This window comes from Bacillus sp. RC252 (assembly GCF_044909215.1).
Lineage (GTDB): Bacteria > Bacillota > Bacilli > Bacillales > Bacillaceae_G > Bacillus_A > Bacillus_A mycoides.
Map to the genome: position 1 here is coordinate 1 of NZ_JBIYDV010000003.1, position 57671 is coordinate 57671.

Genomic DNA, 57671 nt, shown 5'->3' on the forward strand with positions numbered 1-57671 from the left:
GGAGCACAGTGTAGCTTTACTACTCGAGCACCGGACTAGCATAAGCAACGATGAGATGCGACGGTTATCTGAACCGGACTTTTTAAACAACCTCTATAAAAAAAGCCTAGATGGGGTTAGTATAACCATCTAGACTCTATTCTTACTTCTCTTCTTTCAAGCTCAATTTTAAGCTTAGCTCTTCAAGCTGAGCTTCTGCAACTGGGCTTGGCGCTTCTGTTAATAAGCAGCTTGCGCTTGCTGTTTTCGGGAATGCAATTGTATCACGAAGGTTCGTACGACCTGCAAGTAACATAACAAGACGGTCTAAACCTAATGCGATTCCGCCGTGTGGTGGTGTACCGTATTCGAATGCTTCTAATAAGAATCCGAATTGTTCTTGTGCTTCTTCTTGTGAGAATCCAAGTGCTTTGAACATTTTTTCTTGTACGTCACGCTCGTAAATACGAAGTGATCCACCACCAAGCTCATAACCGTTTAATACAAGGTCATATGCTTGTGCACGTGCTTTTTCTGGTGCTGTTTCTAATAACTCAACGTCTTCACGGAATGGCATTGTGAATGGGTGGTGAGCTGCGAAGTAACGATCTGCATCTTCATCGTACTCAAGAAGTGGCCAATCAGTTACCCATAGGAAGTTAAATTTACTTTCGTCAATTAACTCAAGCTCTTTACCTAAACGTAAACGAAGTGCACCTAAGCTATCTGCAACAACACTTTTCTTATCTGCTACGAATAGTAATAAGTCACCAGCATCCGCTTCTAATGTACTCATTAACACGTTTGCATCTTCTTCACCGAAGAATTTCGCAATCGGTCCTTTTAAGCCGTCTTCTTCAACTTTAAGCCAAGCTAGACCTTTTGCACCGTATACTTTGGCGAATTCAGTTAATGCATCGATGTCTTTACGAGAGTATTTGCTCGCTGCACCTTTTGCGTTAATCGCTTTTACTTGTCCGCCGTTTTCTACAGCACTTGTAAATACTTTAAATCCACAACCTACTGCAAATTCAGATAGGTCTTTTAGTTCCATTTCAAAGCGTGTATCCGGCTTATCAGAACCAAAGCGAGCCATTGCATCAGCATATTTCATACGAGGGAATGGTGCACTAACTTCTACACCTTTTGCATCCTTCATGACTTTCGTCATCATACGCTCCATCATTTCTAAAATTTCATCTTGTGTTAAGAATGATGCCTCGATATCAATTTGCGTGAATTCCGGTTGACGGTCCGCACGTAAATCTTCGTCACGGAAACAACGTGCTACTTGATAGTAACGTTCAAATCCACCGACCATAAGAAGCTGTTTAAATAGCTGCGGAGATTGAGGTAATGCATAAAATTCACCATCATGCACACGGCTTGGTACTAAATAGTCGCGAGCTCCTTCTGGCGTGCTCTTCGTTAAAATTGGTGTTTCAACTTCTAAGAACTCTTCTGTATCTAAGAAGTTACGAATTGTTTTCGTTACGTCATGACGCATTTTGAATGTGTTGAACATTGCAGGACGACGTAAGTCTAAGTAACGATATTTTAAACGCACATCTTCTGATGCATCTGTATCATCAGCAATAATGATTGGCGTTGTTTTCGCTGCGTTTAATACATTTACTTTCGATGCTTGTACTTCAATACGACCAGTTGCCATATTATCATTAATTGCGCCTTCACCACGTTCAACAACTGTACCTTCTACGTGTAATACGTATTCGCTACGAATCGTTTCTGCTACTTCTAACGCTTCTTTTGATGTTTCTGGATTAAATACAACTTGTACGATACCTGTACGGTCACGTAAGTCGATAAAGATTAATCCACCTAAATCACGGCGTTTTTGTACCCAGCCTTTTAATTGAACTGTTTGTCCAACCGCTTCTACTGTTACTTTCCCGCATGCATGTGTTCTTTCAGCCACTTTAAGTTCCCCCTATATTAATTTCTCTGCTACATATGAAGCAAATACATCTAACGCTACTTCTTCTTGTCCGCCTGTTGCCATATCTTTTAAGTTAATGATGCCTTTATCTAGCTCATCTTCCCCTAATACAGCTACGTATTTCGCATTTAAACGATCTGCAGATTTAAATTGTGCTTTCATTTTGCGATCTAAATAATCTTTTTCAACTGATAATCCAGCTTTACGAAGATCGAACGCAATTTTTGCAGCACGGTCTTTCGCTTTTTCACCAAGTGCTACAACGTAACAATCAATACTATGTTCAATTGGTAACTCAATATTTTCAGCCTTCAGCGCCATAATTAAACGCTCAATACTCATCGCAAAACCGATACCTGGCATTTCCGGTCCACCGATTTCTTGTACAAGTCCGTTATAACGGCCACCGCCACTTAATGTTGTGATAGCACCGAAACCTTCTGCCTCACTCATAATTTCAAAAACAGTGTGTTGGTAGTAGTCTAAACCACGTACTAAATTCGGATCTTTCTCAAATGGAACATCCATCATCGTTAGTAGTTCTTGTACTTTGTCGTAGTATACTGCTGAATCTTCGTTTAAGTATTCTGTAATAGATGGTGCCGTGCTCATTAATTCATGATTACGGTCCTTCTTACAGTCTAAAATACGAAGAGGGTTTTTTTCTAAGCGAGATTGGCAATCAGAACAGAATTCTCCGATGCGCGGCTCAAAGTGAGCAATTAACGCATCACGGTGTGCTTGACGACTCGCTGCATCACCTAAGCTATTTAATACAACTTTAATATTTTTTAAGCCCATACCGCGGTAAAACTCTACAGCAAGTGCAATTACTTCTGCATCAATTGCTGGGTCGTTACTACCAATTGCTTCAATACCGAATTGTACGAATTGACGATAGCGACCTGCTTGTGGTCTTTCATAACGGAACATTTGGCCGATATAGTATAATTTTGTTGGTTGTGTTGCATCACCGAACATTTTGTTCTCAACGTAAGAACGTACAACAGGTGCAGTACCTTCTGGACGTAATGTTAAACTACGCTCTCCACGGTCTTGGAATGAATACATTTCTTTTTGTACGATATCTGTCGTATCACCAACACCACGTAAAAATAGCTCTGTGTGCTCAAAAATTGGTGTACGAATTTCTTTATAATTGTAACGACGGCAAATGTCGCGCGCTTGCCCTTCGATATACTGCCATAACTCAACACTACCTGGAAGAATATCTTGCGTTCCGCGTGGGATTTGAATAGACATATTCAGTTCCTCCTCAAATTGTTTTAATCTTAATAAAAATAAAAAAACTCCCGCCTCTACTGTTTGAACAGTAGGGACGAGAGTATTATACCCGTGGTGCCACCCTAATTGAAGCACGTATGCTTCCACTTTTTTAATAACGCTTAAATTTGCGTTCATCTCTACTAAGCGTATAAGCCTTTCAAGTTGAAACCTACAGAGTGTCATTCAATCAGTCATCATGTAGAAATGTTTTCAGCCTAGGACATTTCTTCTCTTTCCATGTGTATCTCATTTACTCTCCTCTATCAACGGCTATATTCATATGTAAATATAAAATTACTATACGTTTGTTGAGTAGGATTGTCAAGTGCTCTAAGAGCGCTCAATTTGCTTCTTTAGGCGCTTTACATCTTGCAGTGAAATTCCGAACTCTGAAGCAAGCTCCATTGAAGTATTGTTTTGCTCTTTTGAAATAAAATCATGAAAATTCACGTTAAACAGTTGATTTGCACCATTTGTAACAGAATGCCCTTTTTCATTCATACGCATACGTATATCCCTCACATTCAATATGGATGTTTTACTTGTTATTGTTCCATATTGATGAAAGAGTTATACATAACCGAAACAGCTATTGATTCCAAATAAAGTGAAACTTTAATGAATAGGGGTTTTGTCCATCGCCACTCATTATTAGCCCTCACTAATCAGGCTTTTACGAGCAGTGGATCTCCCACAAATAGCGGGATAAATGAACAAAACATACAACAATGTATGAAAAAAGAGAGGACCTATAATCCTCTCTTCTTCGGCAACACTATTTACTTTCTACAATTAAGGTCACCGGACCATCATTGATTAAAGAAACGTCCATCATTGCTCCGAACTGTCCTGTCTCCACATGCAGTCCTTGTTTACGAACTTCTTCATTAAAGAAATCATATAAATGTTCTGCATAATCAGGTTTCGCAGCATCCATAAAGTTTGGACGTCTTCCTTTACGGCAATCTCCGTATAATGTAAATTGCGAAATAGATAGAACTTGTCCCTTCATATCAAGTACAGAGTGGTTCATCTTTCCGCTCTCATCTTCAAAAATACGTAGGTTTGCAATTTTTTCTGCGATATAAGTTGCATCTTTTTCTGTATCTTCATGCGTAATGCCAACTAGTAATGTTAAACCGAATGGAATTTGTCCTACAATCTCGCCATCTACTGTGACAGACGCTTCCTTTGATCGTTGTAAAACAACTCTCATCTTTTCTACACTCCCTATTAATGCATCATGCGTCGTACCGCATAAATTTCTGGAACACGTTTAATGCGCTCTACTACTTTTTTCAAGTGTTGTAAGTTTCGAATAGAAATCGACATGTTAATCGTTGCCATCTTATTACGATCACTTCTACCAGAAACAGCTGAGATATACGTCTTCGTTTCTGTAACAGCTTGTAATACTTCATTCAATAAACCACGACGATCATAGCCTGAAATTTCAATATCAACATTGTACTCAATTTCTTTTTCAGGACTACCTTCCCAATCTACTTCTAGTAAACGCTCCACCGCTTCTTCTGTATGCACATTGACGCAATCGCAACGATGAATTGATACGCCTCGACCTTTCGTAATATAACCAACGATATCATCACCTGGAACTGGGTTACAGCATTTTGATAAACGAATTAACAAATTATCTGCACCACTTACCTTTACACCAGAATCCCATTTTCGAATTTTCATCGGTTTACGAACTTCTTTAACTTCAACGATGTCTTCTTCTTCACGTTGTTTACGGAACTTGTCCGTTAGTCGCGTAACAATTTGCGCTGCTGTAATTCCGTTATATCCAACTGCTGCAAACATATCTTCTTCATTTGCAAAGTTAAACTTCTCAGCGACACGTTTTAAATTATCAAGCGCTAATACTTCTTTCATCTCATACTCTAAGCCACGCACTTCTTTTTCAACAAGCTCACGGCCTTTTTCAATATTTTCATCTCTACGTTGTTTCTTAAAGAATTGACGTATTTTATTTTTCGCATGAGATGTTTGAGCAAGCTTTACCCAATCTTGACTTGGGCCATAAGAATGTTTCGATGTTAAAATTTCAATGATGTCACCCGTTTTTAATTTATAATCAAGGGTCACCATTTTCCCATTTACTTTTGCACCAATTGTTTTATTCCCAATCTCTGAATGGACACGATACGAAAAGTCAATTGGAACAGATCCAAGTGGTAATTCCATTACATCGCCTTTCGGTGTGAAGACGAATACCATGTCAGAGAACAAATCAATTTTTAATGATTCCATAAACTCTTCTGCATTAGAAGCTTCATTTTGCCATTCTAATATTTGACGGAACCAAGTTAGTTTCTTCTCTAATGTACCAGTTGTTTCTGCTGTTTTTCCTTCTTTATACGCCCAGTGTGCCGCGATTCCGAATTCTGCAATCTCATGCATTTCTTTCGTACGAATTTGCACTTCTAGCGGATCACCTTTTGGTCCAATTACAGTCGTATGAAGAGATTGATATAAATTTGCTTTCGGCATTGCAATATAATCTTTAAAACGACCTGGCATTGGTTTCCAGCACGTATGAATAATTCCAAGCACCGCATAGCAATCTTTAATACTATTCACAACGACACGTACAGCTAGTAAATCGTAAATTTCATTGAATTGTTTATTTTGCAATGCCATTTTACGATAAATACTGTAAATATGTTTTGGTCTTCCAGAAATCTCAGGTTGAATTGAAACTTCTTTTAATTTCTCACGAATACCAGTCATTACTTCATCTAAATATTCTTCACGCTCTGCACGTTTACGCTTCATTAAATTTACAATACGATAATATTGCTGTGGGTTTAAATAGCGGAGTGACGTATCCTCTAACTCCCATTTAATAGTACTAATTCCGAGTCTATGTGCTAAAGGTGCAAAGATTTCTAACGTTTCATTCGCAATGCGACGCTGCTTCTCTTGAGGCAAATGTTTCAATGTACGCATGTTATGAAGACGATCAGCTAGTTTAATTAAAATAACTCGAATATCTTGAGCCATTGCAATAAACATTTTGCGATGGTTTTCTGCTTGTTGCTGCTCATGGGATTTATATTTAATCTTTCCAAGCTTTGTAACACCATCGACAAGCATAGCGATTTCTTTATTAAATTCCCGTTCAATGTCTTCTAATGTAATTTCTGTATCTTCCACTACATCATGTAAGAAACCTGCCGATACTGTAGCCGGATCCATGTGTAAATCAACTAAAATACCTGCAACTTGAATTGGGTGAATAATATATGGTTCACCCGATTTTCTATATTGTTCGCTATGTGCATCACGCGCATATTCATAGGCACGTGCCACTAGCTCAATATCTCCATCCGCTAAATATTGACTTGCTTTCTCGAGTACCTGTTCAGCTGTTAGTACTTGCTCATTTGCCATCGAATCACCTTTTATTGAAAATTGACTTTATCTTTATTGAATAGAATAAATTATATTCTATCATTATAACCCAATGATTGTGAATTGTGAAAAGGAAAAGATTTTACTGACATTTCACCATGTTTTTTTGTGCAATTATACAAAAGTACCCGCTCCTCTCCAAGAGATTCACGGGTACTTTTTTATCACCGTAGTTTCACCTATATAATGATTAGTATTTTTCTAATACTAATACATCGTAACCATCTAACATTTTACGACCATCTAAGTAAGTAAGCTCTACTAAAAATGCAATTCCTGCTACAACTCCACCAAGTTCTTCAACTAGTTTAATTGTCGCTTCGATTGTTCCACCTGTAGCTAATAAGTCATCTGTAATTAATACACGTTGGCCTGGCTTAATTGCATCTTTATGGATTGTTAAAACATCCGTTCCATATTCTTTACCGTAGTCAACTGTAATTACTTCACGTGGTAATTTTCCTAATTTACGAACTGGTGCGAAACCTACTTCTAATGCATAAGAAACTGGGCAACCAATAATAAAACCACGCGCTTCTGGTCCTACTACAACATCAATGTCTCTTTTATTTGCATACTCAACGATTGCATCTGTTGCTGCTTTATATGCTTTTCCGTCGTTCATTAAAGGTGTAATGTCTTTAAACACAATACCTTCTTTCGGATAATCTGGTACAATTGCGATATGTTGCTTGAAATCCATATTTCTGAATCCTCCTCAGATATAAAAGGTTTGTAAATACAAATCCTTTACCCTAACTGTTCTACTTATTTATGATCACGAATCGTTTCAAACCATGTATATAGTTGCTGATATGTGCTATAAACCAATTCTTTCTCTAATTGTAAGTGGTTCATTTTCTCACGATATGTGTTCGATTCAATTAAATCACGCTTTTGTTTTTTGTCTGCCATAAAAATGACACCGTCTTTTATTGTAACAAATTCTAACTCAAAAAACACCTGTGTCATGAAATTTACTGTATCTTTTGACCAACCTTTATGACGACACAGTTGTTCCCCATATTGCCTTAAAGAAAATGGTGTTTTTTGGCTTAAGAAAGAATAGTACCATTTAAAATGTTCCCTCGTTGGGACCGTACTAAATAAGTGATTATTCTCTTGATAAAATAGCGTGTAAATTCGAGCTGGGAATCCAGCCTTAAATACATCACCTAATTCATCTGTTCCTCTCGGCAAATCGAGTAGCACAATGTATTGATCATCAAAATGAGCTACCTCTGATGCATGCACGAGCTGTTCTTTATAGCCTTCTAAAGAAAATTTATTCAATACCTCTTCAGAAAAATACACCATTGTTATTTTTTCTTTCGGAAGTTCTGCTAAATTTGCTTCTACATTACGCATACTACGCCAGTCAAATAATTGCCATGCCTCTACAGCAATATCTTGCACCATTAATTGCGGCTTTTTAAAGTTATTCCATTCATTAATGGACACTTCTCCTACTACAGAAACCTTCGCAACTGGAGAGATTTCTTTCGCATAAGTACCAAATCCAAATCCAATCGTGTCCAGTGTTGCTTGTCCATCACGAAGAGCCATTTTTAAATGCGAACCATCAGATCCAATTGCACGGATACTTTCTAAGTCGGCATCTTTCACCGCAATACGCGGTTTCGGATTTCCTACGCCAAATGGCGCTAACTTTTGCATATCCTCAATCGCGGCAAGCGTTACATCCTCTACTTTACAAAATGCATCCACTGCTGTAATCGGAATAAAATCTTCTGCTGTTAAAATTACATCTGCTTGTTCATTTAACCTGCGTCTTAATTCATCCACATCATTCATATTAAGCGTCATTCCCGCTGCCATCGGATGACCTCCGAAATGCGGTAACAATTCACGGCAATCTGAAAGGTTTGCAAACAAATCAAATCCTGCAATACTACGAGCCGATCCCTTTGCTGTTTCTTTATGAGGATCAATGCTTAATACAATCGTCGGACGATAAAAATGTTCGACTAACTTAGAAGCGACAATTCCAATTACCCCTGGATTCCAACCTTCTTTTGCAAGGACTAATACTTTATTTTCTTCTGGCGGGAAATTATTTTCGACTTCAGCGATAGCTTCTTCAGTAATTTGCTTTACAATATCTTTTCGAAGTTTGTTCAGCTCATCAATTCCTTCAGCTAGCTCTTTCGCTTCCTCTGGATCTTCTGATAATAAAAGGTGTACAGCAGGTGTTGCATCTTCCAAACGACCAACTGCATTAATACGAGGTGCGAGTGCGAACCCGATGCTTTCTTCTGTAATTTCGCTTTGCGAAACGTTAGCAACTTTAAATAACGCCTTTAAACCGATATTCCGAGTCATTCGCATATGCTTCAGTCCACGCTGTACTAACAATCTATTTTCACCATGAAGCGATACTAAATCGGCTACCGTACCGATTACTGCAATTTCCAACAAATGCTCTGGCACACGGCCCAAAAGTGCATGTGCAACTTTAAATGCAACACCAACACCCGCTAAATAATGAAACGGATAAACACCGCCTTCTAATTTCGGGTGAATAATCGCAAGTGCCTCTGGTAATTCTGGTGGTGGCTCATGATGATCTGTAATAATAAGATCTATTCCAAGTTCCTTCGCTACCTTCGCTTCATGTACCGCTGCGATACCAGTATCGACAGTAATAATTAGCGAGAACCCTGCACTGTGCGCCCAACGAAACGCTTCTTCATTTGGCCCATAGCCTTCAGTAAAACGATTTGGAATATAAAACTCTACTTCTGCACCTAATTCTTTGAGAGCAAGATATAACACAGTCGTACTACTTACTCCGTCCGCATCGTAATCGCCAAATATTAATATTTGTTCTCCATTTTCAATAGCTTTTTTCACACGTTCTACAGTCCGCTCCATTCCTTCAAGTAAAAATGGATCATGGAATTCTTGATCTGCTGTATTTAAAAAGTCTACAATCTTATCTTCTGTATTTAAGCCTCTGCCAAGAAATAATGAAGTCACAAGAGGTGATAGTTGCAATTTATTTGCTAATTCACTCACTAGTTCCTCATTATATTCTTTTTCTTTCCAACGCGTCTTCGGTTGTAACACGAAATCACCCCTTAACCTATCCATTATACAAGACAGATTAAGGGGTGACAATATAATGCAAACTACGATTAGATATCTATATAATTAAATATCCGTTATGTTTAATTTGGAGAATACGGATTAATATGTACAAAAACGTTTTGTACGTTATCTTGTTCCATAAGTTTTTCTTTTACATGTTTTCCGATGCGGTGACCTTCTTCTACAGTGATATATGGATCTACAGATACTTTAATATCGACAATAACATAGTGGCCATGTTCTCTTGCATATAAAGAGCCGATTTTTTTCACACCTTCCACTTGAAAAACTGCCTCCCTAAGCGGAACAACATCTTCTTCATGCAGAACATGATCGAGCGTTGCATGAATAGCTTCTGCTCCAATACTCCACGCCATCTTAGCAACGAGAATTGAAACAAATAATCCCGCAATTGGATCGGCATATACAAGCCAATCTATACCTAACTTACCGCCGATAATAGCTGCACAAATGCCGATTAAAGCTGCAATTGAAGAAAACACATCCGAACGATGTTCATATGCATTTGCAATAATTGCAGCACTATTTATCCTCTTCCCTAATCGATATTTATACTGAAACATCCCTTCTTTCACTACAATCGAAAGAATAACTGCAAAAATCGTAATTCCTTTTGGTGGTTCCAAATCTTGTGAAAAAGCTTTTATAGACGAAATCGCTATCTCTATTCCAACAATAAATAATAATACCGCAACAATAATCGCTGAAATCGATTCCGCTTTACCATGACCATACGGATGATCTTCATCAGGCGGTTGCTTTGCCGCTCGTAATCCAAAAAGTACAGCTAACGAGCCAATTACATCTGATCCAGAATGCACTGCATCCGCTAAAAGTGCCTTACTGTTTCCAATATAACCAATTACCGCTTTTACAATCGCTAATATAATATTACCAACGATTCCGACAATAGCACCAAACTCGGCCTGTTTAAAACGTTCATCTTTTTCCATAATTGAAATCCCTTCTTTTCTTAACCTATCTTTTTATCCCGCTATTTGCGCCCCACCTCAAAATCCGGCAAATACAAGGAAGTTAGGTGGGAGATCAACTGCCCGTAAAAGCCCGATTGGTGAGGGCTAATAATAAGTGGGGATGAACAAAACCCCCCACTTATTAAAGTTTCACTTTATTTTAACAAAATCAGCGATAACATCACCACTTTATTCCATTTCATTCTTTCAAAAGTTGCTATCTTATTGTATCCACAAACGAAAAAAGAGATGCCTCATAATGAGACATCATCTTTTTTATACTTGCGGTTCAGGTTCTTCTTTCTCAACCTTCTTCTTGTTTTTTCCCCTTTTCAAACGACGGTTTTCAAGCATTAACCAAATTTGAGAAGCAACGAAAATAGAAGAGTACGTACCTACAACTAATCCAATTAATAACGCAAGTGAGAAGTTACGCAGTGATTCACTACCGAAAATAAGTAGTGCAATTACTGGGAACAACACTGTTAAAACAGTATTAATTGAACGACCAATTGTTTGGCGAATACTTGAGTTTACGATTTCTTCTAGGTCTTTTATGTCGCGAACTCGTTTTTTCTGTTTGTATAACTCACGGTTTCTATCAAACGTAACGATTGAGTCATTGATAGAGTAACCAATAATCGTTAATACCGCAGCGATAAACGTTAAGTCTACCTCTATCTGGAAAAGACTAAACACAACAATCATAACGAACGCATCATGTAATAATGCGATTACTGCAGATACTGCGTACGTAAGACGGAAACGAATACTTACGTATAAAACGATTACTGCAGAAGCAATTAATACTGCGATAAATGCATTTCGTGCAATCTCTTTACCGATTGTCGGTGAAACTGTACTTACATTCGGATCTGTACCGTATTTATCGTGGAAGAATGTTTTTGTTTTCGCAATTTCATCTTTTGATAGAACACCTAATGTACGAACTGCGAAACCTTTATTGTCATCTCCAGTCGGTACAATATTTTCTTCCTTCACATCGATGTTCAATTCTTTAAAATCTTTATGAACATCAGACACAGTAACTGCTTGTTTTGATTGCAAGTCGATACGTGTCCCACTTGCAAAGTCAATACCAAGATTCATTTTGAAAATCGGTAATATAATTGCCCCAGCAATTACGACTACAATTGAGAATAAGAAGAATTTATGACCGATATTTACGAAGTTAATACGATCAAATCTCGTTGGCGGATGTACTACACCTTTTGTTAATGGAATAATATCCTTTTCCTTAACACCAAAGTAAGATTGTTTTTTATCGAAGTAACGGCTCTTTACAAGTAAACCTAGTAAGAAACGAGTACCGAATACGTTCGTAATGAAACCGACTAAAATACTAACAATTAAACTTGTTGCGAAACCTTTTACAGAGCTATTACCGTAAGCAAATAATACACCCGCTGCTGCAATCGTTGTAATGTTCGCATCTAAAATTGTTGCTAATGAACGATGGTTACCAGCACGAAATGCTGACATCATTGACTTACCAATTTTCAGCTCTTCCTTTAACCTCTCGTACGTAATAATATTCGCATCTACTGCGATACCTACCCCGAGCACTAATGCCGCAATACCTGGCAACGTGAGAACCGCATGCATCCAGTTAAAGACAAGTAATGTAACGAAAATGTATAAACCTAACATAATAACCGCTACAAGCCCTGGTAAACGGTAGAATACAAGCATGAATAAGAAGATAATAGCAATACCGATTGCACTAGCGAAAATCGTTTGCTCTAATGCTTGTTGACCAAATTTTGCTCCAACAGATGTTGAATACATTTCTTTTAAATCAACAGGAAGTGCACCTGCATTTAATAAAGATGACAGTTCTTTCGCACTTTCAACTGTAAAGTTTCCACCTACGATAGATACTTCAGCTTGATTAAATACTTGTTCTACTGTTGCCGCTGATAAAAACTTTGGATTCGGTTTTGCAGATTCTGCTTTATACGAATCTTTTCCTTCTTCAAAATCAAGCCAAATTACCATTAAATTCGTTGGTGGTGGCATTTTTGAAATCTTCTCTGTTACTTCACGGAATTTTTCAGCGCTTTTTAACGTAAGTCCAACACTTGGACGACCTTTATCATCAAATGTTTGCTTCGCTCCGCCGCCTTTTAAATCCGCTCCATCCATAAGAAGGTTGTCATCTACATCACGGAATGTTAATTTCGCTTGCGTTGATAACATTTCACGTGCTTTTTGCTGATCTTGTACACCAGCAAGCTGCACACGAATTCGATCCTGTCCTTCGATTTGAATGTTCGGCTCACTTACACCGAGTGCATTGACACGATTTTCAAGAGCACCTACTGTACTTACAAGTGCCTCTCGGTCAATTTTATCACCTTTTTTGGCTGGTTTTACTTCATACAGAATTTCAAAACCACCGCGAAGGTCTAGTCCTAGACTAATTCCTTTTGCTATGTCTTTTCCTGCCGCACCAATTACGCCACCGATTAATAAAACGATGAGGAAAAAGGCGGCAATTCTTGTACCACGCTTTGCCATATGTACCCTCTTTCTGCTACTAACACTTTCAATAAATCTCTTACGATTCATTTTCGCACGTGTGCATACGCCTAGTTAGTAGACTTACTTTCTATAAAATACATGTATTTCCGCTAGTTCATCACTAGCTGTGTCGGTAAGCTTTTCACAATACCTACACTATTCATTATTTATTTTCCCTCTTCACTACCTCCTTTATATATAATCTTAGACATAATTAATTCCTCTTTATCAATACCTATCATTATACTGCAAAAGGAAGAACAAACCAATTACAGCCGGTTATTTATTTTCATATTCATCAAACGACCAAAGTGGCGCTTGATATGCTTCAACAGTTAAATAATTCATATATTCATTAGTACTTACTCTTAATACATCATTTACTAATTCATATAACCTAACATCACTATCTATCTTTTTCCACTTTTTCGCCTTGAGAAACTTCCAAATATCATTATCTGTCACTCGGTCGTAACCGAACAACTGAAACTCTTCTACTTTACTTTCTAAAACGACTTGTAACTGTCCGCGGTATGATTCTACCAAAGCCTCTTTATCCAACATATATAACATCTCCTTCTTATTTCAGCACGAAAAGTCGCTTTTAATCCCGCTCTAATGGACAGTAATAACTTCTTTCAAGAGTACCATTCATACTTCACTCTCTTAAATGCTTGTCATTCTTGTCTCATACGTGCATATAAATTATTGTAAATCATTCCATTGATTTTGAGAAGGTAGGAGAAGAGTATGACGAGACAAAGCTTTTTAAAAGGCGCATTTATTTTAATGATAGCCGGTTTTATTACAAAAATCCTTGGATTTATTAACCGCATTGTAATGGCACGTATTTTAGGAGAAGAAGGCGTTGGCCTTTATATGATGGCTGTCCCCACCTTCATTTTAGCAATTACATTAACACAAATTGGCCTTCCTGTTGCGATTGCAAAATTTGTAGCAGAAGCGGAAGCAGTGAACGACAAACAAAGAGTTAAAAAAATATTAACCGTCTCCCTAGCTGTTACATCCTTTATTAGTATCATTTTAACAATTGGTATTATGCTACTCACACCTATTTTAGCAAAAACATTATTAACAGATGAAAGAACTTACTATCCATTAATGGCTATTTTACCTGTCGTCCCCGTTATTGCAGTTTCTTCCGTTTTACGTGGTTATTTCCAAGGGAAACAAAACATGAAGCCGAGCGCTTACGCTCAAGTCATAGAACAAGTTGTCCGCATTACAATTATCGCTGTATGCATTCGGTTATTTTTACCTTACGGCGTAGAATATGCTGCAGCCGGTGCTATGCTATCAGCTGTTCTTGGCGAAGTTGCATCTTTATTATTTTTACTTACTTTATTCCAGCGCGAAAAACATTTATCTATACGCTCTGGTTTTTTCACTACGGTAAAGGAGAGCAAAAATACATTTTATTCTCTTATGGATATCGCACTTCCAACTACAGGAAGCCGTTTAATCGGTTCCGTTTCATATTTCTTTGAACCTATCGTTGTTATGCAAAGCTTAGCAATTGCCGGGGTTGCCGCTTCTGTCGCAACACAGCAATACGGTATATTGAACGGTTACGCCTTCCCGCTTCTATCACTACCTGCCTTTATTACATACGCTCTTTCTACAGCACTCGTCCCATCAATTAGCGAGGCAATGGCAAAGAGACAGCACAAATTAGTGGAACACCGTTTACAACAAGCCCTTCGAATTTCCTTAATTACTGGTGGATGGTCAGTCGTTATTTTATATGTATTTGCTTCACCCGTCTTAACGCTTATGTATGGATCGGACAGTGCAACAGCGTTCATCCAACTTCTTGCACCTTGCTTTTTATTTCATTATTTTCAAAGCCCACTTACATCTGTGTTGCAAGCTTTAAACTTAGCAAGAGCTGCAATGATGAACACATTTATTGGCGCTATCGTGAAATTAATCGTTATTTTTGTACTAGCTTCAAAGCCAGAGTTTCAAATGATGGGAGTTGCCCTCGCTATTGCAGCAAATATAGTGACCGTAACATTCCTTCACTATGCTACTGTTTTAAAGAAAATTAAATTTACCATTTATGCAAAAGACTATATTTTTGGAGGACTTGCCATCGGTATTGCAGGCGCCTTCGGTTTTTACCTTCATAAGTATATTATTTTCTCTCATTCACTTGGCGTACAAACATTATGGGAAATCACTTTAACAACAATCGTTTATATTTTCCTCCTCTTTGCTTTCAAACTCATTCGAAAAGAAGAATTAAGTCGTCTCCCTATCATTCGGAAACTTTCATTTTTGAAGTAAGCAGGCTTGCCATTCAAAATGGTAAGCCTCTAATTTTCTTTCAAATCAACGAAAAACTGTCCATTTTGAAAACTACAATATAAAATCTGTTTCACATCTTTATAACCTAAGTTATTCAGTTTCTCAACGAGCCACCCATCTGTATGTTCAATCATTTGCAAATGATTGTATTGAATTTCTCCATCAATAATTAGTGGGAGTGTAAAAATTGGTGTATCATTTTTGCTCTTTTTACTTTTTTGTTTTTGAAAGACAGATAACTTTCCAGATGGTTCTAAAATAGCGTATTCTACATCACGCACATCTCCGATTCCTTGCTCACGTAGTTGCATCAATAAATCATCTATGTTATATCGCTGCTTCCGCATCTTTTTTTCATCAATTTTACCTGCATTCACAAGAATCGCAGGCTCCCCTTCTATTAAATGCCGAAAACGCTGGAACTTTAAAGAAATGACCGACAAAATGATTTGTATACACATAAGAAAAGTCATTGGAACTAATTGATGCCAAAGTGATTTATCTGTATTTTCAATTGCCACTACAGCCATTTCACCTAGCATAATGAATACAACTAAATCTAATACACTTAATTCTCCAATTTCACGTTTACCCATAAGACGAAAAATAATTAAAATGATTATATACAAAAGCATTGTTCGTCCGATTATTGATACCCATTCCATTTCTACATCCCCTTTTTTTACTTATAGGCTCCCCTACAAAAAAGAAACTAGTCTAACTTAAACAAAATGAAAATATGCTTGTATTAAAAAGGGGGAATGCATAATGGATGGAACGAAAAAATTATCGAGCGCAATCGGCTTCGGTATTATTACCCTATTAATCCTCGCATCTATTACAAGTATGGTCATGGCTCTTTTATTAAAATTTACGAATATTAATGAAGGGACATTAGTAATTATTATTTTTATAATAGCCCTTCTGTCTATGCTTATGTCTGGATTTATTGCTGGTAAAAAGGCACAAGGAAAAGGATGGCTAGTAGGTTTCACAACAGGCCTTACATTCGCTATTCTCGTCTTTCTCGTTAACTATTTAGGCTTCTCTCAAACTTTATCGAACTCACAGTTACTCTACCAATTAGCATTAATGGGTGCGAGTACACTCGGAGGTATTTTCGGTGTAAATATGTCAAAACAAAATAGTTAAAAAAAGGCCCTGCACATTTCATGCAGGGCCTTCATCATTAGTTTTTCACAACTTCACGAATCGCATTGCGATCGAAAGTTAAGTGTGCACCACCAGATTTAACAACAATTTTTGTTTCATCCACTGATTCGATTGTAGCGTGTAAACCACCGATTGTTACGATAGCATCACCTTTTTTGATTTCATTTTGCATTTGTGCAACTGCTTTTTGACGCTTTTGTTGCGGGCGAATTAATAAGAAATAGAAAATCGCAAACATCGCAACAATCATAACGATATTCATCATACCTGCATTCATCTTGTGTTCCTCCTTTTAAATTATGTATTAGAAGTTTTTAGCATTCGGTTTATTAAAGCCATACTGTTCAAAGAACTCTTCGCGGAAATCGCCAAGACGGTCTTCACGAATAGCTTGTCTCACCTGCTCCATTAAGTTTAACAGAAAATGAAGGTTGTGATAAGACGTTAAACGAATTCCGAACGTTTCATCACATTTCATTAAGTGACGAATGTACGCACGAGAATAGTTTTTACATGTGTAGCAATCACAGTTCGGATCAAGCGGCCCGAAGTCTCTAGCGAATTTCGCATTTTTCACAACTAAGCGGCCTTCACTTGTCATACATGTACCATTTCGAGCGATACGAGTTGGAAGTACACAGTCAAACATATCAACACCGCGAATCGCACCATCAATTAACGAGTCAGGAGAACCTACACCCATTAAGTAGCGTGGTTTATCATCAGGAAGAAGTGGTGTTGTAAACTCAAGAACACGATTCATAATATCCTTCGGTTCACCAACAGATAGACCGCCTATAGCATAGCCAGGGAAGTCCATTGAAACAAGATCTTTCGCACTTTGACGACGAAGCTCTTCAAACTCCCCGCCCTGTACAATACCGAATAAACCTTGATCTTGTGGACGTTCATGCGCCTTTAGGCAACGCTCTGCCCAGCGGCTTGTACGCTCTACAGACTTTTTCATGTATTCAAAAGTAGCAGGGAACGGTGGACACTCATCAAATGCCATCATGATATCTGAACCTAATGCATTTTGGATTTCCATCGCTTTTTCTGGAGATAAGAATAATTTATCGCCATTTAAGTGATTGCGGAAATGAACACCTTCCTCTTCAATGCGTCGGAAATCACTTAAGCTAAATACTTGGAATCCACCTGAATCCGTTAAGATTGCACGATCCCAGTTCATAAACTTATGCAAGCCACCTGCTTCACGAATAATTTCGTGGCCTGGACGTAGCCATAAATGATACGTATTGCTTAAAATAATGCCAGAATCCATTGCTTTTAATTCTTCTGGTGACATTGTTTTAACTGTTGCAAGTGTACCAACTGGCATAAATGTCGGTGTATCAAATGAGCCGTGTGGCGTGTGCACTCGACCTAAACGCGCACCCGTTTGTTTACAAGTTTTAATAAATTCATAACGAATTGCTGTCATAATTTACTCCTTTTATTTGTTTCTCATTTTAGCGTGAGATGCAACGAACATCGCATCACCGAAACTAAAGAAACGATATTTTTCTTTTACTGCTTCATTATAAGCATGAAGTACATTATCTCTATTTGAAAATGCACTTACAAGCATAATTAATGTTGATTTCGGCAAATGGAAGTTTGTAATTAAACCATCAATTGCTTTAAATTCATATCCTGGGTACATAAAAATATCTGTCCAGCCAGAAGCTGCGCAAAGCTTACCACTATGATCTGTCGCAATCGTTTCTAACGTACGTGTTGATGTCGTACCTACAGTAATAATACGGCCGCCATCCTCTTTCACGCGGTTTAATAAAGCCGCAGTCTCTTCAGACATATGGTAATACTCTGCGTGCATATGATGCTCTTCAATAGTATCTGCAGAAACTGGTCTAAATGTTCCAAGTCCTACATGGAGTGTAATGAATGCTAACCCGACGCCTTTTTGCTTCAATTTCTCAAGTAACTCTTCTGTAAAGTGAAGGCCAGCCGTCGGTGCTGCTGCTGAACCGATTTCCTTCGCATATACCGTTTGATAACGATCGCGATCTTCTAGCGTCTCTTTAATATATGGAGGAAGTGGCATTTCTCCAAGCTCGTCTAAAATTTCATAAAAGATGCCGTCATATGAAAACTCAAGTTGACGCCCACCTTGATCTGCTGTTCCAATGCAAGTTGCTTTTAACTTTCCTTCACCAAAAGAGATGACAGTTCCTTCTTTTACACGCTTCGCTGGCTTTATAAGCGTTTCCCACTTATCGCCTTCCTCTTGTTTCAAAAGAAGCACTTCAATGTGTGCACCTGTATCTTCTTTCACACCGTGCAAGCGAGCTGGCATCACTTTCGTTTCATTTAAAACTAAGCAATCCCCCTCTTGTAAGTAAGAAAGAATGTCCGTAAAATGTTTATGCTCAATATCTCCTGTTTCACGGTCTAACACCATCAATCTTGATGTTTCACGCTCTTCAAGCGGAATTTGTGCAATGAGTTCTTCTGGTAAATGAAAATCAAACAGATTAATATCCATAACTGTATCCACCTATTTCTTATTTGAATCGATTTATTATATACATAATGAAAGATAATGCAATACTTAACACAATACATGTAATGCTAGGAAAATAAAAGGTAACGTTACCTTTTTTCACAAAAATATCGCCTGGAAGCCTTCCTATGAACTTCCAAGCTAATCCAACAACAATGAGCAAAATACCAGCTGTAATAAGCAGCTTTGGCATCTCCGTCATACTTTTGGCATCTCCATTCCGAAATGCTCATATGCAAGCGGTGTTACGATCCGGCCTCTTGGCGTTCTTTGTAAAAAGCCAATTTGTAATAAATACGGTTCATACACATCTTCAATCGTATGCGATTCTTCTCCAATCGTTGCTGAAACAGTTTCTAATCCAACTGGACCACCGCGGAACTTTTCAATAATACCAAGCAGTAATTTATGGTCGATATGATCAAGTCCTAATTTATCTACTTGTAATAGTTCTAACGCCATTTGTGTAATTTCCATCGCAATCGTTCCGTCACTGCGAACTTGTGCGAAGTCACGTACACGTCGTAATAGACGATTCGCAATACGAGGTGTACCACGGGCACGTCTTGCAATTTCTAATGCTGCTAACGAATCTATTTCAACTTCAAACACTTCTGCTGTACGTTCTACAATCGCAGAAAGCTGATCTACTGTATAGTACTCTAATCGTGAAAGTACACCGAAACGGTCACGAAGTGGTGCTGATAATGCACCTGCACGCGTCGTTGCCCCAACTAGCGTAAATGGAGGTAAATCTAGACGTACAGAGCGAGCTGACGGTCCTTTCCCAATAACGATATCAAGGCAAAAGTCTTCCATCGCTGGGTATAGCACTTCTTCAATAGATCTATGCAAACGATGAATTTCATCAATAAATAATACATCTCCTGGCTGAAGCGCTGTTAATACAGCTGCTAAATCTCCTGGTCTTTCAATTGCGGGACCTGACGTCGTTCGAATGTTAACACCCATTTCATTGGCAATAATATTCGCAAGCGTCGTTTTACCAAGTCCAGGTGGGCCATATAAAAGTACGTGATCTAACGTTTCTTCACGCATTTTCGCCGCTTCAATAAACACTTCTAAATTATGTTTCGCTTTATCTTGGCCAATATACTGACGGAGCGTCTGTGGCCGTAATGAATACTCTAAATCCGCATCTTCGTATCCAGATTCCCCTGAAAGGAGACGTTCGTCCATTATACTCACCTCTTACCATTTAGTAAAAGACTAAGTGCCTTTTTAATATATTGATCCGTCGTTAGTGATTCTTTTAATAACTCTGGTACAACACGAGAGACTTCTCGTTCTGCATAGCCAAGTGCACGCAGTGCTTCCAGTGCTTCATCAAGTTCAACTGATGAACCTTTCTTCGTATCAAAACTTTCAGTATCTGAGAACAAATCAACAAACGCATCTGGTACAACATCTGCTAGTTTTCCTTTTAAATCTAAAATCATTTGGCGCGCTGTTTTCTTTCCGACACCTGGGAACTTCACTAAGAACTTCTCATCTTCATGTTCAATCGCTTGAACGACCTGTCCGGTTTGACCAGAAGCTAAAATTGCAAGAGCACCTTTTGGTCCAATCCCCGATACACCTAACAATTTTGTAAATAATAAACGCTCTTCACGTGTTTTAAACCCGTAAAGTGCCATAATATCTTCTCTCACATAGTGATATGTATAGACACGGATTTCTTGCTTACTTCTTTGAAATACATACGGATTTGGTGTGAAAATTTGATAACCAATTCCATTATGGTCAATTACGACATATTCCGGTCCTACATACTCCACGTAACCTGTAACATATTCAAACAAAATACGATCTCTCCCTCTCAAATCATGTATTCCATTTTAACATATTTAACAATAGAAAAGCGAGACTGCCCCAACAAATGTTCCCCGTTTACAATTTCCGTTTTTTTCTATTGACATAAATACAAAAAGAACATTAATATACAGAAGTCGATAATGATTATCAATATTAATTAAAGGGGTTACATCAGGATGAAACAAAAGCTATTTATTTTATTTACTATTATGCTAGTTGTTCTTTCTATCGTTGGCTGTTCTTCTCAAAAAGAAGAAGCAAAAGCAAAAGAACAACCGAAAACAAAAGTTGTAAAACATGCTAAAGGGGAAGCAACAATTCCAGCTAATCCAAAGAGAATTGTTGATTTATCTGGATCAACAGAGGAATTATTAATCCTTGGACATAAACCTGTTGGCACAGCAAACACATATAAAGATAAAATCCAAAATCACTTAACGGACAAGCTAGACGGTGTAAAGGCAGTCGGCTGGTACTGGGCACCTAAAGTTGACCTAGAGGCTGTTACAGCTTTAAAACCAGACTTAATTATTTTAAACAATCGTCAATTGAAAATTTATGATCAACTAGAAAAAGTGGCACCGACAGTTGTTCTAGAAACAAATCTAGAAGACTGGCGCGGTAAGTTTAAAGAAGTAGGTAAACTATTTGGCGAAGAAAAGAAAGCCGACAAATGGATTGCAGATTACGATAAAAAAGCAGACTCTTTATCTAAAAAAATTAAAGAGAAAACAAAAGATGAGAACTTTATGTTCGTTGCAGTAACACCACAAAACTTCCGTGTATACGGTAGCTTCGGATATGGTGACATCATCTTTAACGACTTAAAACTTCCAGCAACAAAAGGTACAGATTTAAAACAAACGATGGCACAAGTATCACTAGAAGGTCTTGTTGCATTCCAGCCTGATCAAATGTTTATTGTAAACTTCGGCGGAGAAGCTGATAAAGTGTACGAAGACTATAAAAACAGTGCGGTTTGGAAAGATAATAAAGCAGTAAAAAACAATCACGTATATGAAGTATCGAATGAAATCTTCAATACGAAAGCATTCAATCCAATCGGAAAAGATATGCTAATTGATGAAATCGCAAAAGAGATTTTAGCTAAGAATAAATAAGAAAAAAAGCAGCTCACCCTGAGCTGCTTTTTTTCTTATTTTGCACTGCGTATTGCTTCATTTTTTCGATTGTCTTTACAAAACCTTCTTTTGATTTTATGCGAATACCACGTTTCAATTCCGCACGCTCATAGCTCTCAAGCTTTTTCATATCAATTTGAAAGAAGGAATGGATCGCGTTATTACTTTTCGGTACCCCTTTAAAAATTTGCAATATCCCTTCCTCTGAAACACCAAAATAACCGCTCGTTTTCAGTAAAGGAGAAATATCATCAACTTTCCTTTGTAATACGATTTGCACATCATCACGATCAACAAGTTGCCATTCTTTATATTGCTGCAAAAACTTTTCTAAATCCGCTACTTTTTCTGTCAGTATTTCCTCGCTTACTTCTCCATCAACATACATACGCTCTAATAAAATTGTAACCTCAGGTACTTTTTCTGTTATTTCTGCCCTCACATCGGATCCATAAGCTAAGCAAAACATCACAACAAAAGCTTGCACTGCAATTAGCATCCATTTCATTTCCGTTCACCTCTTCTAGGCAAAATCATACTTTCATTTGTAGCTTTTCCGGAAATGGGGGTTTTATCCATATAAACAATAGCATTAAATTTCTAAGGAAAATAAAAAATGCAGATAAGGGTTAATCCTCATCTGCATGTATCATTTACTTTTATATAAAATGAAAGACGCCTGCAAAGCAGGCGTCTGATGCGTTTACGGCGAAAGACCAGGCGACCACATTCGCGTGTTTAGCACTTAAGCATATCTCTCGACTTACGTAAATTAGCTCATCGCTTTGCTAATATAACATTAACAAGGTAGAAGCGCAATATATTTCTAAATATATTTTTCTTCCTCTTTCAACCAATTGAAATCTATGCAAATTATAAATTGATTAATGCAATATATATGTTACAATTGATACTATAAATATAAACAGGGGATGAATGCTTTGAAAAAAATTAAAGATGAACGCCTCATACTTCAAACGTTAAAAAACATACGTATTGCCTTTCTTTTTCAATCAATTGGTATAATCGGAATTTTAGGCTATATCGGATTCACAGAAGGAATGGATCAAATTACGAAATCTCCATTGTGGTTATTATTTATTCTTACAAGTATTGTACTTAGTTATTTACAGTTAAGCGTTTCTATCGATGTAGAAGAAAGCGAAAAGGAAATAAAGTTAACTCCTTATTACAAAATTATTTTACGCTCTCTTATTGTAGGAATTATCATAGCTATTATTTATATCATTTTCAGTCCAGAAAGACCTCTATTTGAAGCTATTTTAACAGGTGGTATTCTCTTCATATGCTTTTTAGCGTCTTACTCCGTTAGTTATTTTATAACAAAACGCCGTTTACAAGACGATGATGAATAAAGAGGAAGGGCTAGCCCTTCCTCTTTAGTTTGTTATCGCATAGTACCAGTCAGGCCGTAACGAATGTCTCGGAACATATTTGTTATGTCACGATTAAAATCGTTTGTAGCTGTGCCGTTACGTAAACGCGTACTCATTGCATCGACACGAGTAAACATGTCATTTCTTACAGAAACATATACGTTTCTATTTCCAACTTCATTCACAACAGCTTGACGAATTTCGTTCGCCATCGCTGTTTCATTCGTCGCTGTATTACGTGGTTTTACCGCAATCGCTACATCGTTTCCATATACAACTGTAGAAACTCGGTCTACGTTATTCATACGTTTCACACGATTCGTAATTTTCTCCGCAGTTTTACCATCATTGTTAATGTATGAATTGTTCATTGTAATATTACGAGTTGGATGTGGATTAGCAATTTGCCCATTGTAATTTACATCACGGTAATAATTATTATATCCTGTATCGTTACGACCGTTTCTATATGTTACATAATCTGTAGAACGATCGTTACGCGCTACATTATCACGATACTGGTGTGTATCATTATAAGATGTACGCTCGTAATTATAGTTACGTCCATCCATCGCATTATTATCTTTTGGTGTACCACATGCAGCTAATGCACTGGTAACTAACAAAGAAGCAGCAATAACTTTTACTTTCGTATTCAATACAAAAACCCCCTCTGTTAGAATGAACTTCTCTTTCGAAAAGCTCCCCCTTATGATGAGTAACAGAGAGGTTTTTTACACTGTTAATATTTCACTAGGAATTTTCTAACACTTAATGTAAATTCACCATATTCCTAACTATCACGAATACAAAAAAGGTGGGAATAACCCCACCTTTTTTTAAACTTCCTCTTCGTCCTTTTCTTCTGAAACTGGTTCTCCAAATACGTTTGGTGGGTCCGGCTGATAATACATCGTTCCTGGCTGTGGTGCATATGCTGGCTGAGTTGGTTGATAATATAAAGGATTAGCATATTGTGGTCCACCCGGTTGTGGACTATATAACCTACTTTCTCCTCCGCATCCACAATCTTCTTCACCTTGCACGAGTGGCGGCATATTATTATCCATTGGCATCATATTTGGATTTGGCATAGAAGTATATTGCGGTGCCATTTGTTGATACGGCATTTGATTGTATGGATTTTGTTGCTGATACTGCGGATATGGCGGCATTATTGGCTGTTGATATGGCATCATGTTTGGCATTTGATTGTTATCCATTATCGGCATCATGTTTGGCATTTGATTGTTATCCATTACTGGCATCATGTTTGGCATTTGATTGTTATCCATCATCGGCATCATGTTCGGCATTTGATTGTTATCCATTACTGGCATCATGTTTGGCATTTGGTTGTTATCCATTATCGGCATCATGTTTGGCATTTGATTGTTATCCATTATTGGCATCATATTTGGCATTTGGTTGTTATCCATTATCGGCATCATATTTGGCATTTGATTGTTATCCATTATCGGCATCATATTTGGCATTTGGTTGTTATCCATTATCGGCATCATATTTGGCATTTGGTTGTTATCCATTATCGGCATCATGTTTGGCATTTGATTGTTATCCATTATCGGCATCATGTTCGGCATTTGATTGTTATCCATTACTGGCATCATGTTTGGCATTTGATTGTTATCCATTATCGGCATCATGTTTGGCATTTGGTTGTTATCCATTATCGGCATCATGTTTGGCATTTGATTGTTATCCATTATCGGCATCATGTTTGGCATTTGATTGTTATCCATTATCGGCATCATGTTCGACATTTGATTGTTATCCATTATTGGCATTATATTTGGCATTTGATTGTTATCCATTATTGGCATTATATTCGGCACTTGAATATTAGGCGGTATTACTTGCGGGATAATAACACTTTCTTTTGATACGTTTGGCGAGACTATGCTTCCTACATTCTCTTTCTTCACTTGCGGCGACACTATATTCCCTACATTCTCTTTCTTCACTTGCGGCGACACTATATTCCCTACATTTTCTTTTTTCACTTGCGGCGACACTATATTCCCTACATTCTCTTTCTTCACTTGCGGCGACACTATATTCCCTACATTCTCTTTCTTCACTTGCGGCGACACTATATTCCCTACATTCTCTTTCTTCACTTGCGGTGACACTATGTTTCCTATATTGTCTTTTTTCGTTTGCGGAGAAATGACATTGTTAGGTTTCATTTTATTAATTTGAGGAGCAATTAACTCGCTTCCCTTTTTTATTACATCTGAAATTTTATATTCTTTTTTCGCTTTAATTGGTGGTTGCGGTGGCTGTGGTAACACATTGATAGAAAATTTAGTGTTTTCTTTCGTAGTAGGTTTTAGTTTTTCTACTTTCTCTACAACAGGTGGTTTTTGAATGACAGGCAGCTTTTCAACTGGCTTCTCTTTTTGAATCGGAATTTCTTTTTGCACTTCTTTTTGTGGCTTCACTTGCACTTCCTTTTGCGGCTTCACCTGTATTTCCTTTTGCGGCTTCACTTGCATTTCCTTTTGCGGCTTCACCTGCATTTCTTTTTGCGGTTTTATCTGCATTTCTTTTTGCGTTTGTTGCATAGCTGGTTGTTGTGTAATAGGTGTTGGTTGATACGTGATCTCATCTTCATCTTCTATTGCAAGTGGCGTTGGTGTTGATGCAAACTCTTTTTGCTGCACCTCTTTTACATATTGTTTCGGGGGCGCTGAACCCGATCCAGTTTGTTGTTTCACATGAACGCTATGCGATGGCACTTTAATTTTCATCCCTGGCATAATTAGGTCTGGATTGCTAAGCTGTGTATTTGTTTTTTTTAGCGTTTCAAAATCCACTCCGTACTTTTTTGCAATTTTCCAAAGGGTCTCCCCTTTTTGCACGATATGAATTTTCAAATTTTCCCCCTCCTGTATAACTTATCTATAAGTAAAAACACTTTGAAGTAACACTTTCTAAACAACATTAACTTCTTTTACTTTTATCACTTCTTCTATTTTCAATATGATTCGAAGTGGAATAAGCATAGAAAAACCGCAATGATTTCCTCAACACAATGTATGCCTATTTCATCCTTGTTATGATTATATGTACGAAAAAAAGCAACGGAAATCCCGCTGCTTTAAACGCGCTCTAACATACGATTTAATGCAAGAACTGCCTCTTCTGTTACTTGTTTCTCTACACGAATAACGTTAATTTGTTCTCCTCTTTCTATGTTCTCAAGTGCCCATAACAGGTGAGGTAAGTCAATTCGGTTCATCGTTAAGCAAGGACACATAAACGGATTTAGCGAAATAATTTCTTTATCTGGATGTTGCTGAATAATTCGGTTCACTAAATTCATCTCTGTACCAATCGCCCACTTACTTCCCGCCGGAGCTGCTTCAATCATATCAATAATATATTTCGTTGATCCTGCATAATCAGAAGCAGCAACCACTTCATAACAACATTCAGGGTGAACAATAATATTCATATCCGGATGATTTTTTCGCACATTTTCAATATTTTTCACAGTGAAGTTTTGATGAACAGAACAATGGCCTTTCCATAAAATCACTTGAATTTCTTCTATATCTCCATCGTACTCTAATGAATCTGTATGCGGGTTCCACACTGCCATTTTTTCTAACGGAATACCTAAATCATACGCTGTATTTCTTCCTAAATGTTGGTCTGGTAAAAAGACGAGACGCTCTTTTTGTGTAAACGCCCAAGACACCATTTGTTTTGCATTGGAAGAGGTTACTGTTGCCCCTCCATTACGACCACAAAACGCTTTGATCGCAGCTGTTGAATTTACATACGTTAATGGAATCATCGTATCCCCAAATAATTTCGCGAGCTCTTTCCACGCTCTTTCTGTTTGTTCAATATCTGCCATATCTGCCATAGAACAGCCGGCACGCATATCTGGTAAGATGACAATTTGATCATCTGTCGTTAACATATCTGCCGTTTCTGCCATAAAGTGCACACCACAAAACACAATATATTTTGCCTCTTTATTATTCGCTGCAACTTGCGCGAGTTGCAGTGAGTCCCCTGCTGCATCTGAAAATTGCACCACTTCATCTTTTTGATAATGATGTCCTGGAATAAATAGCAATTCACCCATTTTTTCTTTAATTTCGCGAACACGCTCTTCCATCTCTAATGTAGACATCATTTGATAACGCTCTGGTAACATTACTTCGATTGGCTGAACTTTCTCTAAAATACCCATTTATGATTCTCCCCCTCTAAACCACTCTCATTAGGCCTCAATATTAAAACTAATATCAAGTGCTTTCACTGAATGTGTTAACGCTCCAAGTGAAATATAATCTACCCCTGTTTTTCCGTATTTTGATAAATCTTCAATTGTAATACCACCTGAAGCCTCCGTGACGATGGCACTTGGTACAATTTTTGAAAACTCACGAATCTCTTCTGGCGTACGATTATCGAACATAATAACATCTGCGCCGGCCTCTATCGCTTCTCTTACTTGCGCCTCTGTCTCTGTTTCGACTTCTACTTTCACCATATGTCCCAATCTTTCTTTCACCGATGTAACAGCTTTTGTAATCGAGCCAGCAAAAGCAATATGATTGTCTTTAATCATGACACCATCATATAAACCGAATCTGTGGTTAAATCCGCCCCCGCATACTACAGCATATTTATCAAACATACGTAGTCCTGGCATCGTTTTTCTCGTATCACAAATGCGTGTATGACTGCTATCTAAAGCAAAAACCGCCTTACGTGTCATCGTCGCTATCCCGCTCATACGCTGAATAACGTTTAATATAACGCGCTCTGCCGTTAATAATGATGCGATCGGGCCTTGCACGGTTGCAATTATTTCGCCTTTTTCTACAAGATCCCCATCTTTTTTATGAAGTTCAACTTCAATTCTCTGATCAATTAATTTAAATCCTTCTTCAATTACTAAGCACCCTGCAAATACCCCTGTATCCTTTACAAGAAACGTTCCTTTCGCAAGTGCATTATCGGGAAAGATAAGCTGAGATGTTACATCTCTTTCTCCTATATCTTCTAGAAAAAATCGATTTAATGCTTCCTTAACTTTTAACGTATTCATAAAATCCCTCTTCCCCTTATTAAACAAGTTGTAGTTTTCTTCTCACTCGGATAATCTCTTTTTTCACGCTATTTCTTTCTGGATAATCAATGCGATAATGACCACCAACACTGTCTTCTCTTTGCAAAGCTGATACTGTTATAAGCTCACAAACTGTTAACATATTAATAAGCGTTATCTCTTCATTTGTAAGTGCATCATATTGTAAGATCATATTTCGCACACCGTACCTACTAAACCATCTCTGAGCATATGATAAATTTTTCTCAGTTCGCACAATCCCAACATATTTCATCATGTATTCTTGTATTTCTTCTTTCAACGGTAAATCATTAAGAGCTATAAAACTTTTCCCTCTCTCTTCCGGCACATTTTTTCTTTCCTCTGCTGGCTTAGCTAAAATGTGTTTTCCTATTCGTCTTCCAAACACAAGACCTTCTAATAATGAATTACTCGCCAATCTATTCGCACCATGAACTCCATTACAAGCCACTTCACCGACCGCATATAAGTTTGAAATGGACGTCTCTCCGTCACAATTCGTCTTCACGCCGCCCATATGAAAATGAGCGCCCGGTACGACCGGAATAGAATTTTCTTTTAAATCAATACCATTCTTTTTACATAATGATGAGACGGTCGGAAAACGTTGTTCAAAGTTTTGAATGGTTTCGATGTTTAAGTACACTTTTTCACCTGCAAGAAGTTGTTCATGAATAGCCCTTGCCACTACATCACGCGGTGCGAGATCTTTCCCGGGATGTATATCCATCATAAAACGCTGTCCTTTTCCATTTATAAGGACAGCTCCTTCACCACGGACTGCTTCAGAAACGAGACCACAACATCGCCCGTCCACATATAACATTGTCGGATGAAATTGTACAAATTCTAAATCAACAAGTTCTCCCCCAGCTCGATATATCATCGCAAGTCCATCGCCTGTAATTGTCTCATCATTCGATGTAAAGGCGTACAAACCACCTATTCCTCCTGATGCTAACACCGTATTATCAGCATAGTAACGCTTCAGCTTCCCTTCACTATTTCGCGTTAAAGCTCCTATGCATTTATTATTTTCTATAATAAAATCGAGTACCATTTCATGCTCAACGACAGTAACGTTCGGAACTACTTCTTGTATTAAATGCTCTAATAGATTTTTACCAGTTGCATCTCCTCCGGCATGTAAAATGCGCCGTTTTCGATGCGCCCCTTCTTTACCAAGGTGGATCCCTTTTTCATCCCCATCAAATTTCATTCCATTCGTAATAAGCTTACTTATTTCTTTCGGTCCCTCTTCAACTAAATAACGAACTGCTTCTTCGTTGTTATAATGGCAACCTGCCACTAATGTATCTTCAAAATGCCCACTCGGATCGTCATATGTAGCAACAGCTGCTGCAATTCCTCCTTGAGCTAAATGTGTATTGTTATTACGTCCTGTTTTTTTTGTGATAATTATCACATTCTTTTCGTGACAAAGCTCTTTCGCAACACGAAGCGCTGCAACGCCGCTTCCGATAATCAAGACATCTGCACTTGGCATAATTGTTGCCTCCTACTTTACACTTTTCAACTGTCTTGACACCTATATTTACATAGTTTTAAAATAATGACAAGAGTTTTTTTACAATTCTTATTTTCACTACCATTCTAAAAACGAAAACAAATGTCACTCTTACTGAAGAGAGGAAATTACATGATGATATATCTAGATTATGCAGCGACAACACCTATGAGCGAAGAAGCCTTAGAAACATATATAGCAGCGGCAAAAACATATTTCGGAAATGAACAAAGTTTACACGATATCGGCGGAAGTGCATCATCTTTATTACAAGTTTGTAGAGAAGCATTTGCAGAAATGATTGGGGGTAAGGAACAAGGTGTATTCTTTACAAGCGGCGGTTCAGAATCTAACTACCTTGCGATTCAATCCCTTCTAAATGCTAGAAATGGAAAGCACATTATTACGACACCTATGGAACACGCATCGATTCGAAGTTATTTCCAATCCTTACAATCGCAAGGTTATACTATTACTGAGATTCCTGTGGATAAAAGTGGGATAATTCATTTAGTAGATTTAGAAGCAGCTATTACAGAAGATACTGCTCTAGCAAGTATACAGCACGGAAACTCTGAAATCGGGACCGTTCAAAACATTGCAGAGATCGGAGCACTTTTAAAAAAATATAATGTTTTATTTCATTCGGATTGTGTTCAAACGTTTGGTAAACTTCCAATAGACGTTAAAGCGATGGAGATTGATAGTCTCTCTGTTTCAGCTCATAAAATATACGGACCAAAAGGAGTTGGAGCTTGCTATATAAATCCGCAAGTTCGCTGGGAACAAGTATTTCCGGGAACTTCTCATGAAAAAGGCTTTCGCCCTGGTACAGTGAACGTTCCTGGAATTGCTGCTTTTTTAACAGCCGCAGAGCATATATTAAAGAATCAAAAGGAAGAGAGCTTTCGTTTTAAACAATTACGATCTTATTTTTTAGAGCAATTACAAACACTTCCTCTAGAAATTGAAGTGAAAGGACATTCTACTTCTTGTTTACCACATATTATTGGGGTTACAATAAAAGGAATAGAAGGTCAGTATACAATGTTAGAATGTAACCGTCATGGTATAGCCATTTCAACTGGAAGTGCTTGCCAGGTCGGTAAACAAGACCCTTCAAAAACAATGCTTGCAATTGGAAAAACGTATGAAGAGGCAAAACAATATGTCCGCTTTTCTTTCGGACATCACACAACGAAAGAACAAATTGATACAACTATTCATGCACTACACACAATTGGAAATCAATTTTATAGAGGTGTTAAATCATAATGAAACAAAATGATCAAAAAAAGATTTTAGGCGAAGAAAGACGACAACTCATCCTCGAGTGGCTTCTTGCTGCAAATGAACCGTTATCGGGGAATGAGCTATCTAAAAAGACAAACGTAAGTAGGCAAGTTATCGTTCAAGACATTTCCTTACTAAAAGCACGAAATGAACCAATTATTGCGACTGCACAAGGGTATTTATATTTAAAGCCACAAACAAGACAACAAGCTTTTGAACGCGTAATCGTATGCCAACATAAACCGGCAGAAGTACGTCAAGAACTTACTATGTTAGTTGACCACGGCGTTACGATTAAAGACGTAAAAGTTGAGCATCCTGTATACGGCGATTTAACAGCATCAATTATGGTAAGTAATCGCTTTGATGTAGAGCAATATTTACAAAAAATCGAAAACACAAACGCTTCCTATCTTTCGCAACTAACAGATGGTATTCACTTACATACAATTGAAGCAGATTCTAAAGAGAAATTAGATGCCGCTTGCGAGGCACTAGACCGCGCTGGATTTCTCGTTTATTAATGTAAAGCACAGAGTTTTTTATCATTCTCTGTGCTTTTTTAGTGATATAATATTGTAATCAATTGTAAAGGGGGTCAAATATGGGAATTGAACTCGTTCACTTTAGCACCGGTAAACCGAAACAAATGAAATATGGCGAAGATAAAGAAATGATAACAGGTATATGTAAAGATCCTACAGAAGAGGCCTTCCTCTCAAAAGACGGATTCCGTGGTGATGATGTAGCGGATTTAAAACACCACGGGGGACCTGATCGCGCAGTTTGCGTGTACCCACACGAGCATTACGCACTATGGGAAGAAGAATTTCAAACTACACTTCCGGCTTCCACATTTGGCGAAAACATTACCGTAACAAATATGTTAGAGCGTGATGTATGCATCGGAGATACATATCAACTAGGCGAAGCAATCATTCAAGTTACACAAGCGAGAGTACCTTGTAGCACAATTTCAAAACGCCTTGGTATTCCTGGTATTTTGCCACGCATTGTAGCAACTGGATATACTGGTTATTTATGCCGCGTTCTTCAAGAAGGTACTGTACGTCAAGATTCTAAAATTACATTATTAGAGCGTCCATCAAACAATGTATCTGTTTTGTTCTCTAACGAAATTTATTTTCATAATAGGAAAGATAAAGATGGCATTGAGAAGGTTCTTGCTGTTCCAGAACTAGCCGAGATTTGGCGTGGTCAGTTAGAGGATCGTCTTGCGAAGTTAAAATAAATAGAATCCCACCATTTATAGGTGGGATTCTATTTATCTATCACAAAATGTATTATCCGATAAAATTATATCAGCGATTAGAAGGGAAATATCGACAGTTCATCCACCTCTCTTACAACCAATAAGAAGAATAACTCCCCAGCACTGTAACAGAAAAACCGAGTGCTTCAAGTTCCATCATTACGCCTGGCAATAATACGTCATCATATGCTTTATCTACGTCGATTAAGAAAAAGTAATTTCCAAGACCTGTTTTCATCGGGCGAGATTCGATTTTTGATAAGTTTAATTTTCTCCATGCGAAAGCTGATAGCACTTGATATAGTGCCCCTGCGTAATCAGCAGGTAACGTTATCATAAGCGTCGTTTTCTCTCCTCGGTTTTCTCCGTTATTTGGGAGTACTGCTTTCTTTTTCTTATGGAGAACAAGGAAACGTGTATGATTGTTTTTATGCGTATGAATATCACGCCTTACAATTGTTAATCCGTATTTTTCTGCCGCTGCTTCATTTGCAATAGCTGCAATTTTTTCTTCAGGATGTTCTTTCATATATTGCGCAGCAGCGCTTGTTGATGTCATATCGCGAACGGTTACCCCTTTTAATTCCTCATTTAAAAATTTATGGCACTGTGCAATGGCATGCGGATGAGAATGTACAGCGTATACTTCTTTCCACACTTCTTCGTACTGCGGGTGTACGAGTAAATGCTGCTGAATTGGCACTGTAATTTCTCCTACAATGGAAAGTGGCTGCTCATGTACGAGATAATCAACCGTTATATTAACTGAACCTTCTATGGCATTCTCTAACGGTACGACCGCATAATCTACATTTTCATTTGCAGCTGCATCAATACAATCCGGAATCGTTCGATACGGTACATGCTCTGCTTCCGGAAAAAAACGACTCACCGCCATATTTGTAAATGTCGCTTCTGGTCCTAAATATCCTACTCGAATCATCGTCTTTTCCCTCTTTTTCGTTTTCTTACTGTTATACCATACTTTTTAATATTCTTCTATGAGAATTTCGAATATTAAAAAAAGACTAGCATTCGCTAGTCTAAATGTTTCTTGTATTCTCTTTGAGCGAAGAAGAAATAGATGATACATGCAGCAATGTAAAACAGAATAAACAATCCCACTTTTCTTAATGATCCGTCCATAAAAAGAGTATTATGAAACGTATATAACGCAACTGCACTATGCATACTCCCTACTATAATTGGCGCAAAAAATAGCATACACAATTGCCAACGAGAAATCTTCCACACTTCTTCCTTCGTCATTCCAAGTTTAGAGAGCGCCCCGTACTGCTTTCGATCGGATGCAATATTATGAAACCATTTAAAATATACGATGCTACATGACGTAAGGAAGAATAATATGCTAATGAATGAGCCTATAAATAGAGTAATATCACCACCTTCTTTCATATTCACATATAATTCCATATTACTTCGAAACGCATCATTTGTATCATGTTTCATATGTTTCCGTAAAGCTTCGTTTAATTCCTTCGTATTTTCGATATTTGGTAATGTATACCCTCTATATATCATTTTTTCAGAATCCGGAATTGTATTTGCTATACTGTTAAAATCTTCATCATTCATGACAAAAAACAGACCATTAATGTATGAAGGGTGATAGTTAAATTGTACCCCTTCTTTCTGACCGTTAAATGCGAATGGATACGCTTGATTCATTACTTGCAATTGAATCTCTTTTTGATTATATACATTCGGATAATTGCGTTTATTATAATAGACAAGTGTAACTGTTCCTTTTTTAGGATAATACATTTTCTGTTTTTGTTTTCTTGCCTCTTGATTGTATTCACTCTCCTTTATAAGCGGTGCTACCTCTGTTTCTCCCTTATTGGACTGAAAGGATGCATACACTCCAACAAAACTCATAGATTGAAAATCATCATATCCATATTGATGTAATAAGTTTTCAACCTTGTCTTTCTCGAAAACTTCATGAGCAGAAGTGCCTTTTTCTATGTATGAAAATGAGTGTACTCCTCCGCCACGCCACATATCTTGCATGCTAGAAAAATATAAGAACACCGTACCTGTCGCCGTAACGACAAACGTTGTTGCCATAGACAATAGAAAGAAAAAGCGACTATTTTCCTTCATTCGATGTGACAATTGATTCACTATAAATAAATACGGATATGTATACATAATCCTTTTATTTCTTTTTATCACTTCTAATATTTGTGTAGCGCCATGTGTAAATGAGAAATACGTCCCAAAAGAAATGAGTATAACAACCGGAAAAAAGTATAATGCTATCGTTGTCATCGTCACTTGTAGTGCTAACGCATATCCGCCCACTAAACAAGCAAAACCGAATAAACAAAGCCACTTTGATGTTTTCCTCTCCCGTTTATCTGTTCGAAATTCTTTTAATAACCGTATGATTTTTATATTCCATATACGTAAAGCACTTATAAAAGATAACAGAACAAAGACAAGCATATATGTAACAAACGTTACACCAATCGCTCTCATGTCAAATATGACAGGGAGTTCTTTCGGAAGATGAAGTAACATACTAAATACCATAAAAAAGAGTTTTAAAGAAATCATGCCAAGCCCAATACCGAAAATATTAGCGAAAATTCCGATCAATATTTGCTCGGTCATAATCACTCCTATTACGTTAGATTTCGTTGCTCCCATTAACATATATAACCCTAATTCTTTCTTACGTGCTTCTATGAAAATAGAAGTAGAATACAAAATAAATATGACGAAAAAAGAAATAATTATAACGTTACATATGATAAGCCCCCAGCGTACATTTTGATACCACATCGTCTCTTGCATATACGGATGTACAATGACAGACATGTATGCATAAGAAGCTAATATGGCAAAACAACTACTTAAGAAAAACACTTTATAATTACGCCAATTTCCCTTTATATTTTGCAGCGCTAGTTGCCGAATGTTCATCTATCGTCCTCCTGTAACTTACTACACACGTAAAAAGCTAGAGGTTCCCCTAGCTTTTTACGTGCTTTAAATATCCTCTTTGCGCAATCATAAAGTAAATTGTAGAAGCTAAAATATATGCTCCAATTACTATCGCACCTGATTTCCACAAATCAATATAAAGCATTTTTCCTAACGTATGAAGAGCAAATCCACTATGAATTGTACCGATTAAAATTGGGATAAAGAAGATAACACCCATTTGTCGAATTGCAATTTTACGAATTTCTTTATCTGTCATACCAATTCTTTTTAATGACTTAAATTGAATACGATCTTGTTCTTTATCATTAAACCATTTAAAGTATGTCATGCTACAAGCAAAGAAGAAGAACAGTACTGCTACGAAGAAGCCGATGAACATTGTAATTGCTCCACCTTCTCTTATATCTTTATAAGCGAACACTGCGTTTCTCAATTCCCCTTGCTTTTCTGGTGCAATTTCCTTTTTCAAATCTAGCACAAGGTCTTCCGTACTTTTCCAGTCTTCAATATAATAACCATAATATTTCGTCTTTTCTTCATCTGGTACGAGCTTTTCGTATTTCTCAAAATCTTGATCATTCACAATGAGATATTCGCTATCATTAAAAACAGAATATGACGTTGGCTCATTTAATCGAGCAGACTGCATTTGTCCGTTGATTGTAAATTCATACGGTTTCGTACGATCTATCTTCATAAGTTCATTTGCTGCATCAACCATAACCATCGTCGCACTACCTGGTGCATTATGAACCTCTGTAATTTGCTCTTTCTTTTGTTCACGTACTTCCGCGTTATATTCTTTTTCTGAAATAATCGTCATTGGTACTTCACGTTCACTGTTAAACAACATTATTTTCTGTGTTGCAGGTAGTTTTACGTAAATTACTTTTCGTGCATCTTCAAACCCATGTTTTTTTACAATCTCTTGTTCTTTTTCTTCATTAATCAGGCTATGCGTATTTAGTCCCTTTTCCTCATATGAAATAGCATGCGGTGTAAGCTCTATCGTTTTTGCACTCATATTTTCAAAATATACATAAAGCGTACCAACCGCTGAAGAAACAACCGCCGTAATAATAGAAATAACAAATAGAAAACGAGCATTATCTTTCATTTTATAAATAAGATTGCTAAGTACAAACATATTGGGATACGTATAAAAAGATTGTTTTCGTTTTTGCAATGCCTTTAATACGACTGTACTTCCTTGCGTAAATAGTAAATACGTTCCGCCAATCGTCAGTCCGACAATTGGTAAGAAATACATAATGAAATTCATAATTGTTACTTGGAAACAAAGTATATACGCAGCAATAATACAGCCTATACCAACTACCCCTAACCATGTAAATGCAAAAGGTTCTACTTTTTGTTTTCTTGCCTCTCTTAATAAATCAATAATTTGCAAGCGGCCTACTGTCCAAACACTAAACAATGATAGTATTAAAAAGAGGACAAAGTATATGCCAACTGTAATAAGAACTGCTTTTCCATTCCACACAAGCGGCAGTGTTTTATCAATTTTTAGTAAGACACTGAGTGCTTGGAAGAAAAGTTTTGAACAAAGCATTCCAATCCCAATACCTACTACAATGGCAATACTCCCTAACATCAGTTGCTCTAATATAATCATTCGGCCGAGCTGAGACTTTGTTCCACCTATTAACGTTAATAAGCCAAATTCTTTTTTTCTTGCTCGTAAAAACGTTGAATTCGCATATAAAATAAAGAGTGCTGAGAAGATGACTACAATATAATTCATCGATTCTAACCCTTTTGTAATCATCGTCTTCATACTAATATTACCGCTTACGACATCTGGATGATAAATGAAGGAAGCATACATGAAAAATACGACAATCGATAAACAACTACTAATAAGAAACGCTTTATAATTACGCCAATTTCCTTTTACGTTATTAAGCGCGAGCTGGCGAAAGTTCATGATATTCTCCTCCTAGCATCGCAAGTACGTCTAAAATTTCTTGGAAAAAGGCTTGCTTCGTTCTTCCTTTATGTATTTCTGAAAAAATCTCTCCATCACGTATGAAAAGGATACGTTCGCAATAACTAGCGGCTACTGGATCATGTGTTACCATTGCAATCGTTACTTTCTTTTGCTCATGCAAATCTTGAAGTGCTCCCATTAATGATTTCGCTGACTTAGAATCTAGGTTTCCTGTTGGCTCATCCGCTAAAATTAATGTTGGTTCATGAATAATCGCCCTTGCAGCTGCTGCACGTTGTTGTTGTCCACCTGATACTTCGTATACTTTTTTATTTAAAATTTCTTCAATGTTTAAAAACCTCGCAATTTCAAGTACTTTCGCATCAATTTCTTTTACAGATTTCTTCGCCATTACAAGCGGCAAAATAATATTTTCTTTAATCGATAATGTATCAAGTAAGTTGAAATCTTGGAAAATGAATCCTAGATGTGTACGGCGAAATTCCGCCAATTTTGCAGCACGCATTTGATTAATTTCTTCACCATTTACAAGCACATGACCTGAAGTTTGCTTATCAATTGTTGCTAATAAATTTAAAAGCGTTGTTTTTCCGCTCCCTGAAGGCCCCATAATTCCTACAAATTCGCCTTCTTCTATTTTAAAATTTATATCGTTTAAAGCAGTCGTCGCTACTGACCCTTTTGATTGGTACACTTTTGTTAATCCTTTTACTTCAAGAACACTCATTTCTAATCCCCCTATGTGTTTTCTTCTTACACTTACTATAAGAAAAATAAGAAAAAGAAACGAGTGATTTCCCTTACAAAACGTTTTGTTATCTTACAGTTTTGTCATTTTTCTCATTAATGTATGATATTCTTCATCTTTTGCAAATTGGAACGTGAATGTTGTCCCTTCCCCTTCAGCCGATTGCACATACATTCCATGATGTAAATTATCGCAAATTTCCTTCGTAATATATAAACCCATTCCAGTCGCTTCTCTCGTTTTACGGCCATTTATTCCCGTAAAGAACGGATCAAATATACGCTTTACATCCTGCTCAGGAATACCAATTCCATTGTCCTTAATATGTAATAACACCTTTTGATCTTTCTCTTCAATTTGAAATTGAATTTCTTTTTTCTCTGCTTCTGAAATTTTTGTATACTTAATTGCATTCACAACAATTTGGCTCATCGCGATACTAAGCCACTTTCTATCAGACGCAATCATACAAGTCTCTTCTTCAAACATCATTTTCGGAAATACAGAAGATTGAATGAACGACTTCCGATTTTCATTAATAATATCTCGAATGACCTCTATAACATTTACTACTTCTACTTTATAGTCTTTCGAAAATTGATCTAACCTTGCCATATGTAACGCTAAATCTAACCCATTTAAAATACGGTTATTTTCTTCACGAATACTTTCAATCGTTCCCCTTGCTTCACGGTGTTCCTTACCATATTTCTGTAACAATAATTCAATAACGGATACTGGTGTTTTCATTTGATGGATCCATTGATTCATAAAAATCATTTGCTGTTGCTCTTTTGCATGCTGCTTATGAACCTCATTCATATATTGCTGCCTTAATAGCGTAAACGCTTCAACGACCAGTTCTTGCTCTGCTGTATAAGAAGTATCAATAAGTAAAGAGTCATGTAATGTATTTCCGCTAGCAACATATTTTTCGATTCTTTTTAAAAATACACTTCGTTTTCGATAATCGTAAATGAGGTATACAGTAAATACAACTGTCCCTAATAAAAGCCCATATAACCACGTACTCCAATCAATGGATCTTTTTTCTAAAAGACTTTGCAACTGCAAAACGAGCCCAAATAAACAAAGGCTAATAATATAAGAAAGAAGTAAAGAAAAACGTTCTATGAGGTAATTTTTAACCTTCATGCCCTTCGCCCCACTCAGTAAGAAGAGCATAACCGTACCCACGCTTTGTGACAATTGCATTTTTAATGCCTAACTCCTCAAGTTTCTTCCTTACACGCTTTACATTCACGGTTAATGTATTATCATCAACAAAAGCTACTTCATCCCATAAAGCCTCTAACAGCTCTTCACGTGTCACGTATTGATTTGCTTGTTTCATTAAACATTCTAATAAATAAAACTCATTTTTTGTAAGTTCCGTTTGTTGACCTTTCCACTCTACTGTGTGCTGTGATGGGAATAATAACAATCCATTAACACCTAAGCAGTCACTTTCCGCGGCCAAAGCATACTCACCATACCCGCGGCGGAGTGCACTTTTCACCTTTGCCATTACGATATCTAAATGGAATGGCTTCGTAATGTAATCATCTCCGCCATTTTCAATCGCCATTACTTGATCCATTTCCCCTGTTCTTGCAGAAACAAAAATAATTGGCGCATTCGATACAGTGCGGATTTGGCGGCACCAGTAGAAGCCATCAAAGTATGGTAAATTAATATCAAGTAACACAAGATGAGGACTTACTTTTACAAACTCATCTTTTATATGCCGTAAATCGCTCACTCTGAAAGATTGATATCCATACCTTTCTAAATGCTCCTCTAATATCTCTGCAATTTTTTCATCATCTTCTACAATTAATATTTTATACATATTCCTTTTCTCCCCATAAAATATTCTTCTAAAATCACTCCTTTTTCTATTATAAATTGAAACTTTAATCAATGGGGATTTTTTCCTATATCGACTTATGGTTCGCCTATATGAATTAGGTTTTTACTGGACTCAAATAACGAAAAAAAAAGACCGCCATATTTCGGCAGTCTTAATCGATAAATTCAAATTGATATTCAAGAATTTTCACAATATCTCCGTCTGTTGCACCACGTGCACGAAGGGCTTCATCAATACCCATTCCACGCATTTGACGAGCAAATCGGCGTACAGATTCATCACGTGAGAAGTCTGTCATCTTGAATGTTTTCTCAATGTCATAACCAGAAATAACAAATGTGCCATCACTTTCGCGTGTAATTTCAAAATTAGATTCAGATTCAAATTTGTACATTACACTTGCTTCAGATTCTTCTACATCATCGTACATTGGGAATTCTGGTGTTGTTTCTAATAAGTTCGCTACTTCAAATAGTAAGTCACGAACACCTTGTTTCGTTACAGCTGAGATTGGGAAAATTTTCACTTCGTCTCCCAATTTCTCTTTAAATGCTTGTAAGTTTTCTTCTGCATCTGGCATATCCATTTTGTTTGCAACAACAACTTGTGGACGCTCAGTTAAACGCATATTGTATTCTTTTAGTTCATTATTGATTGTGACATAATCTTCATATGGCTCACGTCCTTCTAAACCAGACATATCGATAACGTGCACAATTACACGTGTACGTTCGATATGACGTAAGAATTGGTGTCCAAGTCCAACGCCGGAGTGTGCGCCTTCAATTAGTCCAGGAAGGTCAGCCATAACGAAGCTGCGGTTATCACCAGTTTCAACAACACCAAGATTCGGAACGATTGTTGTAAAGTGATATTCTGCAATTTTCGGACGCGCTGATGATACAACAGATAATAATGTAGATTTACCTACACTTGGGAATCCAACAAGTCCAACATCTGCTAGCACTTTAAGTTCTAGCGTGACATCACGTTCTTGACCTGGTTCCCCGTTCTCAGCGATTTCTGGCGCTGGGTTCGTCGCTGTTGCGAAACGTGAATTACCACGGCCACCACGGCCACCTCTTGCGATTACAGCTGTTTGTTCATGCGTTACTAAATCGGCAAGAATTTCACCTGTTTTTTCATCTTTCACTATTGTTCCTGGTGGAACCTTTACGATTAAATCTTCAGATTTACGACCGTGCTGACCTTTACTCATTCCGTGCTGACCGCGATCAGCTTTGAAATGACGTTGGTAGCGGAAGTCCATTAATGTACGTAAGCCTTCCTCAACAACAAAAACAACATCTGCACCTTTACCACCGTCGCCACCTGCTGGGCCACCTTTAGGTACATACTTCTCACGACGATACGCAACCATTCCGTTACCACCGTCGCCGCCTTTTACATATATCTTGACCTGATCTACAAACATTATTTCACCACACTTTTTTCGATTAGTTGTAATATAACTGAGACTTCTTCGTCTCGTACTGTATAAGAAATGGAATACCATTTATTGTTTTCGTTCGCAAGCCACGTTTGTAGTTCTTCTACATTCGTTAGCTTTCCACGAAAATCAAAAAAGAAACGAGCATTCTCCGCGTCACTTTCAATTGTGATACAAACATAATTTTCAACATATACGTCTAAACTATGCTGAAGCATTAAGAAAAACTGATTCGTCCATGTACATACAGTCTCATCTAGATGAGATAAGTTATGTAATTTCCCTAATACTTCGTACTCCAATAAGCACGGTTGCTGTTTCCAATTATATGTTAAAATCCACTCTGAAAATAAAGGCATTGATAGCCCCATCAGATTGGATTCTTGTCTCGCTTCTTGGACAAAACGATCGATGAGCCTATGAATCTCTTCCACTTTTCCAAGGGAAAGATTTCCTTTAACCATCTGCAAACGATTGAGCCAATCATGTCTCGAGTGGCTCAACGCATCTATAATTGTCCATTTTTCATTCATTTAGATACCCCTTAATATAGAAAAACTCTAACCTGCACTCAGGTTAGAGTTTTCCGTGAGTTCTTATGCTTCTTGAGCAACAGGATATACGCTCACTTGTTTGCGGTCACGACCAAGACGCTCAAAGCGTACTACGCCGTCAACTTTCGCGTATAAAGTGTCATCGCCACCACGACCAACGTTAACACCTGGATAAATTTTTGTACCGCGTTGACGGTAAAGAATTGAACCACCTGAAACCGTTTGACCATCTGCGCGTTTAGCACCAAGACGTTTTGACTGAGAGTCACGACCGTTCTTTGTACTACCTACACCTTTCTTAGATGCGAAAAACTGAAGATCTAATCTTAACATACGTTACACCTCCTGCACTTTTTCTATTAAACGGATATACTTTCCGTAATCAAGTTCAATCGTCTTAAGTGAAACAACCAATCCTTCTAAAAGTATTTGTGCTTTTTCTGCTGTATGAACGTCTAAATCATTAGGCAATTCATACGTCAAGAATCCGCCATCACTTCCGAGTTCAATAGTTGCCTGCACATTACAAAGTTCTTCCACTGCATTTATAGAACCAAACACAACCGCTGTAGTTCCAGCACAGACAAGATCTTGTCCATGTGGCGCATAATTGGCATGTCCAGTCATTTTAAATGATCGGATACTTCCTAGTTTCGTGCGACTTATCGTAATCTTAATCATCTTAACCAGAATTAAGCGTTGATAGCTTCAACTACTAGCTTAGTGTAAGGTTGACGATGACCTTGTTTCTTACGATTGTTCTTTTTCGCTTTGTATTTGAAAACGATGATTTTCTTAGCGCGACCTTGTTTTTCAACTTTCGCAGTAACTGTTGCACCCTCTACAACTGGGCTACCAACTTTCACGTTTTCGCCACCAACGAAAAGAACTTTGTCAAAAGTAACAGTTTCACCAGCTTCAACATCTAATTTTTCAATGTAGATTGCTTGACCAGCTTCAACTTTAATTTGTTTTCCACCTGTTTCGATAATTGCGTACATACTTGCACCTCCTCTTAATTACTAAGACTCGCCAAAAACGAGGTAGACATAAAATGTCTTTAGGGAACCTGTCTTGTGCGGTTGTAGCATATAGCAGTTTAGGTGCTATAAACTATAACATAAAAATATTACCATGACTCATTGACTATTGTCAATGAATGTTCTGCTAACTATTTTTTCCGTTCTACAATTTCTTTCTTACTTCCAAAACGGATAATAGCGTACTTTTCGATAATATCATCTTTGAAATAAATTTCAAATGGAATATTTTTTTGTAATTCTTTTTGTGAAAAATGTTTTTGTACTTTTTTTGAAGCACCAATCAATACAGCTTCATCCTCTATATTACCATAAGTAATAAGCTCTCTCTCTAGCTCATACGCAATTGTTTCATTAGATATAACGTAACCTGTCGCTTTACAAGGCGCACACTCTTCTAATAATACGTCACGTAACGAATGTTTCTTGCGCTTACGCGTCATCTCTAAAATACCTAACTCTGTAAACCCAAGCACTCTTGTATATGTGCGATCATCTTGTAAAGCTATCATTAAACGCTCTCTTACCTTCTCTTTATCTTCTCGTCTTTTCATATTAATAAAATCAATTAATATCATCCCGCCAATATCACGAAGTCTTAATTGACGAGCAATCTCTTCAGCAGCCATTTCATTTGTGCGAAATACGGTATCTTGTAAATTTTGTTTTCCAGTAAATTTACCTGTATTCACATCAATTACAGTCATCGTCTCCATTTGTTCTACAATTAGATAGGCACCATTTGGTAGCCACACAATTTTTTGAAGTGCTTTCTCGATTTCACGATCTATTCCAAAATGGTTAAACATCGAAGATTTTTCATTATAAAAGGATACTCTTTCTTTCCCTACTTTTTCTTCTAATTCTTTTACTATACTTCTCGTATCTACAACTATTTTTTCAATTGTTTCAATTGGGTTCTCCTGAAATACACGATCTAAAAACGTCGCTGGTTGATGAAGTAGTAAGGGCGCCTTCCCTTGATCTTCTTTTCTTTTTAGCTCTTCATATAACTGCTGCAACCCTTGCATTTCAGCTTGTATTTCATCGATCGTTCCTTTTTCAGAAGCAGAACGGAAAATGTATCCACCTGTTCCTTCTACTTCAATTCCCAGTAACTGTTGTCTTCTTTTATTATTTTTTATTTTCCGAGAAACAGCGCGCATGTCATCATAGGGCATGTAAACGACATATTTTCCGGTAAATTCTATCTTCGCCGTTAATTTTGGCCCCTTCGTATCAATTGCCTCTTTCACAACTTGTACAAGTATCGCCTGTCCTTCATGTATGCGATATGAAGATGGTACATCATCAAATGAAAGATATGCATGTTTTTCTAATCCGATATTTACAAAGGCTGCGTTCATTCCAGCAATTGTTCTTACGATACGCCCAACATAAATATGTCCGACAATCTCCTGCTCTTCATTCCGTTTCCATAAAAGCTCGACAACTTTTTGCTTCTCTTCTATCGCAACACGCTTTTCCGAACCAGTGTAGTTAATATATAACGTCTTCAAAATTCTTTCCTCACTTTTCATTTCTTTTCCTTACAATATAAAAGGTTAGTGTCGTCGTCAACACTAACCAATTAATTCTTCAACAGATGAGGTTGTTCGTTTTTCAGCAAAATACGCATACAACAATTCATTTTCGTCCAATGTGTAATGCTCTTTATATTTTCCATGGACGATAATAGAGTGTTTATATCCTCTGCGAAATTTTGTGAAAATCGTATATAAATGATCTTCCGTTTTCACCTCAATAGGTGCTATTTTTTCAATATCTCTTTTATTCCCATAATAACGCTCTAATAAAAAACGCATAAATGCGTACCGTCTTTGTTTCCATTCTTGATATAAAGAAATCGCTAGAAAAACGAGTAATACCCACATCATAATGTTATTACTATTCCAAAGTAACTGCCATCCTAATATTACACTAAAAAAAACACATGACAATTTCATCATCTTTTCATGTGCTTGTAAATAGGGAAAACGATATGATAATACATTAAATAATACTTTTCCACCATCAAGTGGCCAAATAGGCAATAAATTAAACCCTAAAATAATGACATTATTCCATACAAAGAAATGGTACAAATCGTCTGTTACCCAGCCCGCTTTATACAAAATGTAAGCGACCGCAATCATCCATATATGCTGAATTGGCCCCGCCATAACGACAATTAATTCTTCTTTTAACGATTTGTTCCCATGTTCTTCCATCTCAACTACGCCACCAAACGGCAAAAGCTGAATTTGTTTAATACGCCAATTATAATACGCTGCGGCAAATGCATGCCCAAGTTCATGAACTAAAACGATACAAAATAGTAATAGTAACTCTTTAAAACGTGCTGTAAAAATACCAATGACAATAATAACCCAAAACAACGGATGCACAGAAATTTTCGTGAAAACATCCCTATATTTAATCAAATGAAATCACCTGAATTGGATCAATAAATTTTTCATTCTTTTTTATTGCAAAATAAAATTTTCCATTTTTATTGTTTTCATCATTACTCACTATTCCAATTTTTTGTTTCTTTGAAACGTAATCATATAATTTTACTGACATATCATTTAAATTTGCATACCATGACTCCGTGCCATCAGCGTGCTGAATTTGAACTGTATTTCCAAGTTCCTCTTTCTTGCCCGCAAAAACAACTATACCTTCATTTACTGACTCCACCGTTGCATTTGTAGCCGTTTGAACAAATACACCCTGGCCGTTTTTTTGAAATCCTTGCATCACCTTTCCAGAGGCAGGAATCGCATAATCCTTTTGCTGAATAGCCTCTTCTTTTTTCTCATTTGGAGAAAAGAACACGAGAGGTTTTCCAAACTGATTTTCATACCATTTCGATATAGTAGCAAATTGAAATTCTTCTTGCATAACTTTTTCTGTAACAGCTCTAGTACCATCAAAAGAAGAAGGTGCGTTCTTAAATAAAATAGCAACCGAAAGAACTAATATTGCTGATAGCAAAACTTTGAAGAGAAAAACTTCTTTTCGAAATAGAGGATGAATTTCCTTCTCCCCCTCTTCAATAAAGACCGTTTCGCTATCAAAATCTCCTCCCGCAAAATACTGCTCTTCTTCTAGCAATTCTTGCTCTGCTTTCCTTTTCGCAATCCGCTTTTTAATTTCTTCCACACGTCTATTCTTCATACTGTCTCCTTTCTTTCGTTAGCCTTATTCAAATAGAAACAGTTATATACAGTTTGTACATATGTATGAGTTATAGAAGGAAGATATTCATGCGAAGAAAAAAGAAAGCACTCCGCATTTATGCGAAGTGCTTTTAACGGATTCCAAAGAAATTTTTCATCTTTGTAAATACCGATACTTTTTCTTGTTCAAATGCTTGTAATGGTACATTCTCACCTAACAAGCGTCTTGCAATATTACGATAAGCTATTGCTGCTTTCCCACTAGGTTGCAGCGCTACAGGTTCACCTGTATTCGTAGCACGAATAACTTCATCATCATCCTCGACAACTCCAAGAAGCTCGATTGACAGTGTACGTACGATTTCATCAACGTCTAACATATCCTGTTCATGAAGCATATGACTACGCACACGGTTAATGACAAGTTTCGGTGGTTCAATATCCTCTTTCTCTAAAAGCCCGATAATACGATCCGCATCACGCATTGAGGATACTTCTGGTGTTGTTACAACGATTGCTTTATCCGCACCTGCTACTGCATTTTTAAACCCCTGCTCAATCCCCGCAGGACAATCAATTAATATGTAATCATAATCTTGACGTAATACTTGTATTAATTCATCCATTTGTTCAGGTGTTACCGCCGATTTATCGCTCGTTTGTGCTGCAGGTAATAAATAAAGATCATCAAAACGCTTATCTTTAATAAGAGCCTGAGGTAAACGACAACGCCCTTCAACGACATCAACAAGATCAAATACAATACGATTTTCTAGCCCCATTACTACGTCTAAATTGCGTAAACCGATATCTGTATCAATTAAACACACTTTTTTTCCAGATAACGCAAGGGCTGTACCAATGTTCGCAGACGTTGTAGTTTTACCTACTCCGCCTTTTCCAGATGTAATTACTATTGCCTCTCCCACAGCTATACAATTCCCCTTTCTAACTTTGTTAAATTAGGTCTAAGATGAGTGAGAAGTTGCAGGCGATCGACAACAATGTGATTATTCTCATTAATGTACGCACATTCTGCCGCCTCTGCTCCGTCTTCTTTCTCTTCCGGAGCCCGCATTGTCACATCACTAATTCGGAGTTGCATAGGGTTCATAATAGATGCAGCAATAACAGCTTCTGAATCTCCATCATACCCCGCATGTGCAATTCCTCTTAATGATCCCAAGACAAAAATATTCCCCCCAGCGATAACCGTTCCGCCTGGATTAACATCTCCAATTAATAATAAATTGCCTTTTACATGTAACACTTGTCCAGAGCGAACAATTTTGGAAATAGGGACAATTTCTGTTTCTTCTTTCCAAGCTATTGCTTCTGCTTTTGTTATAACATCACTTTCGATTGATTCTACAACAAGGTTCTTCTTATTGCGAATTAACGTACGAATCTCTTCTTGTTGTACTTCTGTTAAATAGCGATTTCCTACTTTAACACGCACTTCAATTAAAGAACGTCCGTCACTCTCATAGTAATGTGTAGAAAGCTTTTCATCCAATTCTTTTAGTAGCTCAGAGAATGAACAGCAATCATCTAAATGAAGTGTTATTCCATCTTTTGTCCCTTTTATCGTTACATTTTGTTGCTTTTTTTCTTCCACTAAAGTTCACCCCACCGATTCAATTCGACATAAAATTAGAAAATCCTTTTTTCTTTTTCTTCTATCGCTTTTGAAAGACGCACTAAATATCGTCTCAGTGGGAAACAAACTATTAATAAGAAAATTCCATTTAGCAATAAAGTAGCAAGGAGACGATCTGTGAAAAAGACAGATGCTGACATGTGAGTACGTCCTAACAAAGTTAAAAACCCATACACATAATACTCTAATGCTGCAATGCCAGCCAGTACGATAGAAGCGACAATAAATAAATTCAATTGTAATACTTTCATCACACTATAAACTAAATAAGCTAAAATCGGATAAGCAAATATATATATACCGACAAGTTCCGTGTATACGGTATCAAATAAGAAACCAAATAATAGTCCGTAGTAAATCCCTTGAACCGGACTATAGTACACTGTAATAAAACATAACACAATTATAAAGAAATGCGGTGCTGCTATACTGCCTTTCCAAAAGACGTCTGTTGGAACAACAGTAGAGAACATATTTTCAAATAAAAAAACAAAAAGGAGCAAAAGAGGAAGAGCTGCTCTTTTTAAAATCGTCATCATCTCTTCTCTCCCTCCTATTCTAACGGCGCTGTAGGCATATCACGTTTTGCAACTATAATATGCTCTACATCATTCAAATCAGCGGATGGTTTTACATAAGCTGTTTTTGTTAAACCGTATGGATCTGGCTGAACATCAACAATTTTCCCAATCGCAAGACCTTTTGGGAAGATATCACCAAGTCCAGATGTTACAACTAGTTGATCTTTTTCTACTTTTGCATCAGAGCTAATCTTTGTGAAAAGAAGTAGTTGTTTTTCTTTATCGTAACCTTCAATTAATCCAAAGATATTTTCTTGTCCTTGTACAATAGCAGAAACACGGTTTGTTCGGCTCATCGAACTTAACAACTCTACTGAAGATGTAAACTGAGATACACTTTTTACGCGTCCAACTAAACCTTTCGGAGTTACAACAGCCATATCTTTTTTGATCCCCTGCTGTGCTCCTTTATCAATTCCAACTAAATCGTACCATTTATCGGGATTACGAGAAACCACACTAGCTTGTACTTCCGTATAATCACCACGGGACTTTTCTTTACCAGTTAATTCTCGTAGTTTTTTATTCTCATCGTCTAAATTTTTCACTACTGCAGATAAATCTGCGGTAGAATCTAATTTTGCTTTCAGCTTTTTATTCTCTTCATACGTGCGCTTTACATCTTCTACGTTCTCGAAGAATCCGGCAACATAATTCGCTGGCTTTTGGAATACACGTTCTACAACACCGACAGTATCTTTTATAAACTGCTCTGGCCATGATAAACTGTTCCGTTCTTTCAATGAGATTCCAATCAATGCCACGAGAAGAATAATACTAACTAACAAAACAATTAATCTTTTGTTTAAGAAAAACTGTGGCACGTTCACACCCTCTTAATTTCATTGATTTTTATTTTGCAATATTATCGAGCAGCAGTTTTGAAAAGGTCGATATTGTCTAATGCTTTACCCGTTCCAATTGCTACGCAATCTAATGGATCCTCTGCAACAAGAACTGGCATATTTGTTTCTTCACTAATAACTTTATCTAAGTTACGTAGTAATGCCCCGCCACCCGTTAATACGATACCGCGGTCCATAATATCCGCTGCTAATTCAGGTGGAGTTTTTTCTAACGTATTTTTAACTGATTCTACAATTGCATCTACTGTATCTTTTAATGCATCTGCAATTTCTTCTGGTTGAATTAGTACTGTTTTAGGTAAACCACTTACTAAATCACGACCGCGAATTTCCATAGGCTCAATACCTTCTGGCTCGCCTGCAGAACCGATTTCTAACTTTAGTGCTTCTGCTGTTCTTTCACCAATCATTAAGTTGTAGCTTTTCTTAATGTACTGAATGATTGAATCGTCCATATCATCACCAGCAACACGAACTGATTGACTTGTTACGATACCACCTAAAGAAATAATTGCAACTTCTGTTGTACCACCACCGATATCAACAACCATACTACCAGTCGGCTCCCAAACAGGTAAGTTTGCACCAATTGCTGCTGCAAATGGCTCTTCGATTGGATAAGCATCACGAGCACCAGCTTGACGAGTCGCATCGATTACTGCACGTCTTTCTACAGCTGTAATACCAGATGGTACACATACCATTACATATGGTTTACGTGAGAAGAATCCATTTGATTTTTGAGCTTGTTGAATGTAGTATTTCATCATTATTGCTGTTGTTTCGTAATCAGCAATTACACCATCTTTCATAGGGCGAAGTGCCACTACATTTCCTGGTGTACGACCAATCATTTGTTTTGCATCGCTACCTACCGCAACGATTTGTTTCGTATCAGTTTGTAATGCTACTACTGAAGGTTCACGTAAAACTACACCTTTCCCTTTCACATATACAAGCGTGTTCGCCGTTCCTAAGTCTATTCCAAGATCGCGAGTAAATCCACCAAATCCAAACATATCATTTATCTTCCCTTCTTATTTTCACGGACTCATTTTTCTTACTTTATATTTATAAAAACAGTACGTTTTTTTATATCTGCATCCTTTTTGTAGATAATTTTCTACAAAAAACTCATAAATCACATTATAAAACAAAATAAGTAAAAAGAATAGTCTTAAATATGACCTTTTTCCTTTAAACTCACGAATTTATGGTCACCTATTATGATATGATCAAGTACTTCAATTCCGATAATTCGACCACATTCTACTAATCGTTTTGTAACTTCAATATCTTCACGGCTCGGCGCCGGATCTCCTGAGGGATGGTTATGAAGACATATAATAGAGGCTGCTGCCCGACGGAACGCTTCTTTAAAAACTTCCCTTGGGTGCACAATCGACGTATTTAAACTTCCAATAAAAATAGTTTGCCTATGTATAACTTGATTTTTCGTATTCAAATATAAACAAACAAAATGCTCCTGTTGCAAAAAACGCATCTCTTCCATCATATAACTCGCACAATCTTCTGGACTTCGAATACTATATCTATTTTGATATTCTAAACGTACCATTCTTCTACCTAATTCAAAAGCAGCCATAAGCTGCGACGCCTTTGCAATCCCAACACCATGAATGCTCATCATCTCTTCTAACGTTGCATCCTTTAACATTCGTAAGCCGTCAAAATGATGTAGAATATTATCTGATAACGTTAACACCGTTTCTTCTTTAGAACCCGTTCTGAGTAAAACTGCAAGAAGTTCTCGATTCGATAAACTTCCTGCTCCTTCTAACAATAAACGCTCCCGTGGCTGTTCTTCTCTCACAACATCACGAATACCGTTCATCTCTCCACCCCTTTTTTTACGATTTCTCCTAAAGAAAACCCCATGCAATTTTACACATGGGTTACATCGCTATCAAACTGTTTTAATTCACGGACAAGACGTGCAATTGGCAAGCCAACTACACTGTAGTAGTCCCCTTGAATATGTTGAACAAAAATAGACCCTTTACCTTGAATTCCATAGCTTCCTGCCTTATCAAGTGGTTCCTTCGATGCAACGTATACGTCTATTTCTTCTTCTGTTAATCCCCAAAATGTTACTTCTGTACGTTCATAAAAAGTTACAGTTTTTTCTTTCGATATAATTGCAACACCTGTGTATACTTCGTGTGTTTTCCCTGATAATAATTGTAGCATTTCTTTCGCCTCAGCCCCATTAGACGGCTTTCCAAGAATACGCGAATCATATGTAACAATTGTATCTGCACCTAGTACAACTTGATTACTATGGTTTTCTGCCACAGCAGATGCTTTTTGCAAAGCAAGCGACATGACAATATCAGAAGGTGATGAATATGCACCAATCTTCTCTTCTACTTCACTAACAACGATGTCAAATGGCACATCTGCTAATTCAAGCAGTTCCTTCCTCCTAGGTGAGCCTGAAGCTAAAATAATTTTCCTCATATTTTCTCCTTCCCTTCTCACATGAAGCAGAATAATTCAAATCAATCGTATCAAAGGAATAGTTTCCCCACAAATTCTAGAAATATCATTTTCTCTAAACAAAATAATAGTTCTTTTTAAATACGATTATATGCTGCCCATACAGAAAGCACTTTGTTCTAAATTCAAAAGAAAAGAAAGAAGTATATGTACTTCTTTCCCCTTCATCATTATCTTATTATTTTACTTTTTGTGAAACCATTTTTTCATACGAAAGTATACCATCAATAATAACTTGATTTAATTTAGCTACAGATTCCTTATCGCTCTTCCCTTCCTTAATCGTTTGCACCGCTATTGACGTATACGTATAAAGCTTCTTTGCATCTTCACGCTTCATACTCTTCCCTTCCTTTTCCATAGCTTTCCACTCTTTTTGAATCGCTTCTATATCTTTTGGATTACTTTTTCCACTAGTTTGTACGCTGGACACATATTTTGCTAAATGAGTATATAATGGCTGCACTTTCGCTAAAAACATTCCTACTTCTTTATCATTTTTGAGCAATGCTTTATCTGTAATATCCCAATTTTTTTTCAAAACTGAAACACCATCTTGCTTATACTGATCTATTAATTGATTAACAGCCTGTTCATCGCTCGTAATAGCAACAACTAACGCATACTTATCACCACTCGGTTTCAAAGTAGCCACGCCCCCATTACTTTTCCACTCTTCAATAGCAGCCTGTCCTTTTTCTTCAGAGGAATAAAGCCCTCCTTGAACGAAAAATAGTTTCATTGGGTCTAATGACGTTCCTACCTGTGCTTTTGGTTTTTCCTCTTTCGGTGTTGGTGTTTGTTCTGCCGTTCCACCCACCTTTTGTTCCTCATTACCTGCCTGCTTCGAAGCCGTTACCTTACCTTCTTCTGTCGTCCCTTGTCCAGTTAATAAATGAATCATACCCATCCCAAATGCAGTACCAATAATTATTGCAGTTGCAACGATTGCGATTATTGTATTGCTCCACTTCTTTCGATATTTTTCCATAGATACTGATTTCGCTTTTTGAAACGGAACGACATTTTTCGGTCTCTCACTTTCTGCTACCATCCAGTCAAACTCATCCTTCTTTTTTTCCTCATACTTCGCTTCTGTTCCATTTACTTTCACCGAGATCGTTCGTGATTGCTTGTCCATACACTCACACCTCACCTCTTGTCATTGTCCGCATCATATCATATTCATTCCACAAAAAAACGAGATATTTGTCAGAGGAATTCGTCAAATAACCCTATATTATTATCTTATATGTATGCATTTGACTTCATTTGTAGAACAAAAAACTAGATAGCAAAGACTATCTAGTTTTTCTCGCGAATATATTTTCGAACTTCAGAAATGAAATAAAGAGAACCTGTTATGATAAAGACATCATTTTCTCCAATCATATCAACTTTTGTATCAATTGCCTCTTTCCAATCTTCAAAAACTAATTTTGATTCTTGTTGTGAATACGATGCAAGCTTGTCAGCAGAAATGGCACGATCAAAGGCAAACGTCGTAAATATTATTTCATCAGCAACTTTTTCTAATTGCCCTACCATGTTATGTAACTGTTTGTCACCAAGAGCAGTAAATAAAACTATTACATTCTTCTTTTTATAATGTGCCTCTACTGTTTTTACAAGACTTTCAATACCTTCTGGATTATGAGCACCATCTATTATAATATCTGGATTACTTTGTAACTTTTCAAATCGACCAATCCAGTATGCTTCTTGTAAGCCAGCTTTTATTTCCTCTTCATTAATTAAAAATGATAAATATGTTTTTAAATACATGACTGCCATAAGTGCTAGCGCTGCATTGCCTACTTGATGAATACCTTTCATTGAAATCCGAACATTTTCAAACGAGGCGAATGGACAAGCAAAATCAAAATGTTCCCCATCTTTATTAGAATGTTTATGTAATGTTGTAAACTGTTTTCCAAATTCATATAAGCTTGCATGATTTTCCTTAGCAACCTTTTGAATTACTTGCAATGCTTCTTCATTTTTCACACCAGTAATAACTGGAACACCAGACTTAATAATCCCTGCCTTTTCATATGCAATTTCTCCTAGTGTATTGCCTAAAATATGCATATGATCGTGACCGATATTCGTAATAATCGTGAGAACCGGATGAATAACATTTGTAGAATCAAATCTTCCCCCAAGCCCCGTTTCAAATAAAACGACATCACAGAAATTAACTCTACCGAAATAATAAATTGCCATTACTGTAATAATTTCAAACTCAGTCGCTTCTCCTAAATCCGTCTCATCTAATTTTTCAACGACTGGCTTTACCATATTTACAAGTTCTGCAATCTCTTCATCTGCAATCGGTATTCCGTTTACACTAATACGTTCATTGAATGTTTCTATGTAAGGCGATGTAAACGATCCTACTTTATATTTCGCACCTTCTAACATGTAGCGCATGTATGTTAAAGTTGAACCTTTTCCATTTGTGCCGGCTAGATGAACACATTTTATATGACGCTCTGGATTTCCGAGTTCTTCTAACATCCATTGCATTCTTTCTAGCCCTGGTTTTATCCCAAATTTCAATCGGCTATGAATCCAGTTTATCGCTTCTTCGTATGTATGTATCACGTGTGTTATTCCCCTTTCAAAAGACAACCTTCATACTTCTATTATACGCAAAGAAAAGAGACTCACCAATATAGTGAGTCTCTGAAAAACATTTTTATTTCTCAAGATCAGCTAGACGTTGACGAACCGCTTCGCGTTTTTCTAGATAATCTTGCTCTTTCGCACGCTCTCCGTCAATAACTTCTGCAGGAGCTTTCGCTACGAATCCTTGGTTTGAAAGTTTCTTCTGTACACGTTCTACTTCTTTACCAAACTTCTCAAGTTCTTTTTCAAGACGCGCTTTCTCTTCATCAAGATTGATAAGATCAGCTAACGGTAAGAATAACTCTGCACCTGATACGATTGCAGTCATCGCTTTTTCTGGCGCTTGTAAATCAATCTTAATTGTTAGTTCACTTGGGTTACAGAAACGCTCAATGTAAGAGCTGTTTTTCGTAAGCTGGGCTAGTACTGCCTCGTCTTTTGCTTTAATTTGCATTTGAACTTTTTTGCTCATTGGCGTATTTACTTCCGCACGGATGTTACGAACAGAGCGAATGATATCAACTAGAAGGTGCATTTCCGCTGCCGCTTCTTTATCTTGTAAATCTTCGCGAACTGTTGGCCATGCTGCTACTGTAATAGACTCGCCTTCATGCGGTAAATGCTGCCAAATTTTCTCTGTTACAAATGGCATGAATGGATGTAATAGACGCATTGTTTGGTCTAATACGTAAGCTAAAATCGAACGAGTTGTTTTCTTAGCTGCTTCATCTTCACCGTATAGTGGAAGTTTCGCCATCTCAATGTACCAGTCACAGAAATCATCCCAAATGAAGTTGTATAATGAACGACCAGCTTCACCGAACTCATATTTATCCATGTTACGTGTTACACTTTCGATTGTTTCGTTTAAGCGAGTTAAAATCCACTTATCTGCAACTGATTTTTCACCAGTTAAATCGATTTCTTCATACTTCATGTCATCCATGTTCATTAATACGAAACGTGATGCGTTCCAAATTTTATTAATGAAGTTCCAAGTAGATTCTACTTTTTCCATGCTGAAACGTAAATCTTGACCTGGTGCACTTCCTGTTGATAAGAAGTAACGCATCGCATCTGCACCGTACTTCTCGATAACATCCATCGGATCAATACCGTTACCAAGAGATTTACTCATTTTACGTCCTTGCTCATCACGAACTAAACCGTGAATTAATACATCTTTAAATGGACGCTCTCCTGTAAACTCTAAACCTTGGAAAATCATACGAGATACCCAGAAGAAGATGATGTCATAACCAGTTACTAAAGCATCTGTTGAATAGAACTTTTTAAAGTCTGCTGCATCTTCATTCGGCCAGCCAAGTGTTGAGAATGGCCATAATGCTGAACTGAACCATGTATCAAGCACGTCATTATCTTGATTCCAGTTTTCAAGATCTGCTGGCGCTTCTGTACCTACGTATACTTCACCAGTTTCTTTATGATACCAAGCTGGAATGCGGTGTCCCCACCATAATTGACGAGAAATACACCAGTCATGAATGTTTTCCATCCAGCGTAAGTATGTGTTTTCAAAACGCTCTGGTACGAACGTTACTTTTTCTTCTTCTTTTTGTTGAAGTTCTACCGCTTTTTCTGCAAGTGGAGCCATTTTTACGAACCATTGTGTTGATAAATAAGGCTCAACAACTGCACCGCTACGCTCACTATGACCTACTGAGTGCATATGAGGCTCGATTTCTACTAATACGCCAGCTTCTTGTAAGTCTTTCACTAACTCTTTACGGCATTCGAAACGATCCATACCGTTATACTTACCAGCTTTTTCGTTCATCGTTCCATCTTCGTTCATTACTAAAATACGTGGTAAGTCATGACGGTTACCTACTTCAAAGTCATTCGGGTCATGAGCTGGTGTAATTTTCACAACGCCTGTTCCGAAGTCTTTTTCTACGTATTCATCAGCAATAATCGGAATCTCTCGGCCTACGATTGGAAGTGTAACTGTTTTTCCGATTAAATGTTTGTAGCGATCATCTTCTGGATGAACTGCTACCGCTGTATCACCAAGCATTGTTTCTGGACGAGTAGTTGCAAGGCGAATGTGACCAGAACCGTCTGTTAGCGGATAGTTCATATGGTAGAATGCACCTTGAACTTCTTTATGAATTACTTCAATATCAGAAAGAGCTGTGCGTGTTGCTGGATCCCAGTTGATGATATACTCACCGCGGTAAATTAAGCCTTTTTCATATAATTGAACGAATACTTTATTAACAGCGTTAGATAAACCTTCGTCTAATGTGAAGCGTTCACGAGAATAGTCTAGTCCTAAACCAACTTTCCCCCATTGTTGACGAATGTGAGAAGCGTATTCTTCTTTCCATTCCCAAGCTTTTTCAAGGAATTTCTCACGACCAAGATCGTAACGTGAAATACCTTCTTCACGAAGTTTCCCTTCTACTTTCGCTTGCGTTGCGATACCAGCATGATCCATTCCTGGAAGCCATAATACATCGTAACCTTGCATACGCTTTGTACGAGTTAAAATATCTTGAAGCGTCGTATCCCAGGCGTGACCTAAGTGTAACTTACCAGTTACGTTCGGAGGTGGAATTACAATTGTATATGGTTGTTTCTTCTCATCTCCTGTTGCTTCGAAATATTTGCCTTCAAGCCACCACTTGTAAAGGCCTTCTT

The 57671-nt window shown here is 37.3% G+C and carries 54 protein-coding genes, 1 pseudogene and 2 other annotated features (1 of these 57 running past the window's edge); of the genes and pseudogenes, 7 read left to right on the forward strand and 48 right to left on the reverse strand.

Annotated features, from left to right (window positions below; translation table 11 throughout):
* Positions 1-142 precede the first annotated feature (142 nt).
* From aspS to ABH960_RS05185, 10 genes are all read right to left on the reverse strand, one after another.
* Complete coding sequence (aspS, locus tag ABH960_RS05140) at positions 143-1918, reverse strand: aspartate--tRNA ligase (RefSeq protein WP_002067242.1); 1776 nt, start codon at positions 1916-1918, stop codon at positions 143-145.
* Positions 1919-1930: 12 nt separating this feature from the next.
* Entirely contained in the window at positions 1931-3202 is a 1272-nt protein-coding gene (hisS, locus tag ABH960_RS05145; protein ID WP_404443357.1) for a histidine--tRNA ligase, read from the reverse strand.
* Positions 3203-3271: 69 nt separating this feature from the next.
* Positions 3272-3502 (reverse strand) — a binding site (T-box leader).
* Between the two features lie 54 nt (positions 3503-3556).
* Positions 3557-3733: a hypothetical protein gene (locus tag ABH960_RS05150; protein WP_001242605.1), complete on the reverse strand. Its 177-nt coding sequence runs from the start codon at positions 3731-3733 to the stop codon at positions 3557-3559.
* A gap of 268 nt (positions 3734-4001) precedes the next feature.
* On the reverse strand, positions 4002-4442 hold the full coding sequence (locus ABH960_RS05155; RefSeq protein ID WP_002015302.1) for a D-tyrosyl-tRNA(Tyr) deacylase: 441 nt from the start codon (positions 4440-4442) through the stop codon (positions 4002-4004).
* Positions 4443-4459: 17 nt separating this feature from the next.
* Entirely contained in the window at positions 4460-6643 is a 2184-nt protein-coding gene (gene relA / locus ABH960_RS05160; RefSeq protein WP_002138443.1) for a GTP diphosphokinase, read from the reverse strand.
* A gap of 211 nt (positions 6644-6854) precedes the next feature.
* Positions 6855-7367 carry an adenine phosphoribosyltransferase gene (locus ABH960_RS05165; protein WP_002015305.1) on the reverse strand — a complete coding sequence of 171 codons (513 nt, stop codon included), beginning with the start codon at positions 7365-7367 and terminating at the stop codon, positions 6855-6857.
* Between the two features lie 65 nt (positions 7368-7432).
* Positions 7433-9754: a single-stranded-DNA-specific exonuclease RecJ gene (gene recJ, locus ABH960_RS05170; protein WP_404443363.1), complete on the reverse strand. Its 2322-nt coding sequence runs from the start codon at positions 9752-9754 to the stop codon at positions 7433-7435.
* Positions 9755-9855: 101 nt separating this feature from the next.
* Positions 9856-10749 carry a cation diffusion facilitator family transporter gene (locus ABH960_RS05175; protein WP_078177929.1) on the reverse strand — a complete coding sequence of 298 codons (894 nt, stop codon included), beginning with the start codon at positions 10747-10749 and terminating at the stop codon, positions 9856-9858.
* A gap of 297 nt (positions 10750-11046) precedes the next feature.
* A complete protein-coding gene (gene secDF, locus ABH960_RS05180; protein ID WP_113935635.1) occupies positions 11047-13311 on the reverse strand; it encodes a protein translocase subunit SecDF in 2265 nt (754 codons plus the stop codon).
* A gap of 282 nt (positions 13312-13593) precedes the next feature.
* Entirely contained in the window at positions 13594-13878 is a 285-nt protein-coding gene (locus tag ABH960_RS05185; protein WP_002015311.1) for a post-transcriptional regulator, read from the reverse strand.
* Positions 13879-14064: 186 nt separating this feature from the next.
* Between ABH960_RS05185 and spoVB the strand changes: the two genes are divergently transcribed.
* Positions 14065-15624 (forward strand): stage V sporulation protein B, encoded by a 1560-nt coding sequence (spoVB, locus tag ABH960_RS05190; RefSeq protein ID WP_404443368.1) that lies wholly within the window; start codon positions 14065-14067, stop codon positions 15622-15624.
* A gap of 29 nt (positions 15625-15653) precedes the next feature.
* Here spoVB and ABH960_RS05195 read toward each other — a convergent pair whose 3' ends face one another.
* Positions 15654-16310, reverse strand: coding sequence for a DUF421 domain-containing protein (locus ABH960_RS05195; protein ID WP_002015314.1), 657 nt, complete (start codon positions 16308-16310; stop codon positions 15654-15656).
* A gap of 103 nt (positions 16311-16413) precedes the next feature.
* Here ABH960_RS05195 and ABH960_RS05200 point away from each other — a divergent pair, with 103 nt between their 5' ends.
* Complete coding sequence (locus ABH960_RS05200) at positions 16414-16797, forward strand: TIGR04086 family membrane protein (protein WP_002034133.1); 384 nt, start codon at positions 16414-16416, stop codon at positions 16795-16797.
* Between the two features lie 37 nt (positions 16798-16834).
* Here ABH960_RS05200 and yajC read toward each other — a convergent pair whose 3' ends face one another.
* The 6 genes from yajC to ruvA are packed head-to-tail and all read right to left on the reverse strand — an operon-like array spanning position 16835 to position 21168.
* Positions 16835-17095: a preprotein translocase subunit YajC gene (yajC, locus tag ABH960_RS05205; protein WP_002015317.1), complete on the reverse strand. Its 261-nt coding sequence runs from the start codon at positions 17093-17095 to the stop codon at positions 16835-16837.
* 27 nt (positions 17096-17122) lie between these two features.
* On the reverse strand, positions 17123-18262 hold the full coding sequence (gene tgt / locus ABH960_RS05210; protein WP_002015319.1) for a tRNA guanosine(34) transglycosylase Tgt: 1140 nt from the start codon (positions 18260-18262) through the stop codon (positions 17123-17125).
* A gap of 12 nt (positions 18263-18274) precedes the next feature.
* Entirely contained in the window at positions 18275-19327 is a 1053-nt protein-coding gene (gene queA, locus ABH960_RS05215) for a tRNA preQ1(34) S-adenosylmethionine ribosyltransferase-isomerase QueA (protein WP_113935637.1), read from the reverse strand.
* Positions 19328-19346: 19 nt separating this feature from the next.
* Positions 19347-19547, reverse strand: coding sequence for a DUF2905 domain-containing protein (locus ABH960_RS05220; RefSeq protein WP_404443374.1), 201 nt, complete (start codon positions 19545-19547; stop codon positions 19347-19349).
* Positions 19544-20545: a Holliday junction branch migration DNA helicase RuvB gene (gene ruvB, locus ABH960_RS05225; protein WP_000344470.1), complete on the reverse strand. Its 1002-nt coding sequence runs from the start codon at positions 20543-20545 to the stop codon at positions 19544-19546. Before ruvB ends, ABH960_RS05220 begins: the two co-directional genes overlap by 4 nt.
* Before the next feature lie 5 nt (positions 20546-20550).
* Positions 20551-21168: a Holliday junction DNA helicase RuvA gene (gene ruvA, locus ABH960_RS05230; RefSeq protein WP_002088786.1), complete on the reverse strand. Its 618-nt coding sequence runs from the start codon at positions 21166-21168 to the stop codon at positions 20551-20553.
* A gap of 189 nt (positions 21169-21357) precedes the next feature.
* On the opposite strand from ruvA, the gene ABH960_RS05235 reads away from it, so the two are divergent.
* Positions 21358-22302: an iron-hydroxamate ABC transporter substrate-binding protein gene (locus ABH960_RS05235; protein ID WP_113935638.1), complete on the forward strand. Its 945-nt coding sequence runs from the start codon at positions 21358-21360 to the stop codon at positions 22300-22302.
* Between the two features lie 13 nt (positions 22303-22315).
* On the opposite strand, the gene ABH960_RS05240 is transcribed toward ABH960_RS05235, so the two are convergent.
* Positions 22316-22831 (reverse strand): BofC C-terminal domain-containing protein, encoded by a 516-nt coding sequence (locus tag ABH960_RS05240; RefSeq protein WP_404443379.1) that lies wholly within the window; start codon positions 22829-22831, stop codon positions 22316-22318.
* 433 nt (positions 22832-23264) lie between these two features.
* Between ABH960_RS05240 and ABH960_RS05245 the strand changes: the two genes are divergently transcribed.
* Complete coding sequence (locus tag ABH960_RS05245) at positions 23265-23699, forward strand: hypothetical protein (RefSeq protein ID WP_002143234.1); 435 nt, start codon at positions 23265-23267, stop codon at positions 23697-23699.
* Positions 23700-23731: 32 nt separating this feature from the next.
* Here ABH960_RS05245 and ABH960_RS05250 read toward each other — a convergent pair whose 3' ends face one another.
* From ABH960_RS05250 to nadB, 6 genes and pseudogenes are all read right to left on the reverse strand, one after another.
* Positions 23732-24379: a YhcN/YlaJ family sporulation lipoprotein gene (locus ABH960_RS05250; protein WP_002034140.1), complete on the reverse strand. Its 648-nt coding sequence runs from the start codon at positions 24377-24379 to the stop codon at positions 23732-23734.
* Positions 24380-24559: 180 nt separating this feature from the next.
* Positions 24560-26482 (reverse strand): spore coat assembly protein ExsA, encoded by a 1923-nt coding sequence (exsA, locus tag ABH960_RS29540; RefSeq protein WP_483862324.1) that lies wholly within the window; start codon positions 26480-26482, stop codon positions 24560-24562.
* Positions 26464-26620: pseudogene (gene safA / locus ABH960_RS05255) on the reverse strand (SafA/ExsA family spore coat assembly protein); the annotation flags it as partial. The pseudogene safA and the gene exsA, both read right to left, overlap by 19 nt.
* Positions 26621-26844: 224 nt before the next feature.
* A complete protein-coding gene (gene nadA, locus ABH960_RS05260; RefSeq protein WP_328054161.1) occupies positions 26845-27951 on the reverse strand; it encodes a quinolinate synthase NadA in 1107 nt (368 codons plus the stop codon).
* A gap of 30 nt (positions 27952-27981) precedes the next feature.
* Positions 27982-28815 carry a carboxylating nicotinate-nucleotide diphosphorylase gene (nadC, locus tag ABH960_RS05265; protein ID WP_002067403.1) on the reverse strand — a complete coding sequence of 278 codons (834 nt, stop codon included), beginning with the start codon at positions 28813-28815 and terminating at the stop codon, positions 27982-27984.
* A 19-nt stretch (positions 28816-28834) separates the two neighbouring features.
* The gene (gene nadB / locus ABH960_RS05270; protein ID WP_404443384.1) at positions 28835-30364 is read right to left on the reverse strand and encodes an L-aspartate oxidase; all 1530 of its coding nucleotides are present in this window, start codon (positions 30362-30364) and stop codon (positions 28835-28837) included.
* 153 nt (positions 30365-30517) lie between these two features.
* Here nadB and ABH960_RS05275 point away from each other — a divergent pair, with 153 nt between their 5' ends.
* From ABH960_RS05275 to ABH960_RS05285, 3 genes are all read left to right on the forward strand, one after another.
* The gene (locus tag ABH960_RS05275) at positions 30518-31660 is read left to right on the forward strand and encodes an IscS subfamily cysteine desulfurase (RefSeq protein ID WP_404443386.1); all 1143 of its coding nucleotides are present in this window, start codon (positions 30518-30520) and stop codon (positions 31658-31660) included.
* Positions 31660-32202, forward strand: a complete 543-nt coding sequence (locus ABH960_RS05280) for a transcription repressor NadR (RefSeq protein ID WP_002034157.1) — start codon at positions 31660-31662, stop codon at positions 32200-32202. Before ABH960_RS05275 ends, ABH960_RS05280 begins: the two co-directional genes overlap by 1 nt.
* An 80-nt stretch (positions 32203-32282) precedes the next feature.
* Positions 32283-32930 carry an MOSC domain-containing protein gene (locus ABH960_RS05285; RefSeq protein ID WP_002088802.1) on the forward strand — a complete coding sequence of 216 codons (648 nt, stop codon included), beginning with the start codon at positions 32283-32285 and terminating at the stop codon, positions 32928-32930.
* Positions 32931-33042: 112 nt separating this feature from the next.
* Here the strand turns inward: ABH960_RS05285 and pheA are convergent, their stop codons facing one another.
* From pheA to ABH960_RS05405, 24 genes are all read right to left on the reverse strand, one after another.
* A complete protein-coding gene (gene pheA / locus ABH960_RS05290) occupies positions 33043-33894 on the reverse strand; it encodes a prephenate dehydratase (protein ID WP_404443391.1) in 852 nt (283 codons plus the stop codon).
* A 95-nt stretch (positions 33895-33989) separates the two neighbouring features.
* Positions 33990-35903, reverse strand: a complete 1914-nt coding sequence (locus ABH960_RS05295) for an ABC transporter permease (RefSeq protein ID WP_404443394.1) — start codon at positions 35901-35903, stop codon at positions 33990-33992.
* 49 nt (positions 35904-35952) lie between these two features.
* Positions 35953-37875 (reverse strand): ABC transporter permease, encoded by a 1923-nt coding sequence (locus ABH960_RS05300; RefSeq protein ID WP_078213501.1) that lies wholly within the window; start codon positions 37873-37875, stop codon positions 35953-35955.
* Complete coding sequence (locus ABH960_RS05305) at positions 37850-38626, reverse strand: ABC transporter ATP-binding protein (protein WP_002015381.1); 777 nt, start codon at positions 38624-38626, stop codon at positions 37850-37852. The genes ABH960_RS05300 and ABH960_RS05305 overlap by 26 nt, the downstream gene beginning before the upstream one ends.
* Positions 38627-38719: 93 nt before the next feature.
* Positions 38720-39802 carry a HAMP domain-containing histidine kinase gene (locus ABH960_RS05310; RefSeq protein WP_404443399.1) on the reverse strand — a complete coding sequence of 361 codons (1083 nt, stop codon included), beginning with the start codon at positions 39800-39802 and terminating at the stop codon, positions 38720-38722.
* Positions 39792-40499 (reverse strand): response regulator transcription factor, encoded by a 708-nt coding sequence (locus ABH960_RS05315; RefSeq protein ID WP_002034150.1) that lies wholly within the window; start codon positions 40497-40499, stop codon positions 39792-39794. The genes ABH960_RS05310 and ABH960_RS05315 overlap by 11 nt, the downstream gene beginning before the upstream one ends.
* 172 nt (positions 40500-40671) lie before the next feature.
* Positions 40672-41955, reverse strand: coding sequence for a GTPase ObgE (obgE, locus tag ABH960_RS05320; RefSeq protein ID WP_002015378.1), 1284 nt, complete (start codon positions 41953-41955; stop codon positions 40672-40674).
* The gene (locus ABH960_RS05325) at positions 41955-42503 is read right to left on the reverse strand and encodes a sporulation initiation phosphotransferase B (RefSeq protein WP_002015377.1); all 549 of its coding nucleotides are present in this window, start codon (positions 42501-42503) and stop codon (positions 41955-41957) included. The genes obgE and ABH960_RS05325 overlap by 1 nt, the downstream gene beginning before the upstream one ends.
* A gap of 63 nt (positions 42504-42566) precedes the next feature.
* Complete coding sequence (gene rpmA, locus ABH960_RS05330; protein WP_000944957.1) at positions 42567-42857, reverse strand: 50S ribosomal protein L27; 291 nt, start codon at positions 42855-42857, stop codon at positions 42567-42569.
* 3 nt (positions 42858-42860) lie between these two features.
* Entirely contained in the window at positions 42861-43205 is a 345-nt protein-coding gene (locus tag ABH960_RS05335; RefSeq protein WP_002138477.1) for a ribosomal-processing cysteine protease Prp, read from the reverse strand.
* 11 nt (positions 43206-43216) lie between these two features.
* Positions 43217-43525 (reverse strand): 50S ribosomal protein L21, encoded by a 309-nt coding sequence (rplU, locus tag ABH960_RS05340; RefSeq protein WP_000270907.1) that lies wholly within the window; start codon positions 43523-43525, stop codon positions 43217-43219.
* A 14-nt stretch (positions 43526-43539) separates the two neighbouring features.
* Positions 43540-43618, reverse strand: a sequence feature (ribosomal protein L21 leader region).
* Between the two features lie 77 nt (positions 43619-43695).
* Positions 43696-45105 carry an Rne/Rng family ribonuclease gene (locus ABH960_RS05345; RefSeq protein WP_113935649.1) on the reverse strand — a complete coding sequence of 470 codons (1410 nt, stop codon included), beginning with the start codon at positions 45103-45105 and terminating at the stop codon, positions 43696-43698.
* 42 nt (positions 45106-45147) lie between these two features.
* A complete protein-coding gene (locus tag ABH960_RS05350) occupies positions 45148-46008 on the reverse strand; it encodes a M50 family metallopeptidase (RefSeq protein ID WP_002088816.1) in 861 nt (286 codons plus the stop codon).
* Positions 46001-46747: a M23 family metallopeptidase gene (locus ABH960_RS05355; RefSeq protein WP_002034147.1), complete on the reverse strand. Its 747-nt coding sequence runs from the start codon at positions 46745-46747 to the stop codon at positions 46001-46003. The genes ABH960_RS05350 and ABH960_RS05355 overlap by 8 nt, the downstream gene beginning before the upstream one ends.
* Before the next feature lie 133 nt (positions 46748-46880).
* The gene (minD, locus tag ABH960_RS05360) at positions 46881-47678 is read right to left on the reverse strand and encodes a septum site-determining protein MinD (RefSeq protein WP_000503308.1); all 798 of its coding nucleotides are present in this window, start codon (positions 47676-47678) and stop codon (positions 46881-46883) included.
* A gap of 2 nt (positions 47679-47680) precedes the next feature.
* A complete protein-coding gene (minC, locus tag ABH960_RS05365; protein ID WP_002015372.1) occupies positions 47681-48367 on the reverse strand; it encodes a septum site-determining protein MinC in 687 nt (228 codons plus the stop codon).
* Between the two features lie 35 nt (positions 48368-48402).
* Positions 48403-48948 carry a rod shape-determining protein MreD gene (gene mreD / locus ABH960_RS05370; RefSeq protein WP_002015371.1) on the reverse strand — a complete coding sequence of 182 codons (546 nt, stop codon included), beginning with the start codon at positions 48946-48948 and terminating at the stop codon, positions 48403-48405.
* A gap of 14 nt (positions 48949-48962) precedes the next feature.
* Positions 48963-49814 (reverse strand): rod shape-determining protein MreC, encoded by an 852-nt coding sequence (gene mreC, locus ABH960_RS05375; RefSeq protein WP_002138478.1) that lies wholly within the window; start codon positions 49812-49814, stop codon positions 48963-48965.
* 41 nt (positions 49815-49855) lie between these two features.
* Entirely contained in the window at positions 49856-50875 is a 1020-nt protein-coding gene (mreB, locus tag ABH960_RS05380) for a cell shape-determining protein MreB (protein ID WP_002015369.1), read from the reverse strand.
* Positions 50876-51033: 158 nt separating this feature from the next.
* A complete protein-coding gene (gene radC, locus ABH960_RS05385; RefSeq protein ID WP_002015368.1) occupies positions 51034-51711 on the reverse strand; it encodes a DNA repair protein RadC in 678 nt (225 codons plus the stop codon).
* 50 nt (positions 51712-51761) lie between these two features.
* The gene (locus ABH960_RS05390; protein ID WP_002143262.1) at positions 51762-52337 is read right to left on the reverse strand and encodes a Maf family protein; all 576 of its coding nucleotides are present in this window, start codon (positions 52335-52337) and stop codon (positions 51762-51764) included.
* A gap of 217 nt (positions 52338-52554) precedes the next feature.
* Positions 52555-53517 carry a stage II sporulation protein B gene (locus tag ABH960_RS05395; RefSeq protein WP_098167963.1) on the reverse strand — a complete coding sequence of 321 codons (963 nt, stop codon included), beginning with the start codon at positions 53515-53517 and terminating at the stop codon, positions 52555-52557.
* 164 nt (positions 53518-53681) lie between these two features.
* Positions 53682-54983 carry a bifunctional folylpolyglutamate synthase/dihydrofolate synthase gene (locus ABH960_RS05400; RefSeq protein WP_113935651.1) on the reverse strand — a complete coding sequence of 434 codons (1302 nt, stop codon included), beginning with the start codon at positions 54981-54983 and terminating at the stop codon, positions 53682-53684.
* A gap of 94 nt (positions 54984-55077) precedes the next feature.
* Positions 55078-57671, reverse strand: partial view of a valine--tRNA ligase gene (locus ABH960_RS05405; RefSeq protein ID WP_002143265.1) — the 3' portion only. Its footprint extends 52 nt past the window's final position; only the last 2594 of its 2646 coding nucleotides appear in the window; its start codon lies off the right edge, out of view — the gene reads right to left on this strand; it ends in the stop codon at positions 55078-55080.

What these genes read in the sequence shown, in the direction of transcription:
- tgt (WP_002015319.1), bottom strand. Translation starts at nt 18,262, where the DNA reads ATGACAGCAATTCGTTATGAATTTATTAAAACTTGTAAACAAACGGGT.
- rplU (WP_000270907.1), bottom strand. Translation starts at nt 43,525, where the DNA reads ATGTACGCAATTATCGAAACAGGTGGAAAACAAATTAAAGTTGAAGCT.
- spoVB (WP_404443368.1), top strand. Translation starts at nt 14,065, where the DNA reads ATGACGAGACAAAGCTTTTTAAAAGGCGCATTTATTTTAATGATAGCC.
- mreB (WP_002015369.1), bottom strand. Translation starts at nt 50,875, where the DNA reads ATGTTTGGATTTGGTGGATTTACTCGCGATCTTGGAATAGACTTAGGA.
- nadC (WP_002067403.1), bottom strand. Translation starts at nt 28,815, where the DNA reads ATGAATACGTTAAAAGTTAAGGAAGCATTAAATCGATTTTTTCTAGAA.
- pheA (WP_404443391.1), bottom strand. Translation starts at nt 33,894, where the DNA reads ATGATTCGAGTAGGATATTTAGGACCAGAAGCGACATTTACAAATATG.
- ABH960_RS05295 (WP_404443394.1), bottom strand. Translation starts at nt 35,903, where the DNA reads ATGAACATTCGGCAACTAGCGCTGCAAAATATAAAGGGAAATTGGCGT.
- ABH960_RS05165 (WP_002015305.1), bottom strand. Translation starts at nt 7,367, where the DNA reads ATGGATTTCAAGCAACATATCGCAATTGTACCAGATTATCCGAAAGAA.
- ABH960_RS05305 (WP_002015381.1), bottom strand. Translation starts at nt 38,626, where the DNA reads ATGAGTGTTCTTGAAGTAAAAGGATTAACAAAAGTGTACCAATCAAAA.
- ABH960_RS05355 (WP_002034147.1), bottom strand. Translation starts at nt 46,747, where the DNA reads ATGAAGAATAGACGTGTGGAAGAAATTAAAAAGCGGATTGCGAAAAGG.
- ABH960_RS05175 (WP_078177929.1), bottom strand. Translation starts at nt 10,749, where the DNA reads ATGGAAAAAGATGAACGTTTTAAACAGGCCGAGTTTGGTGCTATTGTC.
- ABH960_RS05195 (WP_002015314.1), bottom strand. Translation starts at nt 16,310, where the DNA reads ATGGAATGGGTATCAATAATCGGACGAACAATGCTTTTGTATATAATC.
- ABH960_RS05150 (WP_001242605.1), bottom strand. Translation starts at nt 3,733, where the DNA reads ATGCGTATGAATGAAAAAGGGCATTCTGTTACAAATGGTGCAAATCAA.
- secDF (WP_113935635.1), bottom strand. Translation starts at nt 13,311, where the DNA reads ATGGCAAAGCGTGGTACAAGAATTGCCGCCTTTTTCCTCATCGTTTTA.
- nadB (WP_404443384.1), bottom strand. Translation starts at nt 30,364, where the DNA reads ATGCCAAGTGCAGATGTCTTGATTATCGGAAGCGGCGTTGCAGCGCTT.
- yajC (WP_002015317.1), bottom strand. Translation starts at nt 17,095, where the DNA reads ATGAATGCAGGTATGATGAATATCGTTATGATTGTTGCGATGTTTGCG.
- ABH960_RS05185 (WP_002015311.1), bottom strand. Translation starts at nt 13,878, where the DNA reads ATGTTGGATAAAGAGGCTTTGGTAGAATCATACCGCGGACAGTTACAA.
- ABH960_RS05285 (WP_002088802.1), top strand. Translation starts at nt 32,283, where the DNA reads ATGGGAATTGAACTCGTTCACTTTAGCACCGGTAAACCGAAACAAATG.
- rpmA (WP_000944957.1), bottom strand. Translation starts at nt 42,857, where the DNA reads ATGTTAAGATTAGATCTTCAGTTTTTCGCATCTAAGAAAGGTGTAGGT.
- ABH960_RS05300 (WP_078213501.1), bottom strand. Translation starts at nt 37,875, where the DNA reads ATGAACTTTCGCCAGCTCGCGCTTAATAACGTAAAAGGAAATTGGCGT.
- relA (WP_002138443.1), bottom strand. Translation starts at nt 6,643, where the DNA reads ATGGCAAATGAGCAAGTACTAACAGCTGAACAGGTACTCGAGAAAGCA.
- nadA (WP_328054161.1), bottom strand. Translation starts at nt 27,951, where the DNA reads ATGGGTATTTTAGAGAAAGTTCAGCCAATCGAAGTAATGTTACCAGAG.
- ABH960_RS05390 (WP_002143262.1), bottom strand. Translation starts at nt 52,337, where the DNA reads ATGAGGAAAATTATTTTAGCTTCAGGCTCACCTAGGAGGAAGGAACTG.
- ABH960_RS05335 (WP_002138477.1), bottom strand. Translation starts at nt 43,205, where the DNA reads ATGATTAAGATTACGATAAGTCGCACGAAACTAGGAAGTATCCGATCA.
- ABH960_RS05310 (WP_404443399.1), bottom strand. Translation starts at nt 39,802, where the DNA reads ATGAAGGTTAAAAATTACCTCATAGAACGTTTTTCTTTACTTCTTTCT.
- radC (WP_002015368.1), bottom strand. Translation starts at nt 51,711, where the DNA reads ATGAACGGTATTCGTGATGTTGTGAGAGAAGAACAGCCACGGGAGCGT.
- ABH960_RS05200 (WP_002034133.1), top strand. Translation starts at nt 16,414, where the DNA reads ATGGATGGAACGAAAAAATTATCGAGCGCAATCGGCTTCGGTATTATT.
- hisS (WP_404443357.1), bottom strand. Translation starts at nt 3,202, where the DNA reads ATGTCTATTCAAATCCCACGCGGAACGCAAGATATTCTTCCAGGTAGT.
- ABH960_RS05315 (WP_002034150.1), bottom strand. Translation starts at nt 40,499, where the DNA reads ATGTATAAAATATTAATTGTAGAAGATGATGAAAAAATTGCAGAGATA.
- ABH960_RS05395 (WP_098167963.1), bottom strand. Translation starts at nt 53,517, where the DNA reads ATGGACAAGCAATCACGAACGATCTCGGTGAAAGTAAATGGAACAGAA.
- ABH960_RS05220 (WP_404443374.1), bottom strand. Translation starts at nt 19,547, where the DNA reads ATGACGGAGATGCCAAAGCTGCTTATTACAGCTGGTATTTTGCTCATT.
- ABH960_RS05235 (WP_113935638.1), top strand. Translation starts at nt 21,358, where the DNA reads ATGAAACAAAAGCTATTTATTTTATTTACTATTATGCTAGTTGTTCTT.
- ABH960_RS05325 (WP_002015377.1), bottom strand. Translation starts at nt 42,503, where the DNA reads ATGAATGAAAAATGGACAATTATAGATGCGTTGAGCCACTCGAGACAT.
- ABH960_RS05275 (WP_404443386.1), top strand. Translation starts at nt 30,518, where the DNA reads ATGATGATATATCTAGATTATGCAGCGACAACACCTATGAGCGAAGAA.
- obgE (WP_002015378.1), bottom strand. Translation starts at nt 41,955, where the DNA reads ATGTTTGTAGATCAGGTCAAGATATATGTAAAAGGCGGCGACGGTGGT.
- mreD (WP_002015371.1), bottom strand. Translation starts at nt 48,948, where the DNA reads ATGATGACGATTTTAAAAAGAGCAGCTCTTCCTCTTTTGCTCCTTTTT.
- queA (WP_113935637.1), bottom strand. Translation starts at nt 19,327, where the DNA reads ATGGATATTAATCTGTTTGATTTTCATTTACCAGAAGAACTCATTGCA.
- ABH960_RS05345 (WP_113935649.1), bottom strand. Translation starts at nt 45,105, where the DNA reads ATGAAAAGTGAGGAAAGAATTTTGAAGACGTTATATATTAACTACACT.
- ABH960_RS05280 (WP_002034157.1), top strand. Translation starts at nt 31,660, where the DNA reads ATGAAACAAAATGATCAAAAAAAGATTTTAGGCGAAGAAAGACGACAA.
- ruvB (WP_000344470.1), bottom strand. Translation starts at nt 20,545, where the DNA reads ATGGACGAACGTCTCCTTTCAGGGGAATCTGGATACGAAGATGCGGAT.
- ABH960_RS05155 (WP_002015302.1), bottom strand. Translation starts at nt 4,442, where the DNA reads ATGAGAGTTGTTTTACAACGATCAAAGGAAGCGTCTGTCACAGTAGAT.
- ABH960_RS05240 (WP_404443379.1), bottom strand. Translation starts at nt 22,831, where the DNA reads ATGAAATGGATGCTAATTGCAGTGCAAGCTTTTGTTGTGATGTTTTGC.